General features: G+C 44.5%; 11 protein-coding genes. 3 read left to right on the plus strand and 8 right to left on the minus strand.

Annotated features, from left to right (window positions below; genetic code table 11):
- Positions 1 to 184 (minus strand): hypothetical protein (locus tag NWP21_RS03520; protein WP_280791628.1); only part of this gene is annotated, 184 nt, incomplete at its 3' end.
- A gap of 82 nt (positions 185 to 266) precedes the next feature.
- On the opposite strand from NWP21_RS03520, the gene NWP21_RS03525 reads away from it, so the two are divergent.
- Positions 267 to 29,318: a lectin-like protein gene (locus NWP21_RS03525; RefSeq protein WP_280791629.1), complete on the plus strand. Its 29,052-nt coding sequence runs from the start codon at positions 267 to 269 to the stop codon at positions 29,316 to 29,318.
- Positions 29,319 to 29,404: 86 nt separating this feature from the next.
- On the opposite strand, the gene NWP21_RS03530 is transcribed toward NWP21_RS03525, so the two are convergent.
- From NWP21_RS03530 to NWP21_RS03545, 4 genes are all read right to left on the minus strand, one after another.
- Positions 29,405 to 30,895 (minus strand): S8 family peptidase, encoded by a 1,491-nt coding sequence (locus NWP21_RS03530; RefSeq protein ID WP_280791630.1) that lies wholly within the window; start codon positions 30,893 to 30,895, stop codon positions 29,405 to 29,407.
- A gap of 432 nt (positions 30,896 to 31,327) precedes the next feature.
- Positions 31,328 to 33,982 (minus strand): peptidase domain-containing ABC transporter, encoded by a 2,655-nt coding sequence (locus NWP21_RS03535; RefSeq protein WP_280791631.1) that lies wholly within the window; start codon positions 33,980 to 33,982, stop codon positions 31,328 to 31,330.
- Positions 33,931 to 34,689 carry a peptidylprolyl isomerase gene (locus NWP21_RS03540; protein ID WP_280791632.1) on the minus strand — a complete coding sequence of 253 codons (759 nt, stop codon included), beginning with the start codon at positions 34,687 to 34,689 and terminating at the stop codon, positions 33,931 to 33,933. The genes NWP21_RS03535 and NWP21_RS03540 overlap by 52 nt, the downstream gene beginning before the upstream one ends.
- A 175-nt stretch (positions 34,690 to 34,864) precedes the next feature.
- Entirely contained in the window at positions 34,865 to 35,644 is a 780-nt protein-coding gene (locus NWP21_RS03545) for a TIGR00297 family protein (protein ID WP_280791633.1), read from the minus strand.
- Between the two features lie 322 nt (positions 35,645 to 35,966).
- Here NWP21_RS03545 and NWP21_RS03550 point away from each other — a divergent pair, with 322 nt between their 5' ends.
- The gene (locus NWP21_RS03550) at positions 35,967 to 36,398 is read left to right on the plus strand and encodes a VOC family protein (protein WP_280791634.1); all 432 of its coding nucleotides are present in this window, start codon (positions 35,967 to 35,969) and stop codon (positions 36,396 to 36,398) included.
- Here NWP21_RS03550 and NWP21_RS03555 read toward each other — a convergent pair.
- A complete protein-coding gene (locus NWP21_RS03555) occupies positions 36,328 to 36,996 on the minus strand; it encodes a triacylglycerol lipase (protein WP_280791635.1) in 669 nt (222 codons plus the stop codon). The two genes, NWP21_RS03550 and NWP21_RS03555, sit on opposite strands and share 71 nt — an antisense overlap.
- A gap of 242 nt (positions 36,997 to 37,238) precedes the next feature.
- Here NWP21_RS03555 and NWP21_RS03560 point away from each other — a divergent pair, with 242 nt between their 5' ends.
- On the plus strand, positions 37,239 to 37,673 hold the full coding sequence (locus NWP21_RS03560; RefSeq protein ID WP_280791636.1) for a hypothetical protein: 435 nt from the start codon (positions 37,239 to 37,241) through the stop codon (positions 37,671 to 37,673).
- Positions 37,674 to 37,719: 46 nt separating this feature from the next.
- Here the strand turns inward: NWP21_RS03560 and NWP21_RS03565 are convergent, their stop codons facing one another.
- Both NWP21_RS03565 and sir read right to left on the minus strand, forming a co-directional pair.
- Positions 37,720 to 38,424 (minus strand): 16S rRNA (uracil(1498)-N(3))-methyltransferase, encoded by a 705-nt coding sequence (locus NWP21_RS03565; protein WP_280791637.1) that lies wholly within the window; start codon positions 38,422 to 38,424, stop codon positions 37,720 to 37,722.
- Positions 38,425 to 38,517: 93 nt separating this feature from the next.
- The gene (gene sir / locus NWP21_RS03570) at positions 38,518 to 40,434 is read right to left on the minus strand and encodes a sulfite reductase, ferredoxin dependent (RefSeq protein ID WP_280791638.1); all 1,917 of its coding nucleotides are present in this window, start codon (positions 40,432 to 40,434) and stop codon (positions 38,518 to 38,520) included.
- Positions 40,435 to 40,997 lie beyond the last annotated feature (563 nt).

The following is a 40,997-nucleotide window of genomic DNA, read 5'->3' on the forward strand; positions in this document are numbered from 1 at the left end:
AAACAGCAGCCACAGCCAAAGCATCAGCATCAGGGGGTAAAGCCGCCGCAGAAGGGGATAAAGAGCAAACCTCAGAAGACCAAGTAAACAACCAAATAGATAGTACAAATACCACTGAAGAGCAGAAACAGGAGAATAAAGGCGCGGTAACAGGTAAGGTTAAGAGTAATGATAGTAATCCCACTCAGGGAACTGGTGACGGCACTGGCGATGGTGGTGGTGGTGGTGGTGACGGTACTGGCGATGGTGAAGGAGGGAAAGTAGGAGTGGCAGGAGCCATAGCCCTGAATATAGCCAGGTCGATAACCTCCGTAACAGTACCGGATAATTTAGTAATTAGCACTACTAATGGCATAGTTAAACTAGCAGCATCAAACGAAACAGATGCAGTTGCCACAGCAGACGGGACCGCCGTGAGTGAAGCTAAAGCTGGCATTGGTGTTGCAGTGGCATTGAATATAGTTAACGCCTCTAACGAAGCAATTATAGGCTCCGGCTCTCAAATTTCTGCTCAGGGTATCATCCTAGAAGCCAAGATGAGTGATGACGGCCTAGGAGGTGATGGTACTAGTACCTTTACCGCCAAATCTACCTCTGGGGCTGGAGGAGATGAAGTGGGCATTGCTGGTTCCTTTGCTCTCAACTTTGTGGAGAACAGCAATCAGGCAGTCATCAAATCAGGTTCTGTCATCAATGCTGGTACTGGAGATATCAGCCTCACGGCTGAAAATACGCAAACAGATACAGTCATAGCCACATCAGACGGTGCTGGTGGCGAAATAGGTATTGGTGCTTCCATAGGGTTAAATACTTTATTAACTAACCAGGTACGTGCGGAAATTGAGAACGGTGTCACTCTCAACGGTGGTGGGAGCCTCACCTTAGAGGCTAAATCATACCGTGATGTCACCACAGAAGTGAACGCCGGCAGTAGTGGTGGGGTGAGCGTTAGCCCTGCTGTAGCCGTAGCTATAGTGACTAATGACACGGTAGCTAGCCTGGGTTCAGGTGACGGCACACTGAACCTGAGTGGAGATGTGAAGATTAGCGCTGAACATAGAAGTTGGGCGGTAACCTATGGTGATGCCACCGCGGCCGGCGACAAAGTGGGTGTGGGAGCTATTGTGGCGGTGAATGTTCTACAAGATAATGCTTCCGCAGCTTTGATGCGAAATGTTACTACTAATGGTGGCAGTGTAGAAGTCATTTCCGCCTCTGATGTTAGTAGTAGTGCCAAAGTTTTAGCCAGCGCATCTGGCAATGCACAGGATGCTAGAGATGCAGATCAAGAAGCTAAAACACAGTCGGGGCGTTCTGACTTACCCAATGCTAATCAGAATGTTGAAAAAGGTAATCAAAAGTCCAAAGATAAACCAGAAAAAGATAACGGCAACCAGGGTGGTAGCGTAGGTGTGGCTGCCGCCGTGGGTGTGAATTGGCAAATTGGGTCTAACAAAGCTACTGTCGGAGATAATTTACAGGTAATTACTCAGGGTGGGGCTGTGACAGTCAGTGCCACTAATGAACTAGATTCCACTGCCAGAGCCATAGGTACTAGTATTAGTAGTAAATCCAAGGGTAATGTCAGTGCTGCGGTGGGCTTAAATGTGGCAGATGTTGATAATATTGCCAGCGTCGGTCAGAACACGATTATTGATGCCAGTAGTAGTACAGGAGACAAGGGTGATATCACCATTACTGCCATTACCCCAGAAGGAGAAAGCAACGAATTTATAGTATGGGGTTTGGCCGCATCAGGCAGTACTAGTAGCGAGAGCAAAGCCAGTGTCAGTGGTTCCATTGGTGTTAATGTCTTGATATTCGAGAATGAAGCCAAAGTTAGTGAGAATGCACAACTATCAACGTTAGGTAATATTGGTATTCATGCTGACAACCCCATAATTCTGCAAAACCTAGCCATTTCCGGGGCATTTTCCGGAGGGAGTAGCGGTGGTGCTGCTGGTGCTGCGGTTGCTGTTAACATAGTTGAACAATTCACCAAAGCAACCGTTAGCGCCAACGCCACCATAGACGCTGCTGAAAATATCTCTATCACAGCTAAATCTTCACTTAATCCACGGACAGCGACTGTACCAGAAGTCCTAGAAATGGTTGATGCAGTCAGCGGACAACTGGCACAGCTAACGCCGGATATTCCTGGTATAGATCAACTATTTGGTAAGCTCGAAAAAGCAGCAGCGCCCATTGTGGAAAAACTCCAGGGCATCATTGATACGGCAACCCAGACACTATCGACGGCCTTAGAAAGTTTCATATCGCCGATTGTAGATACTGTCAATCAGGTGATGGATGAGACCATAACCCCTCTAGTGGAGGATGCTTCCAAGTTCTTAGAGGATGCTTCAGCGCAATTAGATGACCTGCTTGACCAGGTTAACGAAATACCAGATAGTCTACCAGATTTATCAGGATATCTACAGCAAATAACAGAGTTAACGGCATCTATAAATACTGACTTTTTAAAAGACCTAGAAGAAATTCAAGGGCAAGTCTCAGAATTTGTGGGTACATTAGATGAGTTAACTGCTCAATTATCAGCGATACCTGCATTGGCAGACCTCTTTGCAGAGTTGCAAGGCATATTAGAGCCTGTGATGGCTGAAATTAACACAGTTATTCAGGATAACATCGCACAAATATTTGCTGGGATTCAGGAGATAATACAACCAGTTATCAGTCAACTGAGTGACTTGATTAAGGAAACAATAGCTGCTAGTTTACCAGCCGGTGTGCCTTTACTAGATGAAGCTTTGGCACAGTTAGAAGAGTTACAACTACCAACAGGTTTACCGGATGTACAAGAATATCTAGAGAACCTGATAGACATAGCTAAATTTGCTGCTCAAGACTTGTTTAGCAATGTCGAGAAGTTGCAAGATGCAGGCAGTAACATTGCCCAAGAACTTCGCACAGTCATTCAAAACCAAAAACTCACAGCCACTAAAAATATTCCTTTCCTCAACGACGCACTGGAAGATTTAAATGAATTGGTAGAACAAAGCCAAGAGTTAGGCTGGTTAGAAAATGAAAATATGGCAACGTTGGTTGACTTAGCCAAATCTGTAGATGCTGACTTTTTTAAGGATTTTGACAATAATGTTTTAACTGGTTTGTCAACAGCCGATAACCCCGGTAGCAGTTCCCCAACTTCAGAACCGACAGCCGATAATACCCCCACATTTCCCTTTGATGAAGTATTGCAAAAGTTAAGTGGTTTAGCGAGCGAAAGTGAAGAACTACGTCAAATACTGGAGAAAAAAGAATTCTTACTGGATTTAATTGCACAAGCGCAATCAGGGGATTTAGATTTAAAAGGATACCTGGAAGAGTTAGTTGATTTAGCCGAATCAGTAGCCCAGGATTTCTTTAGAGACTTTGGTGATACAGTACTAGGCTTAGTGCCTTTTACCAATGTCTCTATAGGTGGCGCAGTTAGTGATGGCAAGATTGGTGTGGGTGGTTCTGTAATTGTCGATGTATTCACAGTTCAAACCATTGCCTATATTGGTAGCGGTGCTCAAATTAACCAAAATGTGCAGGCGGGAGATGAGCAGACACTCAATTTATTAGCCACAGATCAGACTAAAATCAATAATATTGCCGGTGGGTTAGGGGCAAGTACTGGTGCCGTAGGAATTGGTTTAGGTGTAGATGTGGAAATTATTGATCGGCAAGTCAAAGCTTATATTGATTCTGCCACACCCACGGCTACAAAAGTTAACGCAGCCGATGGCATCTCAATACAAACATCCACATCCCAAGATATCTTTAACCTGACTTTATCTGGGGGCTTGGCGGGAACCCTGGGAGTAGGTGGTACGGTTTCAGTCAATGCCATCACTAGCGATGTCATAGCGGCAATGGCGGGAACTATTGAGACCGGGGGTGACGTTACTGTTACCGCCACGGATAACTCGAAAATCTTCTCACTAGCTGGTGGTTTTGCTGTGGCGGCAAGTTTAAAGGATGACAGTGCTGCCAAGGCTTCCATTGGTGCGGCTCTTGCCATCAACATGATTGATACAAAAATTCATGCGACTATTGAGGGAGCAGACCTAACAGCAGGTGGGGCATTAGATGTCAATGCCACATCTAATGCAGAAATCCAATCTATTAGTATTGCCGGTAGTGGTTCTGTGGGTAAGGCTAATAGTTCCTTATCCTTTAGTCTTGGGGCTTCTATTGCCATTAACACTATCAATAGTTCCATTGTTGCAGCGGCCAATAATTCTACGATTAAACTAGGTGGTGGCAAGAGTATCTCTCTTCAAGCCAGAGATAACTCCATCATCAAAGCCTTTGGTTTAGGTGGTGCCGTAGCGGTGAATGCGGGAGGCGACACATCAGCCGCAGTAGCCATAGGGGTGGCGGCTGGCAGAAATGAAATTAATAATACCACCACGGCTTATATTGCCAGTTCTACAGTTAGCTCACTAAATGATAATGATGTCAATGTTGATATTGATGCCAAAACAACCAACACCATCAGCGCCCAATCCATAGCCGTAGCTATTTCCGTAGCCCAAGGCAGTACAGGAGTAGCCATCAGTGGTGGTGGTGCAGGGGCTGGTAACTACATCCTGGGTGGCACTAATGCCTTTATTCAGGACTCCAATTTAACAGAAAATATCGGTAACATTGACCTGACCGCTGATAATAATTCCGATATTGAGGCTATAGTAGTGGCTGTGTCTGGTTCAGTTGCTATTGGTAGTAGTACAGGGGTGGGCGCATCTGTTGGGGCTGCTGTTGCCAATAACTTTATTGGGTATAAAGAGAATAGTCAACGCCAGCCATCCTTAGTACAAGCATATATCCGTAATTCCCATGTCCATGCTGGTGGTGACTTGACATTAAAAGCCCTGGCTGATGGAGACATTATTGCCAGGGTGGGGGCGGGTTCCATAGCAGTAGCAGCATCATCAGATACCAGTTTAGCTGGCAGTGGTTCTGGAGTGGTGACACTCAACAAAATTGCCACATTGGTGAAAGCATTTATTGACGGTGACGGGACAACAGGTAAAAAGGCTAAATCAGCCACCCTCACAGCCAGAGACTCTTCCACGATTAAAGCTGATGCCGGAGCAGCCTCCATAGCCGTGGCGGCAGGGGGTAATACAGGTGGCGCACTATCTATAGGTGTGGCAGTAGCTGAAAACCTGATTACCAATGAAGTAGAAGCATTTATCCACAATGCTGATAATTCCTTGGAAACAACTAGCGGAGGAATTACCCTCACAGCCACTGCTAACCCCACTATTGAAGCCCTTTCAGTGGCGGCTTCCATTGCCGTGGGTGCATCTGGTACCACCGGGGTGGGAATCAGTGGAGCCGGAGCAGCAGCGATTAATAGGATTCTCACCAAGACAAATGCTTATATTCAAGATAGTGTCATTAAGAGCGCCGGGGCTGTTAGCTTAACAGCCGCCAACAGCGCCATTATTGATGCTAAGATTGCCGCCGTATCCGCAGCAGTAGGAGGGGCTGGTACTACAGGGGTGGGTGTATCCATCGGTATGGCTGTTGCTAATAACTACATAGGCTACGATGGTGAAGAGCGCCAACCAATAGAAGTATTGGCATATATTCAAAACTCCACTGTCAACAGTGAAGATTTGAGGCTGAATGCAACATCAGGAGGTAGCATTACCGCCGGAGTTGGTGCGGGTTCAGCAGCAGTGGCTGGAGGGGGTAGCGGCGGAGTCGCCGCTAGTGGTTCTGGCGTGGTGACACTCAATCAAATTGCCACTTTAGTTAAGGCGTTTATTGATGGAGATAGAGGTACGGGCATTGATGTTAAATCAGCCACCCTCAGGGCGCAAGACTCCTCAACCATCAAAGCAGATGCCGGTGCGGCATCCATAGCCGCATCCTTTGCCGGTAGTGGAGCCGTTTCCATTTCCATAGGTGTTTCTGTAGCCAGTAATTTAATTACCAACGAAGTTGAGGCATTTATTAAGAGTGCTGATGTCACCACCACCACTGGAGCCGTTAGCTTAACAGCCACCACAGATGCCGAGATTCAAGCCCTATCAGTGGCTGCATCCCTAGCAGCAAGTATTGGTGGTGATGCGGGTGTTGCAGTGAGTGGGGCGGGTGCTGCTGCTACTAACACCATCCTCACCAAGACTAATGCCTATATTGAAGATAGTGTAATTAACAGTGCCGGGGCTGTTAATTTAACTGCTAATAATCAAGCTGACATTGATGCCACCATTGCTGCTGCTTCAGTCGGTATTGGTGTAGGTGGTAGTGCCGGGGTAGGGGTATCCGTCGGTGCGGCAGTAGCTGAAAACTACATTGGTTACAGTGGTAATAGTCGCCTACCAGCCGAAGTACAAGCCTACATTAGAAATTCCAGTGTCAACGCTGGTGGAGAACTAAAATTAGAAGCCCTAGCCAATGGGACGATTAACGCCGCAGTGGGTGCAGGTTCAGCCGCAGTAGCAGCATCGGGAAGCGCCGGGGTAGCTGCTAGTGGTTCTGGTGTCAGTAGTGAGAACAAAATAGGCACTCTAGTTAAGGCATTTATTGAGGGAGATAATGGTATTCAAGCGGGTAATATCACCCTCAGGGCGCAAGACTCATCAACTATCAAAGCTGATGCCCAGGGAGCATCATTAGCCGCATCCTTTGCCGGTAGTACGGGGGTTGCCTTGTCCGTTGGTGTCGCCCTTGCTAGTAACTTAATTACCAACGAGGTAGAGGCATTTATTCACAATGTCGATGTCACCACAACCAGCGGAGCCGTCACCTTAACAGCCACCACTGATGCCGAGATTCAAGCTGTATCAGTAGCAGCATCCCTAGCCGTAGCCATTAGCGGTGATGCAGCCATAGGAATTAGTGGGGCGGGGGCTGCTGCTACTAACACCATCCTCACCAAGACTAACGCCTATATTGAGGATAGTGTAATTAATAGCGCCGGTGCTGTTAACCTCACTGCCAATAATCAAGCTGATATTGATGCCACAATTGTGGGGATTTCCGTAGCAGTGGGCGGCGGTGGTAGTAGTGCTGGGATAGGGGTATCTATTGGTGCGGCAGTAGCTGAAAACTACATTGGTTACAGTGGTGATAGTCGCCTACCAGCGGAAGTACAAGCATATATTAGAAATTCCAGTGTTACTGCTGGTGGAGAACTAAAATTAGAAGCCCTAGCCAATGGGACGATTAACGCCGCAGTGGGTGCAGGTTCAGCCGCAGTAGCAGCATCGGGAACCGCCGGTGTAGCTGCAAGCGGTTCCGGTGTAAATACAGAGAATAAAATTGCCACCCTAGTGAAGGCATTTATTGCTGGTGACGGAACTAATGGGATTCAAGCTGCAAATACGACCCTCACGGCGCGAGACTCATCAACCATTAAAGCTGATGCCCAGGGAGCATCATTAGCCGCATCCTTTGCCGGTAGTACGGGGGTTGCCTTGTCCGTAGGTGTTTCTCTAGCCAGTAACTTAATTACCAACGAGGTAGAGGCATTTATTCACAATGTCGATGTCACCACAAGCAGCGGAGCCATCACCTTAACAGCCACCACTGATGCCGAGATTCAAGCTTTATCAGTAGCAGCATCCCTAGCAGTAGCCATTGGTGGTGATGCAGGAATAGGAATCAGTGGAGCCGGTGCGTCTGCTACTAACACCATCCTCACCAAGACTAACGCCTATATTGAGGATAGTATAATTAATAGCGCCGGTGCTGTTAACCTCACTGCCCATAATCAAGCTGACATTGATGCCACAATTGTGGCGGTTTCCGCAGCCGGGGCTGGTGGTCAAGGTGGGGTAGGGGTATCCATCGGTGCGGCGGTAGCTGAAAACTACATTGGTTACAGTGGTGATAGTCGTTTACCGGCAGAAGTCCAAGCATATATCAGAAATTCTCGTGTCACTGCTGGTGGGGAATTGAAATTAGAAGCCCTAGCCAATAGTACTATTAATGCCGGAGTGGGTGCAGGTTCAGCCGCCGTAGCCGCAGGGGGAGTGGGGGTAGCTGCTAGTGGTTCCGGTGTAAATACAGAGAATAAAATTGCCACCCTGGTTAAAGCATTTATTGATGGTGACGGAGCAAATGGGATTCAGGGCGGAAATGTCAACATCAGGGCACAAGACTCATCAACCATTACAGCTGATGCGCGGGGGGCATCATTGGCAGCATCATTGGCACCTAGTCAGGGGGTTGCCTTGTCCGTTGGTGTTTCTCTAGCCAGTAACTTAATTACCAACGAGGTAGAGGCATTTATTTACAATGCCGATGTCACCACAACTAGCGGAACCGTCACCTTAACAGCCACCACCACCGCCAATATTCAAGCTTTATCAGTAGCAGCATCCCTAGCAGTAGCCATTACCGGTGATGCAGGAATAGGAATCAGTGGAGCCGGTGCGGCTGCTACTAACACCATCCTCACCCAGACTAACGCCTATATTGAGGATAGTGTAATTAATAGCGCCGGGGCTGTTAACCTCACTGCCCATAATCAAGCTGACATTGATGCCACAATTGTGGCAGTTTCCGCAGCCGGCGCTGGTGGTAATACTGGGATAGGGGTATCCATCGGTGCGGCGGTGGCTGAAAACTACATTGGTTACAGTGGTGATAGTCGTTTACCGGCAGAAGTACAGGCATATATCAGAAATTCCAGTGTCACCGCTGGTGGGGAATTGAAATTAGAAGCTCTTGCCAATGGCAGTATTAATGCCGGAGTGGGGTCTGGTGCCGCCGCAGTAGCAGGAGGGGGAATAGCCGGCATAGCGGCTAGTGGTTCGGGTGTAAATACAGAGAATAAAATTGCCACCTTGGTGAAGGCGTTTATTGATGGTGACGGAGCAAATGGGATTCAAGCGGCAAATACTACCCTCATGGCCCAAGACTCATCAACCATCAAAGCCGATGCCGGCGCTGCATCATTGGCAGCATCATTTGCCGGTAGTACGGGGGTTGCCTTGTCCGTTGGTGTCGCCCTTGCTAGTAACTTGATTACCAACGAGGTAGAGGCATTTATTCACAATGCCGATGTCACCACAACCAGCGGAGCCGTCACCTTAACAGCCACCACCACCGCCAATATTCAAGCTTTATCAGTAGCAGCATCCCTAGCAGTAGCCATTAGCGGTGATGCAGCCATAGGAATCAGTGGAGCGGGGGCATCTGCTACTAACACCATCCTCACCCAGACTAACGCCTACATTGATAACAGCAACATCAGCAGTGTAGCTGATGTCAATCTCACAGCCCAAAACAGCGCCTCCATAGTAGCCACCATTGTCGCAGCCTCTGGGGCGGGGGCTGGAGGAAATAGCGGGCTGGGTGCATCTTTGGGCGCTGCTGTGGCTACTAACCAAATTGGTGTCGGCTCACCGGCAGAAGTTCAGGCTTATATTCATAACTCCAGGGTTACAGCCAATAACCTACAACAAACCGCCACATCTAACGCGACCATTTCCGCCACAGTGATTGCCGGTTCCTTCGCTGTTACTGGAGGTGTTTCTGGGGCGGTAGGGCTTGGTGGTGCGGGGGTAAGTGCAGAAAACCAGGTAAACACGAATGTCAGAGCCTTTATTAGTGGTAATAGTAATGGCGACATTACTGTTAAGGCAGTCAATTTAAGTGCTAATGACACATCAACCATTGAAGCCATCACCGGGGCTGCATCCTTAGCTGCATCCTTTGCCGGTACGGGAGCGGTTTCCATCTCCATCGGTGTATCCTTAGCTCGTAATAGCATCAATAACCAAGTAGCTACCTACATCGAAAATGCCAAAGTCCAAGCCACGGAGGGGGATGTTACCCTAATAACTAGAGATAATGCCCAAATTAGCGTCAGTTCTGTGGCGGCTTCCTTGGCAGCCAGCCTCTCTGGGGGGAGTATATCTTTGAGTGGTGCCGGGGCTGAAGGGACAAATAACATTGGTAATCAGGTCAAGGCATATATCGCTAACAGTGAGGTCAAAGTAACAGGGACAGGGGCAGATATCATCCTTGACTCATTGGCGACATCATCAATTTCTAGTGTAGTGGGTGCTGCCGCCGGCGCTGTCAGTGGTGGTTTAGTGGCGGCGGCGGGAGCCGTTGGGGTGTCCATCGCCAAAAACTTGATTAGTAACCAAGTGACTGCTTATGTTGATAATTCTAATCTGACTGCTGGTGGCGACATTCAAGTAAAAGCTAAATCAGTAGAAACCATCAGCGCCGTTGGCTTTGCTGGTTCAGTGGCCATTGCCGTTGGTCTTGGTGGTTCTGTAGCTGCTAGTGGTGTGGAAGCAACTAGTATATTAACTAGTCAGATATCTGCTTACCTGAACAATACCAATGCTCTGGCTCTGGGTAACATTGATGTGTTGGCAGAGTCTGACAGTCAAGTAACTAGGGCGGAAGCGGTTGGTGTAGCAGTGTCTACTAGTATGAATGCCTTGTCCGTGAGTGCGTCTAAGGTGGTAAATACCATCCAAAATAATGTTCAGGCGTACATTAATGGCAACACCACCCAGAACATTTGGGCAGTGGGAGATATCACAGTATCTGCTGATGTGTCTCGTGCCAATATTAGTAATGTCAAAGCTGTAACGGCATCTAATGCCGCTGGCAACATTGCCATCAGTGGTGGTGGTATTGATATTCAAGGAACAATTAATAATCAAGTCACCGCTAAGGTCACTGGTAATGTGAATGTAGTGGGTGCAGATGTCAGTGTACTAGCGGATGAAAATGCCTACATAGCCGGGGAGGCTGCTGCTGTAAGTTCGGCAGCCGGTTACAATATAGCTATAGCCTTGGGTATGGCATTAGTCAGTAACCAGATTACTAGTACAATCCAAGCATTTGTAGATAATGATCCTAGTCAAACCTGGCAATCTGGTGATACTCGTGGGGTAAGCATATCTTCGGAAAATACCACCATTCATGCTAATTCTATAGCCCATATTAGCCAAACTAGGGCACTGGGTATTTCTGCATCTGTATCACTAGGTGTAAGTGCGGGCATCACCGCCAACCGCGCCGATGCTGATATTATGACGGTGGTTAAGGCTTATGCTGAGGGTGCAAGTCTGACATCTACCGAAGATATAGATATTCAAGCCACCAGCAATAACCAGGCTAGGGCAACAGCAGATGGTGGGGCTTTGGGTGGTGCAGCCATAGGGGCAATGATTGCAGATATTACCCTGGGTAGGGGTAATGGTATTGATGAACTAGAAGCCACCCTAGGTAATGGCACAGTGGTAACAGCCAGAGGCTTAAGAATAGATGCCAACAGTAATGATGACTTGCTCGCCCAAAGTTTTGCGGCTGGTGCGGGTGTAATATCTGGTTTCGGTTCCGCATCCTACGTTACCAGTGACTATGCCACCTTGACAAAAATTGGTGATTATGCCCAAGTTGATGTCATTACCCTATCAATGACATCAACCCACATCCAAGATATTGATTCGGCCGCCAAAAACTTCTCTGTCAGCATTGCTGGGGCTACGGGTGCGGATGCTCGCAATAATATCAGCAGTAAGGCTAATATCCAGATTGGTTCAGGTAGTGTTGGGGATTCGGGTATTAGAGTAACAGCGGATACTATATTTATTAATGCCATCAACACCCTAACCAAAGAAGAATTTAAAAATGATAGTAACCTGCGGACTGGAAGTGCTAGCGGTTTAGGTGTTTCTGTCTTGAAGAGTGAAACTAATATTGGGACTGGTAGTAATCCCTTTGAGGCGGTGGTAAATATCAAACCCGGTAGCCAGTTGGTGGTAGAAGGTACTAACAGGAGTCGGGGAATGTTCCAGGTGAATGCCTTTAATGGCATCACCGCCTATGATGTGGTGAGGCTAGAAACCATTTCTGGGGCTGGTATTGGTATAGGTTTATCAGAGATTAAGACTAATACCAATGCCAATATTAATGTAGATGGTGCTACCCTGCATAATAAAACAGGTGATCTCTATCTCACAACTAAAACAGATACTAATAATCGGACTAATACCAATTTACTAGTTGTGGGTGGATTTACGGGGGCTGGTTCTGAGGCTAAAGCCGAGACTAATGCCAACAATAATATCAATGTCAATGACTCTCTGCTCAAAGGTAGTGATATTTACCTCTATGCAGGACGCAGCAGCTTTGAAGTCAGTAACCTGTTAGATAGCTTCGCCAACGTCAACGCCACTACATTCGCCCTGGTAGGTATTACTACACCAGTGGTGCGTGCCACCATTAATGAAAGGAATATTGTTAACCTTTCGGGTAATACCAATCTGCAAGCCCTGGAGGATGTCACCCTACTGGCTAAAGAGGGTTTAGGCGGTGGTGACAGGGCGAAAACCGATGGGCTAGTATTGAATATTTCCTTAGTTCCCTACGGGTTTGATGTACCCAAGGGAGGCTCGGTCAGCAGTACCAATCAGGTAAATATAGGTAGTGATGTTAATCTTAAAGCCGGGATTAATAATAAAAATGTCATTCAAATTAAGCCCATTACCGTCAATGGTGTGCAACAATTCAATCCAGCGCGGTTAGATACGGAATTAAGCTTGGCGGAAAAGGCAGCCTTAGATTTAGATGCAGAAACTAGATATGAATATGCTCGGTTAAATTTAACTAGTATTAGCTTTGGGGTGTCTAGTGGTACTGTCATCAGGGTAGTAGATGGGGCGAATCGAGGTGGTACTGTCGGTAATTACTATTTATACAGACCTTCCACTGTTAATGGTTCTCATAACCTGATTTTGGATCAGGAGAATTATGGTGATGGACAAAAATGGCAAAATATAGGTGCTAATCCCGTATTACCGGCAGGTACAGTAGTTTACGACAGCAATATTACAGTTAACCTCAGCAATAATCTCCAAGATAAGTTTTATGTACTCAAGCCCAAGGATTTGGATGATGTCACACTATCCTACGCTAGTTTAGGTAATGTCCTCATCGACCAAAGAAATAAAATCCTCAATTGGATGACGGCTCACTCCAAAGATGCGGAAGCCCTCGCCCGTTACCAAGTACAACTGGAGGTCATCGATAAAGCCATAGCGGATGCGGGACTGATGAGTGAAAATGGACTGATACAGCAAGAAATAGACTTGTTATTTATCAACATCCCGAATATCTATGCTGCTCCTGGTTCCATCTTTATCGAGTCCAGCAACCTGAGTGCTAATAGTGTCTCATCCTTAATTAATAATAAACAACTGATTGCTAAGGCTGGGGCTGCCATTAATATCACTAACCAGTCGCCCTTTACGATCAATGTTAATGATGCGGTTGTCCGGGATAACAAACGCATTAAAATCATTAATGGACAGTACACAGTCCTCAAACCAGGGAATGTTTACCTGAATAATGTACCCCTGACTAACGTTGATAATAACGAAGAAAAGAAAATCACCATTGTCCAGGATTCCTTCCCCACTAGTGCCTATGATACCGGTGGTTTTCAGGTTCCTGCTTATGACCAAGATATGTACATCTTGGGTGATGTAATTAACGAAGTGGGAGATTTGTTAATTGACAACAGAGAGGGTAGTATCAACGTTTCTGGGGAAATTAGAGCCGAGGATGTTACTATTAATTCGGCTAAGAATTTTACCCTGAATACAGATGACTGGTATCACAGTAATAAAGACCCCCGCCAGTATTTGAACTATGATGCTGTCCGGGCTTCTGTATATAATGATGCGGGTCATCCTAGAGGACCCATCACTTATAATGATCCTACCAATGTCAATGGACAGAATTTACAAGCTGCTATTAACCGCAATGAGTCCAGGGTGTTGGCTCAAGGTGCTATTGCCATTACGGCTCGTTACTTAAACGTCAATGGTATTATTCAGAGTGGGGCGAGTACCATAGAAATGGATATCGCCGCTAACTTTAATCCCGGTAACATTACCCGGAATTTAACAGATGACAACGGTAGGATTCTACCGGGGATTAGTTTTGGGTCCGAAGGGGTGCCTGTAGATGGTTACTATGATGCAGCCCAAAGGGCTATTATCCTGGATGACATTGTACCCAAGGGCGGACAGATTACCATTGCGGGGCAGATATTCAGCACGGGTAACGGTCAGTTAAAGGTTGCCAATGGTTACACTAATGTTGATATCAATAACCAAAGTGGTTATAAGTTGGTTCTGAACAGGATTGATACCACCACTAACCGCCAAGGTAAAATTACCATCATCGATACTGAGACTCTGAAAAAGGTAGAGTACAAGCTAGATGCTAATGGTATTCAAACATCTAATTACAATGGTGCTCTCAATACCAGTAACAACACTATTGAGTACACCTTAGCCAGCACTAGGTCTAATGGTACTGCTGATGATATTAAGTATCAGCCTCAAGTAGGAAGGCAATATGTCTGGACGGAGGGACAGGAAAAAACCGAGGTGGTGATAACGAAATATGAGCGGAATAGTTTCAACCTCCTGGGCTTTGATTGGGATGGTTTATTACCAGATGGTAGTTATGCCTGGAAGGATGTACAATTCCGGGATGAGAAACCCATACTAGAGTCGGAATCACTCCTGTCTCCTGGCGGTAATGTCCCTGTTTATAGTGTTGCTTATATGCAGGCGGAAGATAACAGTGTAGACCTGTATCCTAATGTTTCACGAGTGAGGGATATCAGACCTGAGTTATCCAGTCCTGATTATGGTAAGGTGTACCGCTATGTAGGGGAGGCGGCTGATTTAGAGTTGGATGTGCAAGACTTTACTGATACTAGTAAATGGCAATACACGGGGGAGATAGTCGTTCAGAAATATAACCCATTTAGTTGGATGGGAGGTGGCTTCGGTGGATCTAGTGGTCAGGAACAAGATATTGCCCAGTTTACCAGTATCTCCCAGAATAAGTTTGATACCAACTATAAAAATGTTTCTGCTCAATTCCACCAATGGGAAACTGGTGGTGGTTGGTTGCAACCAAAAACCCTACACACTCAAATCACGACTATTAGGGGACTCAAGGACTTTTACACCCACACCTTAAAGGGTGACTACCCCATTGATGTGGAGTTTATCCAAGGACCAAGTGCCAATAACGCTAATATATCTGTAACCAGTGTGGGAGGGTTAGAACTCCAAGGTGATATCGACTCTCCTGGTAATCGCGTACAGCTAGCTGGTAACTATATCAGAAATGGCGGATCCAGTGTCATTTATGCTAATACCAAGAATGTGGCGGAAGTACAACCAGGAGCACAACTGAACTTTACATCCTTCAATGGGAATATAGATTTAATAGTAGAAGGTGGTTTACAACCCATTAATGTCTCCGGGATGGGTCACGTCAACTTAACCATCATTTCTCAAGATAACCAGAGCAGTAGTTTAGTTGCTGGTAATATTAAATCTAATAACGGTAATCTCACCATCAAAGCACCCCAGGGTATCACCATGGAGAATAATAGTGCGGTGATTGGGGGGCGCACTATTACCCTGGAAACTCAAGAGGGTTTAGGAACTGAATCTCAGTGGTTAAGAGTTAATAGTGGTAATAGCATTGGTTATAGCTTTGCAGGTATTGACAGGGGTGGTGTCAAAGCCGAAGCCCAGGATAATATCTACATTCGTCAGGTAGTAGGGGATATGAATGTGATCTCCATTACTACCCCAGAGAATGTGTATCTAGATTCCGCCGGGGGGATTTTTGACGGGTTGAAAGAAAATCCCAGACTGAGTGACAAGATGGAAAATGCAACCATAGATCCCCGACTATTAGAACTGGGTGTTGATGAGGAATCCCTCAAATATCCCCTATCCTTCACCCTGTATAACTACCTGTACCCCGGTGCGGAATCCATAGACACTGGTTCAGCTATCAGAAGCTCAGAAGACTATAATATTATCGCTCGCAATATCACCATCAGCGCCGGGGGACAAATAGGTGAGATCGGGGATATGGTAGCCATAGATTTATCTAATGGCTTTAGAGCCTTGTCTACCCAAGACAAGAAAACCCTTTCCAATGCGGCGGTGAGTGATGTGGCGGGGGTCATCTATGCCACTTATAGATATATTGGTGGTGGTCTCAGTGATCTGAATCTCAGTGAGACAGATTTCAATGACACCAGTGTATGGGAAAAAATCACCCCGGAATTTGCGACTGGTACTGATAAACTGGTTGAGCAAAAGGTAAATATCACCACCGGTCAAAGAGTCTTAGCAGAATACAACCCCACAGAATACGGACTGTATGAGTATCTGGGGGAAAGTGGAGAAATTGACTTAAGTCAACAAATCTACATAGATACGAGGGTATGGCGGGAAATCACCCCAGACTATGGCACAGATGCACCAAATGCTGTAAATCTACAGAACGGGCAATTAGTAGCAGATAAGACCATTGTTGAATATGTAGGTTTACAATTAGTTGATGACCTCGATATAGATGTCCCTGATGCTTCACCCACCATTGACGCTGGGGGAGGGGTGGCGTTGCAATCTTCCGGCACATTGAAAATTAACCGCATCACCGCCGGGGGCGATGTGCGGCTACAATCTCCAGGGGATATTATTGATAACTACATCCCCAACACCACCGCAGGTATTAGCACCACTGGTAATGTGCTGTTAGTCTCCCAAGGTAATATTCAAGGAAATACCGCTGATAATCCCTTCCGGGTCAACTTGTTTGGGGACATCAAGATTAATAGAGGACTGAGTACGGAATCAGCGGGAGATACTTACATTCGCCACATTGGGGATAAATCCCTATTTATTAATCAGGTAAATGTGGGCGGTGATGTGAAAATTGAAGTACCAGCAGCCAATGTCTACCTGAATAACATCACTACACCCAATAACGTAGATTTACAGGTACGTGGTTACATCAGTGATGCTAATCCTGATGAAATGAATATTGAGGCTACATCTATTAATATTGAGTCGGAAGCAGGTTTCATTGGTGAATATGCCAACTACCTAGATATTGACTTGCTGAACAATGGGGTGATTAATGCGACATCCACAGGGACAGACCAAGGGGCGATTTACCTCAACTCTCCAGAACGAGATTTACGAATTGGTGTGATTAACACTAAATTTGATGTGGGTTTACGCACACCAGAAGGGATTGTAGATACCATAGATGGAGTAGTCACTGGTAGAAACGTCACCTTAGAATCGGGTAAAGATATTGGTAGTAGTGATAAGTTCTTCCACATTGACACCAATTCTGTAACTGATGGTGATTTGATAGTAGTTACTGATGGTAACGCCTACATCCGGGAAGTATCTGATGACTTAATCATTGAGCGGGTGAATGTCATCGGTGATGTTGATATTAGAGTGGGTACGGGTGACATGATAGTGGGAGAAGTCACCGCAGATACCCTATATCTGGAAACTAGTCACGGAATGTTTATCCCCGGTGCGGTGACTACCGAAAGTACTATGACATTGGTGGCTAATACTTCCCGCTTACCGAAATATGATGATTACCTGAGTGTAGCTCTGCCAGATGAGTTATATCTCAAAGATATTCAAGACAGAGAAGCAGACCCCTTCTCCCTGTTCTTAACGGGAACTCTGACCACTGGTGCAGATGACACCGACCTGAATTTAGAATTTACGGATGATGTGATTATCCGGGGTAATATCAATGTTAATGGCAACAATTCCCGGTTGAATCTGGCTTCTGATGGTTGGTTGTATATTGAAGGTTGGTTGAATGTCTCCGACACTATTAACATCAACGCCAAAGGCGATAATATTGATGGTTCCAGTGTCTACATCCACACCACAGCCAAGGTGAATAGTAATTTAGCTGGTAGTGCCATTAATATTGAAGGTACGAAGGATATAGATATCTTGGGGGCGGTAGTTGCTGGGGGTACAATTGGGGAAAATGGGGTTACCTTTACTGGTCCTGACTCTACTGTTACTATTACCGCGGGTGAGCAAATCTTCTTAGATACAGGGTTATTAGCTTCTAAATCCGTTGCTCTCAATGGTGGGATAGCTGGGGATGATGATAATGGTGTGGGGTTAATCATTACCACTGCGGGGGGTGTCACTGCTGAAGGACTGACATCTAGTGGGGCGTTAATTTCCATGAATAACCGGGGTAACATGGAAATGATGGGAACCTTAGTAGCTGGTGGTAAGCTCCTCCAAACCTTTGATAGTCAAGGTAATCTGTTATCTCAAACTGTTAACTGGTCTGGGAACTACGGTAAAATTGATATTACTTCCGAAGGTCAAGCCTTTATTGGTGGGAGAACGGTTAATCAGGGTGGGGAAGCTATAGAAACTGGTGGTTACTTGTTCGCCCATGATAATATCACTATTAATGGTGGTGGTAATGAATCTGGTATTGGTACATATATCCAAGCAGCTAGTGAGTTGGTAACCCATGCTCTGGATAGTGTGATTGAAATTAACGCCGCTGAGGATGTGGATATTCAAGGGTTATTATTACCTGGTGGTACGGTAGAAGTGGTACGGGATGCCACAGGTCAATACATGGGTCGATATGTGCATTATAATTTGAATGCAGACTCTAGTATTCAGGTGAATGCTGATAACCAAATCAGAATTGGGCAAACTTTAAAGGCTGGTAAGTTAATTGATTTAGTGGGTGGTAGTGATGAGTCTGGTAAGGGGATGGTCATCTATGGTTCTACTCAGATTGCTACTTGGGGAGAAGATAGTACCATTAATCTCAATGCTCCTGGTAGAGTTGATATACTAGCCCCAGCACACACCAATGAAATAGAGGCGAGTGGTTTCTATGAATTAGCTACAGGGGTGACTAGTCAAGATATTACCCTGAGATTACAGATTGATAAGCTAGGGTTTGTAATTGAGGCTTTGGTAACTCTATCTACAGCAGCTACTAGTGATAATACTCAGGTGGGTAACCTGACAGAAGATTTAAATAACGCCATTAAAGCCGCGACCTGGACTGTGATTAGCACAGATGATAGTAATGTTCAGTCTGTGGGGAGTATTTATACAGGGATTGATAATAATGACCTAGAGGTGAAAGTGCGGGAGGGACGGTTGATGTTAACTAGTTCCTACGCGATTAAACTGGTCAAGGACGGTTCTATTAATCCTGAGTTATTAGGATTTACTAATCTGGTTACAGAGTTAACCTCTAGTCTGCCCTACAATATCAAAGCAGATCAAGTGGGTTCAGTGGTGAATATTGGCGCACCCGCAGGACCTAATGGTAAGTTGTATATTGCGGGTAAGGTGTTGGGTTATGAAAGAATTAACCTCTACAGTAGTAAGTTACCAGATGGTGGGGATGATGTTGAGTTAGATGTTACAGGGTTGCTAGAAACCCGTAATAGTAGTATTGCCCTCAATATTGGTAGTTATGGGGTACTTAAGGGTAGTATTATTGCTGGTGGGGCTGATTCTGATGTAACGATTACTGCGAAAAATACCATTGATTTATATGGTAGTCTCACTGCTCAGGATGAGGTCAGGTTAACTGCGGGGGTAGAGGAGTCACCAGTACCAGGGGAAATGAGTATTCATACCTTTGGTACGAGTAAGATTAACGGTCGTGCGGTTAGTATTAGGGGTGTAAATGATATCTTGATCGATAGCACCCTTGGTGATAGTAGTGTCACCATGACAGATATTGAGATTGTTGCCACATCAGGAGATTTGACCTTGGGAGGGACTTCCGGCAGAATCATCACTGATGCGGATGTGAGGATGACGGGTAAGAATATTAACTTGGATGGTTTTGTCCAACATACCCAAGGTGATGGCAATGTTGATACTGTAGAGGTCTTGATTGATGCGACAAATAATGTCACTTTGATGAGTAATGTCATTAGCCAAGGTTCTGTGCAGATTACGGCGGCTAATGAAATTAGGGCTTATAATGGTCAGGTGTTGGTGACGGGTGCGGGAGAAGGTTTGACCCTGGCTGGTGGTACGATTAACTTAGGTCGCACTATTACGGTTGATGGCAACTATCAACAGCAAGGGTTTGATTTGGCTGGTGTTGCTCATGTGACCTTGGCTGTGGAGACTGTAGTCAATATTGGTTCTGGGGTGCGGATTCTCAGCAGTGGTGATGACAGTAATATTAACGTGAGTGCTTCCCAAGTGAATGTGGTGGGTTCTCTACTCGCGGGGGCGCAATTACTGGATAATAACGTTACTTGGACTGGTAAGGGAGCCGACCTGAATATCAATGCTGATGAGATTACCTTTGGTGGTGCGGGTGCTGATGGTAGTGCAGAGATGGTCACCCGTGGTGGTTCGGCTCAGGTGACGGGAAGTGTTAATATTAGTGGTGCCCAGTTCTCCATGAATAGTCTGAGTAACATCAAGGGTGATGCTACTGCTGGATTTGGAGAAATAGGCAGTTTAGAGGATACTAGGGATAGTCAGGTTAATATTACTGTTGATGAGATTACCATTGATGGTTTAATACAAACCTATGATGATGGTGCTGATATCACCATTGATAGTACGGGGTTAGTGTTCATTAATGGGTATTTGAAAGCAGCTCACACCTTGAATGTAGATGGTGGTACGGGAACTGATGGTTATGGCTTGATGCTGACACCGTTAATTTATCGGGATGGTGAAGGTAGGTTAGTTAATAGTTCTGGATTCTACATTAATGGTGATGGTGAGTATGTTGATGCGGATGGGGTGAAATTGGCTGTGGATGCAGCACCGGTGTTGAGTAATGCTGCTCCTGAGAGTTTAACCCGTGTGAGTGGGGGTACTTTAGAAACTGCGGCTCACGGTGTGATTAATATTAGTGCTGAGGGTGGTATAGTTCTGAGTGGACAGGTAGCACCAGTGAATGGCTCAACGGTGAACCCGGATAAAATCACGATTGTGAGTGAGGGGAATACAGGGGATATCTTCATTGATAATGCCATTGGGGCTAAGAGTCAGGTGATTATCCAGGGTAGGAACCTGTATTTAGTGGATTATAGAGAAGATGAACCCAAGGATTCACAGTTACCGAATAATGCTCTGATTCAAACCTATGGTGGTGGGAATTTGAGTTTAAGTGACCCATCTATTCAAATTCATGGGACTGATGAGGTGGTAATTGCTAGGAGTAAGGCTCCTTTAACTAGGGCGTTGGTGGATTCTATCGCTGATGTGGAAGTTAGGGGTAATAGTCTGTGGTTACAGGGCTATATCTTCAGTGGGAATGGTGAAGATATCAGCTTGAATGCAGTGGGTGATATCAATATTAGTGGTTTGGCTAAGGCTCATGGTAATGTGAATATCCGGGCGGGTATTGGTGCTGATTGGTCTTTAGATACTCTCAGAGGTTCTATTACCAGGGAGCAACTCAGTGGCGGTAATGTCATAGTTGATGGTGCGGGAACTTTAGAGGCGACTGTGGGGACTATTAATGTCCTGGCTGGTGGTACAGTGCGGGTAGATGCTGACTCTAGCTTGGGTGTAGGAACAAAGGCTGTATCTATTCCGGTGATTAGTCAACGGGCGATTACAGTACCGGTGGTAACGGGTACTAAGGTGGTGGCTGATGGTACGGTTGAGGTGGAGGTGGTGAATTGGGTTCCCACTATGGCGACGGAGCAGGTGGGTACTGATAGGGTGCGGGTAGGTAGTAAGTTCTACACTATGGATGTGACCTTAACTCAGGATAGTTACTGGAATCCGACGACGGGTCAGGAGCGGGAATACTTTGTTAATCAGGTGGATTATTTCCTCAATGATAGTGGACAGTTGACTATTAATGGGGTTACCCATAGTGTAGATTGGACTGTGGCGGGTAGACCGAGGGCGGATCATTTGTTTGAGGATTTGTCCCCTGACCAGCAGTTGGTGATTTTGGGTCAGTTGGGATATCATAAGCTGTATGATTTCGGCTACACTAATGCCAAGATTAATCAGGTGATTAATGGTAATGCGACTCAGATAGGTTGGAGTCCTGATTGGGCGAATAATACGAATAAGACGATTATTAATGTACCGGTGGCGGGTTGGAGTAATACGGCTGATCCCAGACAGAATAAGTATATTCGGGTTCCCCAGGGTTCTAATATTGAGGATGTGTTGCGGGTGGTGTCTCAGGGGACTGAGACCAGGTGGCAGGAGAATGTGGGTTATTATTGGGATACGGCTAGGGTTAAGTATACTCAGGATAGGTCTACTGTAACGGACTTTAGTATACCTGGTAATACTTATACATGGGACTATGACAAGAGTCCGGCGCGTTGGGCTGTATCCTACGATAGTAATGGCAAGCGCAACTATTCTATTAATGAGTTTAACGGTGGGATTAATCCTGTCACCAATCCCTTCAGTGCTTTAAATCGTAGTCAAACTCCGGAATGGTATGGTGACGGCAAAATACCCGCCAATGATATACGTGGAACGAACGCTTTTGCACCGGGTACTTACTTCATTACCACTGCTAACCGTGATGCTAGTCCCCTAAGTTCTCAGGGGCGTTATGTACGGAATGTTGGCAGTAGTTATAAGCTATCGCCCACCGGAACATGGACTTCTGCTCAGTCTTGGGCACAAAGTCAGGGAGGAAACTTGGTGACAATCAACTCTGCAGAGGAAAATGCCTGGTTAACTAGTGTTTTTGCTCCTTTAGGAATAAGAATATGGATTGGATTTACAGATGCGGCTCAAGAGGGTGTGTGGAGATGGGTAAGTGGTGAACCTGTAACCTATACAAACTGGCATCCAGGCGAACCCAATAATTCTGGTGATGAAGATTATGGAGAACTGGGTTTTGGTGCTGGTGGGCTGTGGAATGATTTACCGAACACTGGAATAAACGCATCGGGTCCAGCGGAAATTCCAGTACACGAAACCCAATACGACTACTGGTACAACTGGACATCAACCAACACCGCCATCCGTGACCAACGACACACCTTACAATATCAATGGGTGAGCAACCCGGAAGATGTTTACGACAACCGCCCCCGGTACGAAACCAGGGAAATCCTCCTCAAGAGCGTCTCCACCCAAACCAACACCAAATACCGCACCGAAAACATCACCGAAGACCAGACCATCTGGGTAACAGAACGCACCACAGACCCCAACCAAAAAGCCTACGGGGAATTTGTCGGAGACACGATGACCGCAGGTAATGGTATTAATATAGATGCCACAGGCAACATCAGCATCATCGGCAAATTAATCACCACTAACCCCAACAGCACCCTGAACATCAACACCCTTGGGGTTGTGAACATTGAAGGCAAACTACCAGATAATAATGATGGTGACACCTTAGCCGCACCCTCCCATCTGGAAGCCAACAGCATCAGCATCACCGCCGATACCATCAACATCACAGATAACAGCCAATTACTAGCAGATACCGGCGCTGTTACCCTCACCACCACAGGGGACATTCACTATGATGGCGTAACCACCACCACCGCCCAAATCCACTTGAATGCTGGTCAAAATTTGCACATTCTCAACCGGTTCAATGGTAACACCATGACAGCGGTAGCGGGTGGTAACATCACGGGTAACAAATACACAGACATCCACACCAGTGGTAACCTCACCCTCACAGCTAATACTGGTAATATCGACCTCCCCTCTAGTTGGATAGTCGCTGATGCTGTCACCCTCAATGCAACCCAGGGAACCATTAATAATTACTTAGTGAATGATAATGGCAACCTGGAACATGGTTTAATCACTGCCAACACCATCAACCTCAACGGTCAATCTGGCATTAATGCCAACCTCAAAGGCACTAATGTTAATATCATTAACACCAACCTGGGTAATATTGACCTCATCCTAGATGAGAAGGACAGTAACGGTATTAACAGCGTTGTCACTACTACCGATGGCAATATTAGTATTAACGCCCTGGGTGATATTAACTTAGAACATATCGAAGCCTTAACAGAGGGCAATAATATCACCATTATCAGTGACAAAGCAGTCACCGTTAAGAAGGTACAAGCTGATAATGACTTAAGGATTAAGACATCCGGGGAATTAATCCTAGAATTAGCCGCTGGTAACGACTTAGCCGCTGGTGGTGAAATTACCCTCAACAGTGGTGGTATCAGCACTAATAACAGCACCCCCCTGACTATGGAAAGCTTAAACCTCATCGTGGGTGGTGCGGTGAATCTGAAGACAGCAGTCAGCAACCTGAGTATAGAAACCGGTGCTGGTGATGTCACTATTGATAATATCTCTGGGGACTTGATAGTTACTACTGCTCAGATTGGGGATGGTAACTTTAACCTGACCACATCGGGAACCCTGACAGCAGAACTGGTGACATTGGTTAATAATGCTGTAGCGCGCAGCTTTAACTTGACCTCTGGTGGTAACATGACCATTGGGGAAATTAACCTAGGTCATTACGGTGATTATGATGCTGATGGTAATTTGGTCAGCTACACCCAAGTTAACCTGACAGCCAATGGTGATATACTCGCCGTCAATTCCGATGATGACGAACCAGAATTAATTGCTCTCAAAGCCAACCTCACCGCTACTGGTACGGGTAGTGATATAGGATTATTAGAAGTTGACTTAGGAGAAATCACTGCCACCGCTGATGGTAATATTAAAATCAAGGGTATTAGTAAACGTGCATTGAATATGCCTGTGATGACTTCTACCACAGGTAATATTGAGGTTGTCAATCAGGGTAGTTTGGTGACATCCGCTCAATTAACTGTTCCCAACACGGGAACCATTGATTTAAGAAGTGTCACAGGTGATGTAGTAATTAATGTCCTCAATGAGGATACTATTCTCAAAGCTGACACCTTAATTCTGGATGCTAACCAAGCCTTAGATATAGACTCAAAAATCACCCTAGATGCCAATGATATTACCCTGGGTAGAGGTAAGTCCGGTGTTGTGCAAGGTGGAATAATACTACCAAAGACCACGACAGGTGAAATTGCGTTAGCGGTGGGTTCTGATAACATTGTTATCTCTCCCGAATCCTTTAAGAACTTGACGCGAGCAGGTACTGAAAAAGTTATCAACCTGATAGCTAGAGGTAATCTACAAACTACAGGACAGTACGCAGGTTACTATAGATATAGGGATACGACAAGTAAACAGGACTATTACCTAGATAAGGCTCTAGATGAAGCTCAGATAGGCGACATCAAGGTTTATGATGCTGCTCTGCAACTCTTGACGGATACTACAGCTAAAGCCGGGTTAAATCTAGTACCTATTTTAAATACGGTTTCCTACCATGAAAGGGAAAGTCAAACAGGTAGATATGTCTACTATAATGACGCGAATAATAATGGTGTCTTAGACTCGGCTGAACGTATTTACTACAAAGATAATCCCAATAGCACTACAGTTTACAGTCGTCAAGATAGCTCTGGTAAATATGGTTATATAGTCTTAGAGGATACAGGTTCTGGTATTCCTGAGAATAAAACCATATATGTTAATGAGGCTGACCGGACTGAAGTTGCCGAGAACCACCATTACAAACGTGTAGAATTGTACATGACTGAGGTTAGTGACACCAGTGCTTTAAACCTCCAGGCTAAAATGCGGTCAGAGTTAGCAGGGGGAATTAAATTAGCTGAAGCTGCGGGTGAGTTACAAACTAATCGCACTGCTTTTGAAGCGGTTGCAGATAAATTGATTCTCAAATCTCAAAGGGACTTGGGTAATATCAATTTAATGGAAATGCTGAATCAAGCAAGTAATGTGGAAATTAGTGTTGGTGGTGACCTAGAATTGGGTGCAGTACCCACTACAACTAATTTAACAGTCAGTTCCATGGGTTACTTTAATGAGCATGGTACTTTGGTGGGTGGTAGTGTGAGAACTACTAATGGTGCTGCGCTGACTTCTGAAAATATCACCCTAAACGCGTTGAAGGATATTGATGTAACAGTTAATAGTCAAAATGCGACTTTAAATGCAGGGGTTGCTAATCGTGGTACTATTAGGGTCAATGCGACGGGTTCTAATTTGAATGGTGTCACTGCTACTGGTACAGATATTACTATCACGGCTGACACCATGGATGTTAATCATGTGCAAGGTGATAAGGTATCCTTGATAGGGAATACCCTCAATAATGTCAGTGCTACTGGTACAGATATTACTATCACTGCGACTGAGACCATCAATATTAATCATGTGCAAGGTGATAAGGTATCATTGATAGGGAATATCCTCAATAATGTCACTGCTACTGGTACAGATATTACTATCACGGCTGACACCATGGATGTTAATCATGTGCAAGGTGATAAGGTATCATTGATAGGGAATATCCTCAATAATGTCGCTGCTACTGGTACAGATATTACTATCACTGCTAATGGGACTATCACCACTTCAAATACAGGGATTACAGCCAATTCTCTATCTGTAAATGGTACTGGAAATATTGGCAGTGAAGGTAATGTAGTGCAAACTGCGGTGAGTCAACTGAATGTAAGTAATGGTGGTAATGCTTATATTCGTAATCAAGGCGAGATGACGGCGAGTAACATTAACCTTAGTGGGTCACTCAACCTGGAAAATGTCGGGGCTTTAACTATGGGTGCTGTGAATACCACTGGTAGTGTTAATATCAGAGCTCGTAGTCCTGTTATCCAAGCAGAGGATATCATCTCCACTGGAGATATCAGTATAGTCGCCACGGAATCTGCTGGAAATGAGGATTACATAATCATCCGTGATGGTGTCACTCTCAGCACTACTGGAAATATTACCTTGCAAGCTGGTGACGATGTTACCCTGGAGAATAATTCCACTTTGAACGCTTCGGGCAATATTGTTATAGAAGCAGATTTAGGTACTGCTGATGTGGGTACTGGGGCTACTGTGAGTTTGAATGGTAGTATTACAGGCAGTAGTTTAACTATTACCACCGGGGATGATGCCGATACCATTAATCTGAATCAAGCAGCTCAAGTTACCACGATCAATACCGATGGTGGTGATGATGTGATTAATTTTGGTAATAGCAGTAATACTCTCAATGATTTCACTGCTGCTGTAACTGTGAATGGTGGTGATGGCACAAATACCTTAAATATCAACAATCAAGGGGATGATGAAGGACGAACTGTAAATATTACCCCAACGGACATTACTGGGTTAGGGTCTGAAATTAACTATAGTGGTCTGGCAAATATTAACCTGAATCTGGGTAATGATGATGACGAGGTTTTAGCAGTTGCAACGGTGACGACAACTAATGTCTTCGTCCATGGTGGTGGAGGTAAGAATACATTTGCGCAAGATTTCTCAGCTAGAACCGATGATTTAAATCTCACTATTAACCTGCAAAACTCGGCACTGGCTGCAAACCTGAGTTATGCTAATGTGCAAGGAATGAAGCTGATATTGGGTTCTGGTAACGATACGGTGAATCTGACTAATCTTCCTGTGAGTGCGGGTGCTAATAATTCTCCAGAGTCAGTGATTATTGATGGTGGTGATGGTACAAATACCTTAAATGTCGAAAATCAGGGGGATACTGTTGGACGGACTGTAAATATTGCTCAAACAGAAATTACTGGTTTAACGGTAGCCATAGAGTATGACAAACTGGAAAATATTAACCTGATACTGGGTTCTGGTAATGACATCATCTCAGCAGATGAAACTGTGACAGCTTCTGTCTTCTTTGATGGTGGACAAGGTACGGATAGCTATGTTCAAGACTTCTCACAGCGTACCGATGACTTGGAGCTAGATGTTGATCTTAATGGTGTACCTGGTGGGAATGGCTTCAGTAATGTAGAAAGAATCAACTTTATGTTGGGTTCTGGTAATGATACCTTGACGCTGATTAATCCTAGAGTCATTCCTAATTCTCAGGTTTCAATTGTGGGGAATGGGGGGAGCGATCGCCTAAACTTTGACTTCTCCTCTAATACATCTGGATTGAGAGCATCGCTAACAGTCCATAATCATTTCATCAATGGTTTAGGTCTAGATTCTGGTTTGCAATACAGCATGATGGAGAGATTAGCTATCATACTGGGTTCTGGGGCAGATAATATTAATCTCACTGACAAGTTTGGCGGTATCTTAGAATTGGATGCTGGTGATGGTGATAATACAATCGGGGTAGGAGATGGTGACCATACCATATCAGTAGGGGATGGTAATAACCAGATAACTACAGGTAATGGCAATCAGACTATTGCTACTGGTAATGGCAATAACACCATTACCACAGGTCATGGTGGGGTGATTACCATTAATGCTGGTACTGGTGATGACCGGATTACCACAGGACGTGGTACCACGATTACCATTAACGCTGGTGAGGGTGAGAACATCATCAAAACTGGTGATGGCAATCAAAACATTACCACTGGTGCTGGTAATAATAGTATCACTACGGGAAATGGTAATCAAAACATTACCACTGGTGCTGGTAACGACAATATCAACACAGGTAATGGTGACACTATTACCATTAACTCTAATGGTGGCAATAACACCATTAGCACAGGTCATGGTGAGGTGATTACTATTGGTGCTGGTGCGGGTGATGACCAAATTACCACAGGACGTGGTACCACGATTACCATTAACGCTGGTGAGGGTAATAACAGCATCAGAACTGGTGATGGCAATCAAAACATTACCACTGGTGCTGGTAGTGATACTATCACTACGGGAATTGGGAACATGATTAGGATTAATGCTAATGATGGCAATAACACCATTACCACAGGTCATGGTGGGGTGATTACTATTGATGCGGGTACTGGTGATGACCGGATTACCACAGGACGTGGTACCACGATTACCATTAATGCTAATGGGGGTAATAACATCATCAGAACTGGTGATGGTAATCAAAACATTAGCACCCTTGCTGGTGATGACAGCATCACTACGGGAAATGGTAACAGTATTAGCATTAACTCTACAGGTGGCAATAACACTATTACCACAGGAAATGGTGGGACTATTATTATTGATGCTGGGGATGGTAATGGCAATAACACCATTAGCACTGGTCATGGTGGAGCTATCACTATTGATGCGGGTGCGGGTGATGACCGGATAACCACAGGACGTGGTACCACTATTATCATTCGTGCTGATGATGGCAATAACACCATCAGAACTGGTGATGGTAATCAGAACATTACCACTGGTACTGGTAATGACAGTATCACTATAGGAAATGGCAATAGTGTGATTACAGCTGGTGACGGTGATAACATCATTGTCACAGGAAATGGCAATCAAACTATTACCACTGGTGATGGTGATGACCGCATTACTACAAAGAATGGCAATGATACTATTAATGCTGGTGAGGGTAATAACACCATCAGGACTGGCAGGGGTAATAAGATAATAATTTAGTGATAACCTGATGAAGGATATAATTTTTGTGGGGTGGGTATCTTACCTGCCTCTGTGTCCCTGACCGAAATGTGCTGTAATTGCTGTTATCGGCGAATAATGGGTAGAAGTCTGCGGAAAATATCTATACCTCGCCGTAATTGATTGAAAACTTTGCGTATTTTGGTAAAATCTACCCTATTTTGATCAATATCATCGGCATTGAAGATATGATCATTCATGCCGCTAAGTCCTGCGATCGCACTATAGTAATACCGTAATTCCGCTAGTTTCCCTGGATTCATAGGACTGATAAAGGAAGAAATGGCAGGGGGGTTAGAAGTAGGTGCATTTTCACTGATAAAATCTGTTACTTTTATTTCCAGACTTAAAGCAGTAGCTAATATAATATTGCCGCCATCCCTGCCATAGTCTGGTGAAACTACAGGGGTGATGTTCCACCTGTTAGCATCTGGTATTGGTGTACTATTTCCAGCGGTTTCTATAATGATTTCCCGGATTTCGCCATTAGTTAAGTTAGGATTAGCACTGAGCATTAAGGCAACTACACCAGCAACGTGAGGAGCGGCCATGGATGTACCACTATATGTACCATACTCATTACCAGGGAGGGAGGAATAAATACCCACTCCTGGAGCCGTTACATAGGGAAAAGAATTCAGCCCAGCCCTGTTAGAGAAGTTAGCCATCTGACTGTTCCTGTCAACTGCTCCCACAGCCAATCCCCATTTGTTGGCATAGCGAGCAGGATAGCCAGGAAATGGGTAACTATTATTACCCGCTGCCATGACAACCACAACACCTTGACTACTGGCATATTGAATAGCAGTTTCCAATGTGCTGTTAGGGAAATTACTACCGAGACTGAGATTAATTATATCAGCACCATTATTCACAGCATAGTAAATACCATCGGCAACGGTATTACTGCTGCCTGATCCCTGTTCATTGAGAACTTTAATCGGCATGATTTTGGCATCATAGGCAATACCAGTTACCCCAAAGCCATTATTTGCTCCAGCAATGGTTCCAGCCACATGAGTACCATGACCATTAACATCAATGGTACTGTTGGTATTGTCAACAAAATTCCAACCCTGGGCATCATCAATATAGCCATTATTATCGTCATCGATGCCATTACCGGGAATTTCATTGGGATTAGTCCAAATCTTATCCTTCAAATCTGGGTGATTATAGTCAACGCCGGTATCTAACACAGCAACAACTACACCATTACCTGTGTAGCCCTGCGCCCAGGCCGCCGGTGCTCTGACTAAATCTGCTCCCCAATTATTACCACCCACAGGAGGAACATCAGCAAAAGTATTTTCACCAGCAGCTCTTGCTACTGCTGCTCCGGCGTTAATCAAGCCATAGCCAGAATTAAAATTATAGTTAGCGGTCTGGGCGGAAGTTGTATTAATATTATCAGGATTATCGGGTGAATTAAAACTACTCCGACCACTGAGGCTCAAGCTATAATCGTGGATTTGAAAAGTGTCTACGGAGGAGAGAGGGGTGGAATTTAGCCCGTGATCAGGAAACAAAGTCTGACTAATATCGTCAATGGGCATATATATTTTCTCCTCAATGAAACAGAATATTTTTTGACAGCACTTGTTAAAACCTGTTTCCCAGGTTTTAAAAGGTGAGTTTACCTCCCTTAATCACAATTAATATGAAATCAAATTGCAAAATGACTCTTTTTTGACCAAAAAGTATAATTAAAAGTATAGTTTTTCCCGTCGTTTAGAGGATGTTTGTCAAGTCATGATTAGTGTATCGAATATTATTTGACCCCACCCTAACCCTCCCCTTGTAAGGGGAGGGAACTGGATTTCAGCAATTAAAGAGGCTAAAGATGTGATGAAAATTACAGATGAAAACTTATCAAACAACCTCTGAGTTAGGTAAAAAAGGGCGGGCTTTCCTGCCCACCCCACAAGATTTATGATCGTCATGGCGAGGGGTTCCCTGTGACCGCATCACCCAAGACACAAATAAGATCAAATATTTGCTTGCTGACGTTGGTATAGTGACCAGTACAAACCCTTTTGTTGTAGCAAATCTAAATGAGTACCTCGTTCTGCAATTACGCCTTTTTCCAAGACTAAAATCAAATCGGCACGTTTTAGGGGTGCGAAACGGTGAGCAATAAGGAATACAGTGCGGTTACTAGAAACTTTTTGTAAATTTTGCAAAACTTGCTGTTCAGTTTCACTGTCTAAAGCGCTGGTAGCTTCATCTAAAACTAAAATTGGTGCTGAGGATAGAAAGAGTCTGGCTAGGGCTATGCGTTGTCTTTGTCCCCCAGATAAAGCCGTCCCTCTTTCTCCCACGTTGGTTTCATAGCCGTAAGGTAATTGACTAATAAAATCATGGGCGACAGCTAACCTTGCAGCTTCTACTACTTCCTCGGCGGTAATATCGGGGTTACCAAGAGTAATATTTTCTAAGATGGAGCCATTAAATAAAAAATCTTCTTGGAGAACTACGCTAATTTGTTGGCGTAGTGAGGCTAAATCAGCACTCTTAACATCAAATCCATCAATTAAAATCCGTCCCGATTCAATTTGATACAGGCGTTGTAACAGCTTAGAAAGGGTACTTTTACCCGAACCACTGCGGCCGACAATTCCCACAAATTGCCCTGGTTCTACGTTGAAGGAGATACCTTTAAGGACAGGTTCAATGTGTGGTTGGTAACGGAAAAATATTTGCTCGAAGCTAACTTGACCTTTGATGGGTGGTAAAACTAAGCCTGTTCCTGATTCTGCTTCTGGGGCAATGTTGAGAATATCACCAATGCGGTCTACAGAGAGTAGCACTTGTTGGAGATTTTGCCATAGTTGCACTAGACGTAATAGTGGCCCGGTGACTCTTCCTGAGAGCATTTGAAAGGCGACAAGTTGCCCAATAGTGAGATTTTGCTCAATGACTAGTTTGGCACCAAACCAGAGAATGAGTAAAGATGAAAAATTGGTGAGAAAGTTACCGATATTACTGCTAATATTAGAGGTGGTAGAGGCTTTAAATCCTGTACGCACAAACCTTGCAAATAATCCTTCCCAGCGATCGCGTGCTGCTGGTTCCGCTGCATGGGCTTTGACGGAGTGGATCCCTGTGACTGTCTCGACTAAAAATGATTGACTGTCCGCATTGCGATTAAAAGTTTCATTGAGCCAATTGCGCAGAATTGGTGTAGAGATAATTGTCAAAGCTGCAAATAAAGGCAATACCGCCAAGGCTACAAAGGTCAGCTGGATATTGTAATAAAACATCAAAACTAGGTAAACTACAGCAAAGAAACTGTCTAAAATCACAGTTAATGCTGTACCTGTGAGAAATTGGCGGATTTGTTCTAGTTCCTGAACCCTAGCTATGGTATCTCCCACGCGCCGTGACTCAAAATAAGCTAAAGGCAAACGCATGAGATGGCGAAATAGTTGAGCCGATAGGCTTAAATCTAAACGGCGGGCGGTATGAGTAAAGATAAATAGCCGCAGAATACCCAGTATAGATTCAAAGGTCGCAATTAACAACAGTGCGATCGCCATCACATCAAGAGTGGGCAAACTTTGCTGCACCATTACTTTGTCAATGACAACTTGGGTAATCAGTGGAGTTCCCAACCCTAGCAGCTGCAAAGTAAAAGATGCCACTAATACTTCCGCGAGGAGTTTCCGGTACTTCCAAACTGCTGGGGTAAACCAACCCAAATTAAATTTTTCTTGACTAGATATCAGTTCAACTTGCCAGAGTCTACCATCCCATGCAGCCTCAACCACCGACTGGGGTAAACTTTCACAAGCATAATCCTGATTGAGGGGATTAGCAATAATCAGGTTAGATCCTTTCATCCCATAAGTTACCACCCAAGAAGCTGGCCGGGATGAATCCAGTTGCCATTGTAGCATAGCTGGAAATGATAACTGCCGCAAGTCAGCCCAGGTAACTTGTAACCTTCGCACCATTAACCCCAACTTCTCAGCCCCCTCCACCACATTCTTGGGGCGCTGTCCCCTGAGTTGGCGTTGCACCCATTCTAATTTCACCGGATGTTCTAAGTATTGCGCCACCATTGTTAAGCAAGCAGCAGCGGTGTTCCCACTATTTACAAAGGGATAAGCAGAGGTGACAACCGTTGGGGATGGGTTGAGTTCCGGTGTCAGGTCTGGTACTTCTAAGTTGCTCTGGTGAATATCAGCTGTGTCCTTCCCACCAGTTCGCCAAAAATCTTCAATTTCAGGACTAGAAAACTCTATCCACAGTTCCGTACTCCAACATACTACCACTACTTCTTTGCTAGCAGCTACAGCTTTGCAGTCTACAGACATCTGATACAAACTACCAAACCAATCACCAGCTTGTAGAGAGGCTAAAGGCTTACCTTCTTCTTGTTCTCGTAAGCGGACTTTACCAGTCAAAATCAAAAACTGATCACTACCTGCTGCGGTTGACCAGATTTTTTCTCCCAAACGATATTGACGGATTTGGGCTTGATTTTGCAGTTGGGATTGTTGTTCAGAACTCAACCAGCGCAGGGGTGGTTGATACCAAGGTATAGAAGCTAGGGCGTTGACTTTTAAACGTTGATTATCCAGAGATTTTAGCTCATTTGTAGTTTGACCGTCAGCTTTTGAATTTTCTCCACTAGCCATTTCTCAAATAGTTCATTTTGTAGTGATTGTTGAAGTTGGATATCTTCTAAAGACGCCGGCAAAAATTCTTCCACTCGAAATAAGCCGTAACGTCCTTCGATTTCTATAGGTCCGACAACTTGTCCAGGAGTAGCTATATCAAAAACTGCTCTTAATTGATCCGGTATTGTTCCTCGGCTTACTGGTCCCATCATTCCGTTAACCATGCGGTCTTCTGCGAGGGAATATTCTTTCGCTAGTTGCTCAAAACTACCTCCTTCTGCAATTTGGCTTTGTAGTTCTTCAGCTATTTCTAGATCCTCGACAATAATTCGGGAAACTATCACCCGGTCTAGAAAAATTTTGCGCTCGATAAAATATTCGGAAATTTTCGCTTCTGTAATTAAAACTTTCAGCTTTTCTAATTTAAAGTTCAGGGCTATTGATTCGTAAAAGGTAGCGTAGTCTGTGGCATTGTCCTTTAGCCATTCCTGAAATACTTTAGGGTCATTGAGTTGATTCTTGAGGCGGAAATCAATAATGGTCTGTTCAGTGGAAGCGGGACTAATGTGTATATCATCTCGCGATTGTATTTCTTGTTCAATAACATATTGGCGGAGAATATCGCCAATAAAATGGGCTAATTTTCCAGAGGCTTGCAGATATTTTACCGCCTGATTTATAAAAATTGGCCGGTCATTAACTATCAAAAACGGTGAAGATTCCATGAAATAATCCCATAAAGAACAGATGAAGAAAGTAAATGAGCCAAAATATAAACTAAATCTATCTATCTCAGCCACCTGAAAACCGATGATTATAAAATAATGGTAAAATTAACGCATAATAGAATCAACTATGCGCCAATACTTGCGTGTTTTTTTAAAGAATCAGGCGAAAAAATCAGGAAATAGTAATTTTCCAAATCAAGGCGAGTGTCATAGCTGCGATCGCCCCAATTAATGTGTTAATAATATTTACTACTTCGTTGGTGAGCCAGTCATATTTAGATTGCAATGTCGCCCCAATCACACTTTCTAAATTTGTAGCGATAAATGCAGCCAATATACACCAACACACTCCTAATAAATCCACTAAACCCACAGCCCAACCTACACAGGCGATCGCAATAGAAGCCACCACACCGGCCATTGTTCCCTCTAAACTCACTGCTCCTTCTGTACCACGAGATACTGGTTGTAGTGTAGTAATCAAAAAAGTTCTCTTACCGTAGGCTTTACCAACTTCGCTAGCAGTGGTATCAGCAAGCTTAGTACTCAAACTAGCGACATAACCCAGTAATAGTAGAAACTCAAGGTTACTGACTATGAGTAATCCGGAATTGAGAATTCCTACCCCCAACGCACACACAGCAGCAGTCAGAGCCGAACCCCAAACATTTTCCGGACCTCTAGCTCCAGAACGTTTCTCAGCTATTCCTTCTGCTTCTTTTTGTGCCATGCCAATACGTGTTACACTAGAACCAACCAAAAAATAGAACATTACCACGAGATATCCTGGCCAACCAAGAGTTACCCAAATGAGTACTCCCAGTAACCAAGCGTGAAATAATCCGGCTGGGGTAAGTAGCTTTTTAGGCAAAATCGAGGCTAAAGCTAACAGCACCGTGTTTAATCCTATGGCTACTAACCAGGGATTTGCAAAGTCAATAAAAGATAACATCAGCAATCAATCATGAGTACTTTGGCCAGAATACCAACAGGATAACCAATTTTAGAACTGGGATGTTGAGTTTGTGCCACTGTTTCACGCCAAAAATGCCGACCTTCTTTTCCTATTACAGGTTAAGTACACAAAAAACAGGCAAAACTAGAAAAAACCCTCACCAACTTGTAAAGATGTGTTAATCGCTTTTCCACCCCACTCCACGCCAACATCTTCACTAAGATATAAGCTGAAATTATCTTAAACTGTATGTTTGACCACAAACCTGGTTTTGGTGCATCAGGTTCTCACCATTTCTGTGTTGATATTAATAATGGCTATGGCGCTCACCTTATTTCATCTGGCTTTCCCTGTAACTAACATCGCCCAAACCAAAGCATATTACGTGGATGGACTCGGCTGCATCCCCGGCCGTGAAAATTCCCAAGCGCTAATTCTCAACCTCTACGGACATCAACTAGTAGCTCACCTCACAAAGGAAACTCTATCACCCCAAAGAACAATCTACCCTAGACACTTCGGACTGATTTTTACTGAAGAACATGACTGGGAAGAGTTGCTAGAAAAAGCACAAAAACAGCAGCTTATTTTTCGGGAATCACCTAAACTTCGCTTTGTGGGTTCAGCCCTGGAGCATCGCACTTTCTTTTTAGAAGATCCCTTTTACAACTTGATGGAATTTAAATATTACCGCCACCCAGAGGCGATTTTTGACAGTTCTCAGTATTCCGAAATTGGTGACCGGGGTTAATGGGTTCTGCCAAGGCAGATACTACGGCTGCCAAACTCTTGGGATCTGTTAACATTGAGGGATGTAGTAGAACTTTGACTACTACTTCTTTTCCCACGGGCATTTGTGAACTATTTGCCGGAACGATCATTAAATCATAAGGTGTCCATATCGATGTAAAATTTATTTGCTCTAATATCTGAGCATCACCATTTAAATCTTGGATGAATTGACTATTAGAGCGCATTTGCAAGCAGCCTGGACGCTGGGAAGCATAGGCCATCAAAGTTCCGTTGTGAGGAGAGGAAATAGTAATTAACCTGTGTACGCGGTTAATTCCTCCTAGCCTTTGAACATAGTAACGGCTGACAATTCCTCCCATACTGAAGCCTACTAAATCAATTGGTTTGTGTGGGCCAAAGGTATTAAGAATATAATCTCTTACCTGTTGTGCCAAAATATCCAGGCCAAGGGTAGCATTATTGGGAACCAGATCCAGGGTATACACAGGCCAACCCTGCTGTCGGAGATAACTGGCCATGGTATTGAAAACTGCTCCAGTGTCTTCAATACCATGTATTAATAACACCGAGTTACGCTGTAGGTTGTTGCTATTCATAGGAATATATGGGATGTGCTTAATTGAATGCCTTAATAGTGTCAATGTCTACTAGGAATGTATGCCACTTTTACCACGGGTCTGCCAACAGGAAAATATTAATTTTAATTAAGCATCATTTCTAAATCTTGCACTTAGCTACAGTAAAATTGAATAATTAACTCTCAATGTCTACCAGTGGGAAGTGCTTCCACTAGAGAAATAAAACTATTTACAGATATATAAACACGGGGGAAATTCTCATGTTCGGTTTTATCAAAAAGTTAATCGCGGGTATTTTCGGTTTTATTACTGGGTTGTTACCTGGTAAAAAAGGCAGTGGCTACTACTTAGAGTTAGATGAATCCGCAGATGATACAGCACCACCAGCTACAGCTAAAGATCAACAAGTATCCCCATCACCTAAAGCTAATGGTACGGCTGCGGTGGTTTCAGCAGCAGTAGATGCACCCACCGCTTCAAAAACCACTAAAGTAGAGCCGACAAAAAATACCGGAGCTAATCAAGCCACACCCACCACAGTATCAGCCTCTAATGGGACAAAAACACCAGCCACTGAAACTACTTTTGCCCCAAAATATCTTGTTCCTACTGGGTCTGGCTCTAGTCGCCGCCGTCCAGGGGCAAATATGAATTCTTACCTAGATATGGCACGACAAATGAAAACTTCTAACTAACTTGGTTGAAACTCCCCTGACTGCGGTGATGGGGATTTTTTGCTAACTAGTGAAATGCTGCGGAAATTAAGGTTATTGCTACTGTTGGCGCTGTAACTGCTCGCAAGATGCGGCGGCCAAGAGATACTGGTTGAAAGCCACAGGCGATCGCTTGGCTGATTTCCGCTTCAGTCCATCCCCCTTCTGGGCCTGTGGCAATAGTAATTGTAGATGTGTCCGATTCAATCAGGTTATTTAAATGGGGATAATCACCACGTCCCTCACAAATATAACGGTGACTTCCCAGATTAGCGCTAATACTGGTAGTAAAAGGTACGGGTTCCAAGATGGTGGGGATAAAACAGCGTTCTGACTGTTCCGCCGCTTCTGTAGCAATGCGTCGCCAACGTTCCAGTTTTTGCGGGCTGGGATTAAGTAAGGTGCGATCGCTCAATACCGGAGCAATACAACTTACACCTAATTCTGTACAATACCTGACGATTTCATCAAATCCATTCCCCTTGGGCAAGGCTACCATGAGGGTAACGGTTACAGGTAATTCATTTTCTGCGCTTAATTGTTCTAATATCTGGGCTTGTTCTCCTTCTAATTGAGCTAACCACCATTTTCCTCGACCATCCATGGCAATAAAGCGATCGCCCCCACGTAAGCGTAACACCCTGCCTAAATAATGCTGTTGCTCCTTACCCAGGGTAATCACATTTGCTTGAATTTGAGAGAGAGCGATCGCCATTCTTTGTAGTTGAGCCATGCTAATTTAATTACCTACAGTCATAAAGCATAAAAAAACCTACTCTGTAGTTAATATCACGGAGAGAAGGTTCAAAATATTTATTGAATTGATTTACACCAGAGTCTCAAAGTAAGCTTCTAAGGCTTCATTCACCAACTCAGTCATTGGCCTGTCTTGACTATTGGCTGCTGCTTTCAGCTTAGTATATACCTCATCGCGGATACTAACTCGATGGCGGGATTTACTGCTACTAGTAGCTTCAGGTTTGTAAGTATCCGCAAACTCACGTAGAGCAGCAAAACCTAGACGATGGCAAAAATCGCCAAAGCTTTCGCCGTATTCCCGAAAATTCTTAAAGTAAACGAAAATCGGCTCTAAAAAGCTTTCTATATCATTATGATGTAGCTTGTCTACATAAGGCTGCGCTAATCTTGTCTGATTTGGCGAACCTCCCAGCCACACTTGGTAAGATTCAGGAGCGCTCCCCACAAAACCTAATTCTGCCATGTAGGGACGAGCGCAGCCGTTGGGGCAGCCTGTCATCCTTACCACAAAATGCTCCTTTTGTAAACCTAGGTTATCCAATAAGTTGCGAATCCGTTCTAAAATGCCTGGTATTGCCCGTTCAGATTCCGTAATAGCCAAACCGCAGGTAGGCAAAGCCGGACAAGCCATAGCATAACGTACTAGGGGTTCAATAGTGTTGGGATCATCAACGATGCCGCAACGGTGTAGAAGCTCCTGAATGGCTGACTTATTTTCTGGCTCAATATCGTAAAAAATGATGTTGTGGTGGGGTGTCAAACGCATGGGTAAGTTAAATTGCTCCACAACTTGCCGCAAAGCAGTTTTGAGTTGAAAAGAACCCTCATCTTTAACTCGACCATTCTCTACGGAAATGCCTAAAAATAGCTTGCCATCACCTTGTTCATTCCAACCGAGGAAATCGTAATATTTAAACTCCGGTAAAGGTTTGAAAGGAGCGACTGATTTACCGAAATACTCCTCAACTTGGGTACGGAAGTTATCTACACCCCACTCATGAATTAAGTACTTTAATCGCGCATGACGGCGCTCCGTGCGATCGCCATAATCCCTTTGAGTCGCAACAATCGCCTTAACTAAATCGTAAACATCATTTTTTTCCACATAGCAGATTTCATCTGCTACCCTGGCAAAGGTTTCTTCCTTATTGTGTGTCCTCCCAAAACCCCCACCAGCAAACACATTAAAACCTTCCAGTTCTCCCTGGTCATTAGTGATTACCACTAAGGTCAGGTCTTGGGAATATAAATCTACCGAATTATCACCAGGTACAGTCACCCCAACTTTGAATTTGCGGGGCATATAGTGAGTGCCATAGATCGGCTCTTCGCTACCATGAATAATAGTACCGTTGCCATTGCGTTGTCGTGCGGCTTTAACTTCTTCGGTTTCTTCCCCACTAATGATTTTTTCGCCATCTAACCAAATTTCGTAGTATGCCCCCGTTTGAGGTGTCAACAAATCAGCGATATTATTGGCGTATTCCCAGGCATACTGGTACTCAGCGCGATTCTTGAAGGGTGCGGGTGGAGCCATGACATTACGGTTAAGGTCGCCGCAAGCCCCCAGAGTCGAACCCATATTTTTTACTATACTAGCGATCGCAGCCTTGAGATTCTTTTTTAAAATCCCATGTAACTGAAAGCCTTGACGTGTAGTTACTCGTAATGTGTGGTTCCCGTATTCATCAGATAAATTATCTAAAGCCAGATACAACTGCGGTGGTATAAACCCACCGGGATTTCTAGTCCGCAGCATAAACTGATAATCTTTCTCCTGTCCCTTGACCCGGTTATCGCGGTTATCCTGCTGATAGGAGCCATGGAACTTGAGCAGCTGTACTGCTTCTTCGGTAAAATGAGTTGTATCTTCAAGGATTTGTGTAGCTACGGGTTCGCGTAAAAAATTACTTCTTTCCTTGATACCTTCTACTTTGGAAGGCTGATCACGCTTGGCAATTGGGGCAGGAGCAGATTTAACCATCAGAGTTGTTCTATTATTCTCAATAAGGCATCGGTGGACGCCGAAGCATTTTTTCGGCTGATTGATGACCGGTAATCCGGTCGGCAATAGGAGGAATAATATAATTTTAACATGGCAGGGGCCTTTCAAGGTCTCTATCAAAATGGCGATCGCGGTTCACTTATTTAATCTTCTGCGTACTAAAAACTAATATTCCCTTGAAAATATTGTCAACAAACACCTTTGCGAACCTTTGCGCCTACTTAGCGACCTTTGCGTTTAAAAACCGTACAGGCGATCGCCCCTAGAGACACCCTCAGATCCCCGACTTCTAGCTAAATTATCCTAGACTATCTCTAATTATGAGAGAAGTCCGGGAGCTAAACTTACCCAAAGTGGAATAACCTATAACATGGTAACTACTCACACCACCTAGGGTATACCCACCAAAAATGACAGCAGCAACCCCCCAAAGCCTAAATAAATTCGTCAACTTTTGTCAGCAACACATCAAAGGACAAGAAAAACAAGAAGCGCAAACATTCTTAGACCGATTTTTTAGAGCCTTTGGACACCAAGGAGCA

This window comes from Anabaenopsis sp. FSS-46 (assembly GCF_029891665.1).
Lineage (GTDB): Bacteria > Cyanobacteriota > Cyanobacteriia > Cyanobacteriales > Nostocaceae > Anabaenopsis > Anabaenopsis arnoldii.

Bases quoted from the DNA above. Each gene is read 5' to 3' on its own strand.
- NWP21_RS03545 (WP_280791633.1), bottom strand. From the start codon at position 35,644: ATGTTATCTTTTATTGACTTTGCAAATCCCTGGTTAGTAGCCATAGGA.
- NWP21_RS03550 (WP_280791634.1), top strand. From the start codon at position 35,967: ATGGCGCTCACCTTATTTCATCTGGCTTTCCCTGTAACTAACATCGCC.
- sir (WP_280791638.1), bottom strand. From the start codon at position 40,434: ATGGTTAAATCTGCTCCTGCCCCAATTGCCAAGCGTGATCAGCCTTCC.
- NWP21_RS03560 (WP_280791636.1), top strand. From the start codon at position 37,239: ATGTTCGGTTTTATCAAAAAGTTAATCGCGGGTATTTTCGGTTTTATT.
- NWP21_RS03535 (WP_280791631.1), bottom strand. From the start codon at position 33,982: ATGGCTAGTGGAGAAAATTCAAAAGCTGACGGTCAAACTACAAATGAG.
- NWP21_RS03530 (WP_280791630.1), bottom strand. From the start codon at position 30,895: ATGCCCATTGACGATATTAGTCAGACTTTGTTTCCTGATCACGGGCTA.
- NWP21_RS03565 (WP_280791637.1), bottom strand. From the start codon at position 38,424: ATGGCTCAACTACAAAGAATGGCGATCGCTCTCTCTCAAATTCAAGCA.
- NWP21_RS03555 (WP_280791635.1), bottom strand. From the start codon at position 36,996: ATGAATAGCAACAACCTACAGCGTAACTCGGTGTTATTAATACATGGT.
- NWP21_RS03540 (WP_280791632.1), bottom strand. From the start codon at position 34,689: ATGGAATCTTCACCGTTTTTGATAGTTAATGACCGGCCAATTTTTATA.